This is a genomic window from Mycolicibacterium sp. XJ879 (assembly GCF_053483935.1).
On record NZ_JBEFTH010000001.1, the window covers coordinates 562,564 to 619,389 of the forward strand.

Here is a 56,826-nt window from a genome sequence, read left to right on the forward strand (position 1 = left end):
CAGCGATCTGGTGGCGGTGCGCACCGCGTTGCAGGACGCCGGCATCGACTACGACTCGGCCGAGGCGGGTTTCGAGCCGTCGGTGACCGTGCCCGTCGACCTCGAGGGTGCGCGCAAGATCATGAAGTTGGTCGACGCGCTCGAGGACCTCGACGACGTGCAGGACGTCTACACCAACATCGACATCCCCGACGACGTCGCGGCCCAACTCGACGACGAGGACTAGCTGCGCGTTTTCCCCGCCGCATAGCCCCAACCCCGCCGCGATCGACGTTTTGGCGCGGTCTACTCGTACTTTCCGGCCCGGCTGTCCCTTTCGGTGAGCAAGAAGGTGGCCAGCGCGGCGGCGGTGGCTTCGGGGTTGTCGAGCATGACGAGCACGTAGGCGTCGTCGACATATCGCAACTGCGCCTTCGGTAACAGCGCGGCCAGCCGCTCGCCGTGCGCGACGGGCATGACGGGGTTGCGGCTCCACAGCACCAGGGCGTCGCCGTCAAAGTCCGCGAGCCGGTTGGTCGCACGGATCAACTCCCGGTCGTCGAACTTGGTGCGGCAGTACTTCAGCAGATCGCGCCGAATGCGCTTGTCGGCCAGGGCGGCATTGGTCCAGTTCTCGGCAATATTCTGGGGCACAGGCTTTTTCGTCATCTGGCCGAGCATGAAGAACTGCCGTCGCAGCCAGCCGATCCTGAGCTGGCGCTGCGCCAGTGCCACCGTGCCGGTGGTGCGGCTGGCCAGCCAGACCATCTTGCCCGGAAAGCCCGGCGGAAAGTTGTCGAACGCCTCCGACGGGCAGATCACCAGCCGCGCCACGCGTTTGTCGCGGCCCATGTCGGTGAGAAACAGCGGCCCACCCCAGTCGCTGACCACGAGTGTGACGTCGGCGAGGTCGAGGGCGTCGAGGAAGTCCGCGACGATGTTGACCATTCCAGGCATCGTCAGGTCGGCGTCGTCGCGCATCGGGACGCGGTGCCCACCCAGCGGCAGCACCGGCAGCAGGTAACGAAATCCCCGCGGCAGAAGCGGCAGCGCCAAATCCCACTGCGTGTCGTTGAACAACACCCCGTGCAGCAGCACCACCGGCGGGCCGTCCGGATCGCCCTCCTGCCGGTACTCGATGGTGCCTGCGGTGACGTCGACGGAGCTCATGGCGGCCTCTTCTGATTAGAACGTTGATTCTAGAACGTATACTCTAGTCTGTAGGAAGGGGGCGAGAATGGCAAGGTCCACCCGGGAGGCGATTCTGACGGCGGCCGCCGAGCTGATGCGCCGCAAGGGCTACGGCGCGGTCGGCATGAAGGACATCGCCGAGGCCGCGGGTGCGCCCATCGGCTCGCTGTACCACCATTTCCGCGGCGGCAAGGTGCAGATCGCCCGGGAGGCGCTGATCAATGCCGGGGCCGCCTACGCGCTGCTCATCCCGTCGATCGTCGACGAGCACACCGACCTCGGGGAGGCGATCGAGGCCGTCTACACGCAGGCCGCCGAGCACATGGCGGGCACCGGTTTTGCCAACATGTGCCCGGTCGGCACCGTCGCCGCCGAGGTCGCCGACACGGTCGAGGAGCTCCGCGCCACGTCAGCCTCGGTGTTTGACGCGTGGATCGACGGCGGCACCGCCTACTTCGTCGGGCGGGGTCTGGACGCACCGCAGGCCCGCGGCGTGACGCTGGCCCTGGTGGGCGCGTTGGAAGGCGCGTTCATCCTCGCGCGCACGCTGCGCAGCACCGAACCGCTGCTGGCGGCGGGGCGCGCACTGGCCCCGCAGTACCGCGGCACGCCACTGCGGCCGTTGGACCGCGCGGAGGCGCGCTCGTAGCGGCCCGGCCCCGAGCGTGTCTGCCCGAGAGTGTCGGGTTCTCCCGTTAAGCTCTCGAACGGGTGTTCACAGAAGGAGCGGCCGTGCGGGTGATGGGTGTCGACCCCGGGTTGACGCGCTGTGGCCTCTCGGTCATCGAGAGCGGTACGGGCCGGCAGGTCATCGCGCTGGATGTGGACGTGGTACGCACCCCGTCGGATCAGGCTCTGCACCACCGACTACTCGTCATCAGCGACGCTGTTGAACACTGGATGGACACCCACCACCCTGATGTCATCGCGATCGAGCGGGTGTTCTCCCAGCACAACGTGTCGACCGTGATGGGCACCGCGCAGGCCGGCGGCGTCATCGCGCTGGCCGCGGCCAAACGCGACATCGACGTGCACTTCCACACGCCCAGCGAGGTCAAGGCCGCGGTCACCGGCAACGGTAACGCTGATAAGGCGCAGGTCACCGCGATGGTCACCAGAATCCTTGCGCTGCAGACCAAGCCGACGCCCGCCGATGCCGCCGACGCGTTGGCGCTGGCGATCTGTCACTGCTGGCGCGCCCCGATGATCGCGCGGATGGCCGCCGCAGAGGCGCTGGCCGCCGAGCAGAAGCGCAAGTACCAGGCGAAGTTGAAGACCCAGCAGGCCAGAGTGAAAGCAGCACGATGATCGCATCCATACGCGGCGAGGTTCTCGACGTCGCGCTCGACCACGTCGTCATCGAGGCGGCCGGGGTGGGTTACAAGGTGATGGCGACACCGTCCGCGCTGGCCACGTTGCGCCGCGGCAGCGAGGCCCGGCTGATCACCGCGATGATCGTGCGTGAGGACTCGATGACGCTGTACGGCTTTCCCGACGGCAATGCGCGCGACCTGTTTCTCACGCTGCTCGGGGTCTCCGGTATCGGGCCGAGCATCGCGCTGGGTGCGCTGGCCATGTACGACGGCCCCACCCTGCGCCAGGCCATCGCCGAAAGCGACATCACGGCGCTGACGCGAATCCCCAAGGTGGGCAAGAAAACCGCCGAACTCATGGTGCTCAGCCTGCGCGACAAGATGGGCGCGGTCACCCCGTCGGGTGACACCGCGCTCAACGGGCACTCGGTGCGCGGCCCGGTGGTGGAAGCCCTTGTCGGCCTTGGCTTTGCGGCCAAACAGGCCGAGGAGGCCACCGACAAGGTGCTGGCCAACGACCCCGAGGCCACCCAGTCGACCGCGCTGCGGGCGGCGCTGTCCATGTTGGGTAAGAAGTGAGCCGCTTCGACGACCCCGAGCAGGATCCCGACGACCGCGAGGTGTCGCCGGCGCTGACCGTCGGAGAAGGCGACATCGACGCCAGCCTGCGACCACGCTCCCTCGGCGAGTTCATCGGCCAACCCCGGGTGCGTGAACAGCTTCAGTTGGTCATCGAGGGCGCCAAGAACCGCGGCGGCACACCCGATCACATCCTGCTGTCGGGTCCGCCCGGACTGGGTAAGACGTCGCTGGCGATGATCATCGCCGCCGAACTCGGGTCGTCGCTGCGGGTCACCTCCGGGCCCGCGCTGGAACGCGCGGGCGACCTGGCCGCGATGCTGTCCAACCTCGTCGAGCACGACGTGTTGTTCATTGACGAGATCCACCGCATCGCCCGCCCGGCCGAGGAAATGCTGTATCTGGCGATGGAAGACTTCCGCGTCGACGTGGTCGTCGGGAAAGGCCCTGGGGCGACGTCCATTCCGTTGGAGGTCGCGCCGTTCACGCTCGTCGGCGCCACCACCCGCTCCGGTGCGCTGACCGGGCCGCTGCGCGACCGGTTCGGCTTCACCGCGCACATGGACTTCTACGAGCCGGCCGAGCTCGAACTGGTGCTCAAGCGTTCCGCGGGCATCCTGGGCATCGAACTGGGCGCCGACGCCGGGACCGAGATCGCCCGCCGCTCCCGCGGCACCCCGCGCATCGCCAACCGGCTGCTGCGCCGGGTCCGCGACTACGCCGAGGTGCGAGCCGACGGCATCATCACCAGGGATATCGCCAAGGCGGCGCTGGAGGTCTACGACGTTGACGAGCTCGGCCTGGACCGACTCGACCGGGCCGTACTGTCCGCGTTGACAAGGAGTTTCGGCGGTGGCCCGGTCGGGGTGTCCACGCTGGCCGTCGCGGTCGGGGAGGAGGCCGCCACGGTCGAGGAGGTGTGCGAGCCGTTTCTGGTACGCGCCGGGATGATCGCGCGCACGCCGCGGGGCCGGGTGGCCACCGCGGCGGCGTGGACGCACCTGGGCATAACCCCACCCAGTGGCGTCAACGGCTTGGGCCAGCCCGGCCTATTCGAATAGCGGGAGTTCTTCGATGGGAAGCGGAACCATCCGGGTCGGCGGGCTGTGCGGTATCGCGTCAGCGGCGGCGATCGTGCCCGCCTACCTCGTCGGTTCTCCGGAAACGCCCGACGATCCCGGCCGCGTGCAGACCTACTTCGGCAGCGCCGCATCGTTTCTCACCGCCAACGGCACCCTGCCGCTGCTGCACGTCATATTCGGCATGTTGTTCCTGGGGGTGCTGACCGCGACGCTACGGTCGGCCGCCGGGCCCACCGGGGCGGTGTACACCGCGATCATCGGCGGCACGGTGTTCCTCGCATTGATGGCCGCGGGCCTGGCCGCCGAGGTGGCGGTGCCAGCGGCGATCGTGCAATTCGACGACGTGACCGTGACGGAGTTCGCGCAGCCGTTCCTCGGGCTGTCGATATGGCTGTACCACTACAGCCAACTAGGCGCAGCCGCAATGGTTTTCGCGACCGCCTACGTCGTCTGGCGAACCGCCGTGCTGCCGAAATGGTCAGCGGTGTTCGCCGTGCTCGGCGTGCCTGCGCTGCTGCACACCTGGATCGGGCTGCCCGCCGCCTACACCACCGCCGCGTGGATCGCGCTGACGGGCGTGTTCATGCTGGCCCTGCCGCCGGTCGTGCGAGTGGAAAGCGTGGGGGTGTGATGCTCTGGTGCTGTTGGGCGTCGCCGTCACGCTGTAGCGTCGCTGTGTGAGGCGAATCCAGGCTGCGCTGCTGGCGGTTCTCGTCGTTGCCGGGTGCGCTCACAGCTCCGCCGATCCCGTCCCGTCGGGCTCAGTCGGCATCGGCGACCACCGGTCGCTGTATCTGGACTGCCAGGGCGCCGGTACGCCGACGGTGTTCGTCATCCCCGGCAAGGGCAGCTACGCAGAAGCGTGGAACTATATTGTGCCACAGGATGATCCGATCCGGCGGTCACCGTACGACATCATCACACAGGCCCAACTGGTGCCCAGTACCGGCGCGGTGCAGCCGAGCGTCGCAAAGGTGAGCCGGACATGTGTCTATGACCGGCCGAACACCCGGCCCGATGGTGCCGACCGGTCGACCGACGTGGCGCAACCTCATACCGTCCAACAGGACGTCGATGACGTGCTCGCCCTGCTCGGGGCGGCACAGTTGCCGGGGCCGTTCGTGTTCGTCGCGCATTCCTACGGCGGCCTCGTGCTCGACCTGCTGGCGAGGACACACCCGCAGTTGGTGGCGGGCATCGTGATGGTCGACGCGGTGTCGGAGTTCCTGCCCTCCCTCGGCACCCCCGCGCAGAACGCCGCATTCGAACGCGACATCATGGCGCCGGCCGAACCCGGCGGAGAGGGCATATTGGGCGGCGACGCGTTCGCCCGAATCGAGTCCGCGCCGCCGCTGCCGCGCGTTCCGGCGATCGTGCTGAGCGCCGGTAAGTTCGTGCCGCCCGAGACGCTCACACCCGACAACTACACGCTGGCCCAAATCCACCAAGCCAACACCAAATTGGCCGAGGCGCTCGGCACCACCAACGTCATCGCTGCCGGCAGCGGCCACAACCTGATGCTCTACGAGCCGAAGTTCGTCGCCGACAACATCATCGGCGTCGTCGACCGGGTCCGCGCCGGTGCGTGACCCGGGCGGGACACCGAAGTCAGCGAATCGCGGGCAGCGCCGTGTGCAAGGCGGCGCGTCCGGCGAGCACCTCGACCGCGGCCGTGGCATCCGGCACGGCGATCAGCAGATCGCGGGTGGCCGTCAGCGCCTCGGGTGACGGTTCGACGCCGCCGACCGCCGGTGGCGAGGTCGAGCAGATGCACGGTGGCTTCCATCAGCGCGTCCCAGCGATGACCCCGGCCGTCGTGCTGCATACCGCCCAACGTGGTAATGCCCGGTTACCGGGCCCAGCGCGTGGGTATTCAGCCAGGGACCACCAAGGAGGCATCATGACCGAGACGCGTGTACCGACCAAAGGCGGCCGTTTGCACATGCCCCGCAGTCGGGGCGCGGCAAGCGGGTTGCTGTTGATTCTGTTAGGCGCGTGGGGTGCGCTGATTCCGTTCATCGGGCCGCTGTTCAACTTCGCGTTCAGCCCTGACCAGGCCTGGACTTGGACCACCGGACGCGGCTGGCTGCAGGTGCTACCCGGTGTGGTCACCGTGATCGGCGGTCTGCTGTTGCTAGTGTCGCGCAACCGTGCCACAGCCATGCTCGGCGGCTGGCTTGCCGTCGCGGGTGGTGCCTGGTTCGTGATCGGCCGCGCCTTGGCCGGTCCATTGGCCATCGGCGACGCCGGCGTGCCCGTCGCGGCCACGGAGGCCAAGCGGGTGGCGTTGGAGCTGACCTACTTCTACGGCCTGGGTGCGCTGATCGTGTTCCTGGGTGCCGCCGCGCTGGGCCGCATCTCGGTGCGCAGCGTGCGCGACGTCGAATGGGCGGACCACCATTCGACGACGGCTGCCGCCGTCGCCGCGCCCACCACCACGGACCGCGTCGACACCACGGACCGCGTCGACGAGCCCGCGCCGGCCACGGCGGATCAGCACACCGAGGTCATCGGGCCCACCGCGGACACCGCGCAACCACGCAAGCGGGGTCTGATGGACCGGTTCCGCTCGCGCGGCCACCGTGGCGGGCACCTCGCGCACCGGTAATCGACTCTCGGAAAACGCGACAGCGGCGCAAAGTGCCCACGGGCGCTTTGCGCCGTTTCGTGTGCGGGTGACGTGGATCGCAGCGCCGCTCTGGATGGGACGAGGTTCACCCGCCTCATGTGATCTGCGTGACGGTGACCCGGATATCCGGAAGATAGCCTGCCTATCTAAAGGTTATACCGATAGTTCTAGTCGCGTTTTCCAAGGAGTCCACCTATGCCTGACAGGCCTGGCGTCACCAGTTCTGTTGTTGCACGCCAGAATTCGGCTACCGCGCTGTGCGAGGCGTTCGGCTTTCCCGAAGAGGACTGGCCGATGTTCGCCCGCTGGGCTTCGGCTCCGATGGCGCCGCGAGATGAAGAAGCCCTCTTCCAGTACGTCGATGTAAAGATCGCCGAGCGGTGCTGGAAGCCCACCGACGACCTGTTGTCGGAGCTGATCGACTTCGAGGCCGACGGCGTGGAACTCACCGCCGAGGAGATCTACCGCTTCGTCGCCACCCTGATGGCCGACGGCGTCTTCTAAGAACCCGCGATTTGTGGAGCCGCACCCGCGTTCAGCGCGGCTCCCGCTCCGCAAGCCGTCACAAGATCAGCCCGAAGCCACCGATTCGGCCATAAAACAGGGGGCCGGGCGACGGCATCACTGCCTGTATGCGGGATCGGGAACGGATTTCGTCGTACCGGGGAGGGCGACAGGTGCGTCCATCGGCGTCACCCGGCACAATGGCACACTGGTCACTTACGAGGCGCTTTGGCCTGCCGTCTGCGCGCCGTGACCACAAGACCTACACGAAAGACAGTTACCTTCATGGACCTCGTCATCTTCCTGCCTCTGCTCATCGTGCTGGGCGCGTTCATGTTCTTCGCGTCGCGGCGCCAGAAGAAGGCGATGCAGGCCACCATCGACCTGCACAATTCGCTCCAAATCGGGGACCGGATCCACACCACGTCGGGTCTGCAGGGCACCATCACCGCGATCTCCGACGACACCATCGACCTGGAGATCGCCCCCGGCGTCGTCACAACCTGGATGAAGCTGGCCGTACGCGACCGCATCGAGGACGACCTCGACGACGACTACGAGGACACCGACAGCGCCTCCGAGCTCACCGAGAGCCCCAACAACAAAGACTGACAACTGAGGACTCAGCAAGAGCACGTACGCTCTGCGGTGCTGACGAACTGACCTCTAGGAGACCCTGAAACGTGGCATCGTCTTCGGCGCCGGTGCACCCCTACCGCTATCTGACGCTTTTTCTGGCGTTGCTCATCGGCGCCTTCTCCCTTGTCTTCCTGACGGGGGACAAACAGGCTCAGCCGAAACTCGGCATCGACCTGCAGGGCGGCACCCGGGTGACCCTTACCGCGCGCACACCCGACGGCTCACCGCCGACCCGCGAGGCGCTCAACCAAGCCCAGCAGATCATCAACGACCGCGTCAACGGTCTTGGCGTCTCGGGCTCTGAGGTCATCATCGACGGCAACAACCTGGTCATCACCGTGCCGGGCAGCGACACCAGCGACGCGCGCAACCTCGGCCAGACCGCCAGGCTCTACATCCGTCCGGTCATCCACGCCATTCCCGCGATGGAGCAGCCGCCGGCGGGAGCGCCCGAGGGCTCGCCGTTCGGTATGCCCGGCGCGCCGGGAGCGCCCCCCGGCGCACCCGGAATGCCCGGGACCCCGCCGATCGCGCCGGCTGAACCGGGCGCTCCGGCGGCGCCCGCGCCCGAGGGGGAGGGGCAGGCACCCGCGCCACAGCCGCGCCCGTACCCGCAGGAACCGCCGGCTCAACCTGCGCCGACGCCGACGCCCAGCCCGGCGCCCAGCCCAGCGCCACCGGCGCCGTCACCCAGCCCGACGCCGACCTCCCCGGAGGACGTGCCCCTGGAGCAGCGCATCGCCGATGAGAAGCAGCTACGGCAGAGCAACGACCAGCAGATCCAGATTCTGGCGCTGCAGTTCCAGGCCACCCGCTGCGATGAAGACGATGTGCTGGCCGGCCACGACGACCCGAACCTGCCGCTGATCACCTGTTCCACCGACGGCGACGAGGTCTACCTGCTGGCGCCGTCGATCATCAACGGTGAGCAGATCGAGAACGCCGACTCGGGCCTGGACCAGCAGCGCGGCGAATACGTCGTCGATCTGCAGTTCAAGAGCGAAGCCTCCAGGACCTGGGCCGACTTCACTGCCGCCAACGTCGGCACGCAGACCGCGTTCGTGCTCGACACCAAGGTGGTCAGCGCACCGGCGATCCAGGAGGCGATTCCGGGCGGCCGCACCCAGATCACCGGTCAGTTCAACCAGCAATCGGCGCGCGAACTGGCCAACGTCCTGAAATACGGTTCGTTGCCGCTGTCGTTTGAGTCCTCAGAAGCCGAAACGGTCTCGGCCACACTGGGATTGTCCTCGCTGCGGGCAGGTCTGATCGCCGGCGCGGTCGGGTTGGCGGCGGTGTTGCTGTACTCGCTGCTGTTCTACCGACTGCTGGGAGTTCTGGTAGCGCTGTCGCTGGTCGCTTCCGGCGCAATGGTTTACGCGATACTGGTGCTGCTCGGCCGGTGGATCGGTTACACGCTGGACCTCGCAGGCATCGCGGGTCTGGTCATCGGTATCGGTATGACGGCCGACTCGTTCGTGGTGTTCTTTGAACGCATCAAAGATGAGATACGCGAAGGCCGTTCGTTCCGGTCCGCAGTACCACGCGGTTGGGCCAGGGCCCGCAAGACGATTGTGTCCGGAAACGCCGTGACGCTGCTGGCCGCGGTGGTGTTGTACATCCTGGCGGTCGGACAGGTGAAGGGGTTCGCGTTCACCCTGGGCCTGACGACGGTGCTCGACGTCACCGTCGTCTTCCTGGTGACCTGGCCGCTGGTGTACCTGGCGTCGAAGTCGACGACGTTCGCCAAGCCGGCGTTCAACGGCCTCGGTGCAGTGCAGCAGATCGCCCGGGAACGACGAGTGGCGGCGCACGCGACGGGACGGGACTGACATATGGCCGCTAAGCATTCACCCGAATCGGCCGCCGTGGAGGCGCCGAGCCTGGAATCCGGGACGCCGAAGCACAACTTCTTCGTCCGCCTCTACACCGGCACCGGCGCGTTCGAGGTCGTCGGCAGGCGCAAGCTGTGGTTCACGATCAGCGGCGTCATCGTCGCGGTGTGCATCGCCAGCATGCTGTTGCGCGGGTTCACGCTGGGCATCGACTTCGAGGGCGGCACCAAGGTCGCCGTCCCCGCGGCGACCGAGACGGGCACCATCTCGGTGCAGCAGGTCGAAAACGTGTTCACCGAGACGCTGGACAAGGTCCCCGAATCCGTGGTCCTCGTCGGCAGCGGCGGATCGGCCACCGTGCAGATCCGCTCCGAGCACCTCACCAACGAGGAGACCGAAGAACTGCGCACCGCGCTGTTCGACGCCTTCAAACCGCTCAATGCCGACGGCGTTCCGAGCAGGCTGGCCATCAGCGATTCGGCGGTCTCGGAAACCTGGGGCGGTCAGATCACCCAGAAGGCGCTGATCGCCTTGGTGGTGTTCATCGTTCTGGCGACCATCTACATCACCGTGCGCTACGAGCGCTACATGTCAATCGCGGCGATGGCCGCGCTCGCATTCGACCTCATCGTCACCGCGGGCGTGTACTCGATCGTCGGGTTCGAGGTGACCCCGGCGATGGTGATCGGCCTGCTGACGATCCTGGGCTTCTCGCTCTACGACACCGTCATCGTGTTCGACAAGGTCGAGGAGAACACCCACGGTTTCGAACACACCACCCGGCGCACCTTCGCCGAACAGGCCAACCTGGCCGTCAACCAGACCTTCATGCGGTCGATCAACACCAGCGTGATCTCGGTGCTGCCGATCGTGGCGCTGATGGTGATCGCGGTGTGGCTGCTGGGCGTCGGCACGTTGATGGACCTGGCGCTGGTGCAGCTGGTCGGTGTGATCGTCGGAACCTATTCGTCGATCTTCTTCGCCACCCCGCTGCTGGTGACCATGCGTGAGCGCACCGAGCTGGTGCGCAACCACACCCGCCGGGTGATGAACCGCCGCAAAGGCGTCGAGGCCAAGGCCGCCGCCGCCAATACCGACACCGACACCGACAGCGGCACCGAGGAGCAGCCGGAGACCGTCGCGGCGGCATCGGTGGCCACCAGCACCCCCGCACCGGACAAGCCGGCACCGGGCGCCCGTCCGGTACGGCCGACAAGCAGCCGAACGGGGCGACCGTCGGGTAAGCGCAACACGCGGCGGCGGTAGCCGGAGATGACTGGCCGGTGCCGGCGCGGTGGTGTCCTGGCGGCTGTGCTGTTGCTGGCCGCGGGATTGGCGTCGTGTTCGCGCAGCCCCGCCGACAGCGTCGACTACGCCGTCGACGGACCGTTGACCACGTTCAACACCAACACCGTCGAGGGGGCCGCGTCGGCGGCTCCGCAGGCCTTCGCCCGTGTACTGACCGGCTTCAGCTATCACGGACCGGACGGCCAGATCGTCGGCGATCAGGACTTCGGCTCGGTTTCCGTGGTCGGACGCAGCCCGCTGCTGCTCGACTACGAGATCAACGCCGATGCGGTCTACTCCGACGGAAAGCCCGTCACCTGCGACGACATGGTGCTGGCGTGGGCGTCGCAGTCCGGGCGCTTTCCAGGCTTCGACGCGGCCAGCCGCGCCGGCTACAGCGACATCGCCGGTGTCGAGTGCACACCCGGGCAGAAGAAGGCCCGGGTGTCGTTCGTTCCGGAGCGCGGGTTCGTCGACTACGGCCAGTTGTTCAGCGCGACGTCGATGATGCCGTCGCACGTCATCGCCGACGTGCTCGGCCTGCCGGACGGCGGGGTGGCCACCGCGATCGCCGACAACGACGGACCGACGATCGAACGCATCGCGCAGGTCTGGAACAGCACCTGGGAGCTCACCCCCGATCTGGACCTCAAGAAGTTCCCCTCATCGGGTCCGTACAAGCTCGACTCGGTGACCGAGGACGGCGCCGTCGTGCTCGTCGCCAACGAGAAGTGGTGGGGCGCAACGCCGGTCACCAAGAAAGTCACCGTGCATCCTCATCCCGACGCGATGCAGGACCGGGTCAACGAAGGCGCCTACGACGTCGTCGACATCGCGACCGGGTCATCGGGCACGCTGAACCCGCCCGACGACTATGTGCGCACCGAGTCGCCGTCGGCGTCGATCGAGCAGCTGATCTTCGCCCCCGAGGGCCCGCTGGCCGCCACCCCGGCACGCCGAGCCCTGGCCCATTGCACCCCGCGCGACGCGATCGCCCGCAACGCCGGGGTGCCCATCATCAACGCGCGGCTCAACCCGGCCACCGAAGACGCCTACAGCGCCGTCGAAGGCGCCGCCGAGGGCAGCGGGTTCGTCGCCGCCAATCCCGACGCCGCGCGCGCCGCGATCGACGGCCAACCGCTGACCGTGCGCATCGGCTACCTGAGCCCGAACCCGCGGCTGGCCGCGGCGGTCGGCGCCATCGCCCAGGCATGTGCGCCGGCGGGCATCACGGTGCAGGACGTCGCTACAGAGACGACGGGACCGATGACATTGCGCAACAACGAAATCGACGTGCTGATCGCCACCACCGGAGGGGCGCCGGGCAGCGGGTCGAGCGGATCGTCTGCCGTGGACGCCTACGCCCTGCATTCGGCCAACGGCAACAACCTGTCGCGTTACGCCAACCCGCGCGTCGACGAGATCATCGCGACGCTGGCGGTGACGGCCGACCCCAAGGAAGCCGCCCGGCTACTCGGTGAGGGCGGAGCCATCCTGTGGGGAGACATGCCCACCCTTCCGCTGTACCGGCAGCAGCGCACCGTGTTGACGTCGAACAAGATGTTCGCCGTGGAGAGCAATCCCACGCGCTGGGGTGCGGGGTGGAATATGGACCGTTGGACGCTGTCGCGATGACCGAATCCGGTGTCCAGGACGTCTCGGCGCTGATCGCGTCGATGTTGCGCGAGGTGCCCGACTTCCCCGAGGAGGGCATCCAGTTCAAGGATCTGACGCCGCTGCTGGCCGACGCGCACGGCCTTGCGGTGGTCACCGATGCGCTGGCCCAGCTGGCGGGCGGCGTCGAACTGGTGGCCGGGATCGACGCACGTGGCTTCCTGCTGGCGGCGGCGGTCGCGATCCGGCTGGGCACCGGGGTGCTGGCGGTGCGCAAGGGCGGCAAGCTTCCGCCGCCGGTGTGCAGCGAAACCTATGCGCTGGAGTACGGCACGGCGGTGCTGGAGATCCCCGCCGAGGGCATCGAGCTCACCGGCCGTTCGGTGTTCATCATCGACGATGTGCTGGCCACCGGAGGAACCGCGGCCGCGACGGTGAAACTGCTGCAACATGCGGGTGCGACGGTGACCGGCGCCGCGATGGTGCTCGAACTGACGGCGCTCGACGGCCGCGCCGCGCTGCCGGGACTCACGGTGACGTCCCTGCACACCGTGTGAACGATATCCTCGAAGTCTGGACGTTCTCGCCGGACAGGAGGTGACGATGGCTTCCAGCGGAGATCCTTCCCGCACGGGTCAGGCTGTGCAGTCGCCTCCCGAGGCGGAGTCGCCCGAAACCCAGCCGATGGAGGTGCCCAAGACCGACACCTCCAAGACGGCGACCAGCGCGTCGCGGCGGGTGCGGGCCCGGCTGGCCCGCCGGATGACGGCACAGCGCAGCGCCGTCAACCCGGTACTCGAACCGCTGGTCGCGGTGCACAAGGAGTTCTACCCGAAGGCCAACCTGCAGTTGCTGCAGCGGGCCTACGCGGTGGCCGAGGAGCGCCACGCCGACCAGATGCGCCGCTCCGGTGACCCCTACATCACCCACCCGTTGGCGGTGGCCAACATCCTGGCCGAACTCGGCATGGATACCACCACGCTGATCGCCGCGCTGCTGCACGACACCGTCGAGGACACCGGTTACACGCTGGCGGCGTTGACCGAGGAGTTCGGCACCGAGGTGGGCCACCTCGTCGACGGCGTCACCAAGCTGGACCAGGTCGCGCTGGGCACAGCGGCCGAGGGCGAAACCATCCGCAAGATGATCATCGCGATGGCCCGCGATGCGCGCGTCTTGGTCATCAAGGTCGCCGACCGGCTGCACAACATGCGGACCATGCGTTTCCTGCCACCGGAGAAACAGGCCCGCAAGGCCCGCGAAACGCTGGAAGTCATTGCGCCGCTGGCTCATCGACTCGGTATGGCCACGGTCAAGTGGGAGCTCGAGGACCTGTCGTTCGCGATCCTGCATCCCAAGAAGTATGACGAGATCGTGCGGCTGGTCGCCGACCGTGCGCCGTCGCGCGACACCTATCTGGCCAAGGTGCGCGACGAGATCATCGCCACGCTCAACGCCTCGAAGATCAACGCGGTGGTGGAGGGCCGGCCCAAGCACTATTGGTCGATTTACCAAAAGATGATCGTCAAGGGCCGCGACTTCGACGACATCCACGACCTGGTCGGGGTGCGGATCCTGTGCGACGAGATCCGCGACTGTTACGCCGCGCTCGGCGTAGTGCACTCGTTGTGGCAGCCGATGGCCGGCCGGTTCAAGGACTACATCGCCCAGCCGCGCTACGGGGTGTATCAGTCGCTGCACACCACCGTCGTCGGCTCCGAAGGCAAGCCGCTGGAAATCCAGATCCGCACCCACGACATGCACAAGACCGCCGAGTGGGGGATCGCCGCGCACTGGCGCTACAAGGAGTCCAAGGGCCGCAACGGTGTCCCGCATCCGCACGCCGCCGCCGAGATCGACGACATGGCGTGGATGCGCCAACTGCTCGACTGGCAGCGGGAGGCCGCCGATCCCGGCGAGTTCCTCGAGTCGCTGCGCTACGACCTCGCCGTACAAGAGATCTTCGTGTTCACCCCGAAGGGCGACGTGATCACGCTGCCGACGGGGTCGACGCCGGTGGACTTCGCCTACGCCGTGCACACCGAAGTCGGCCACCGCTGTATCGGCGCGCGGGTCAACGGCCGGCTGGTCGCACTGGAACGCAAACTCGAAAACGGGGAAGTCGTCGAGGTTTTCACGTCCAAGGCACCCAACGCCGGGCCGTCACGCGACTGGCAGACGTTCGTGGTGTCGCCGCGCGCGAAGGCCAAGATCCGGCAGTGGTTCGCCAAGGAGCGACGCGAGGAGGCGCTGGAGGCCGGGAAGGACGCGATCGCGCGGGAGGTACGCCGAGGCGGACTTCCGTTGCAGCGCTTGGTCAGTGCCGAGTCGATGTCCGGTCTGGCCAGAGATCTGCGATACGCCGACGTGTCGGCGCTGTACACCGCGATCGGCGAGGGCCACGTGTCGGCACGTCACATCGTGCAGCGGCTGCTGGCCCAGTTCGGCGGCGACGAGGAAGCCGTCGACGAACTCGCCGAGCGGTCCACCCCGGCCACCATGCCGGTGCGCCAGCGCAGTTCCGAGGACGTCGGTGTTTCGGTGCCCGGCGCGCCGGGCGTGTTGACCAAGCTGGCCAAGTGCTGCACACCGGTGCCCGGTGACAACATCATGGGTTTCGTCACCCGCGGCGGCGGGGTCAGCGTGCACCGCACCGACTGCACAAACGCCGCATCGCTGCAACAACAGTCCGAACGCATCATCGAGGTGCTGTGGGCGCCGTCGCCGTCGTCGGTGTTTCTGGTCGCTATCCAGGTCGAGGCGCTGGACCGCCACCGGCTGTTGTCGGATGTGACCCGGGTGCTCGCCGACGAGAAGGTCAACATCCTGTCGGCGTCGGTGACGACCTCCAACGATCGAGTGGCGATCAGCCGGTTCACCTTCGAGATGGGCGACCCAAAACATCTGGGGCACGTGCTCAACGTGGTGCGCAACGTCGAGGGCGTCTACGACGTCTACCGGGTGACCTCGGCGGCCTAGTTTCTTGCCCGCTCGGCACGGTCTGGTTCGCGCCTAACGCCGCTCCAGCACCGCTTTGAGAAACGCGCGGGTGCGGTCGTTTTCCGGGTCGGTGAACAACTTGTCCGGCGGCGCGTCCTCCACGATGCGGCCGTGATCGAGCATGATCACCCGATCGGAGACGTCGCGGGCGAAGTCCATCTCATGCGTCACACACAAAAATGTGATGTCGGTGGTGGCGGCGATGTCTCGCAGCAGCGCCAGAACGCCTGCTACCAGTTCGGGGTCCAGCGCCGAGGTGACCTCGTCGAGCAGCAGCACGTCGGGCTGCATGGCCAGCGCGCGGGCGATGGCCACCCGCTGCTGCTGGCCACCGGACAGTTGGTAGGGCCGTGCGCTGACCCTGTCGGCCAGCCCGACCATCTCCAGCAGTTCCCGGGCCCTGTCCTCGGCCTCGGCGCGCGACAAACCGAGCGAGCGGATTGGCGCCTCGGTGATGTTCTCCAGCACCCGCATATTGGGAAACAGGTTGAACTGTTGAAACACCATGCCGATGCGTTTGCGTACCTGCCGCTGGTGCTTCTCGTCGGCCGGCACCTCATTGCCGCGGCGGGTCATGTGGGTCAGACACTGCCCGCCGACGACGATGCGTCCCGACGTGACGCGCTCCAACGTCATCAGCAGCCGAAGGATCGTCGTCTTGCCCGAACCGCTGGGCCCGATGAGCGCGACGAACTGACTGTGCGGCACCGAAAAACTCAGGTGGTCGATCACGGCGGCGTCGCTGGTGTCGCCGAAGCGCTTCACGACGTCGTCGAAGCGGATCATCTCAGCCGGTGTATTGGACACGCCGCTCCATCCATCGCACCAGTAGGGATGCCGAGTAACTCAGCACGAGGAACAGCACGCCGGCGATCGTGATCGGCTCGACGTAGCGAAACGCGCGCGAGCCCACTTGGTTTGCCACACCGACGATGTCGAGCACGCCGATCATCAACAGTAGCGGTGTCTCCTTCAGCATCGAGATCGTGTAGTTGCCGAGTGCCGGAAGCACCCGCGGGATGGCCTGCGGAAGGATCACCGCGGTCCAGACGCGGTGGCGGGGCAGGTTGAGCGCGACGGCGGCCTCCCATTGCCCGGCTGGCACCGCCTCGATCCCGGCCCGGTACACCTCGGCGGTGTAGGTGGAGTAGTGCAGTCCGATCGCGATGATGCCGGTGGTCAACGGGTCGAACATCAACCCGAAGTCGGGCAACACGAAGAAGAAAAAGAAAATCTGCACCAAAAGAGGTGTGCTGCGCACGAATTCGATGAAGGCCCAGGCGGCGGTGCTGACGACGCGGATGGGTGAGCGTCGCAGCAGCGCCAGCACCAGCCCCAGGGTGTAGGCCAGGATCGAGCCGGCGACCGTAGCGACGATCGTGATGCGCAGCCCGTCGACGACGATCTTCGGGAGCACCTCCCACGCGAATTCCCAGTCCCACAGCACAGCTCAGCCCGCCCGCCGAGTCGCCAGCGTCGCCATCAGGCCGCGGCGCTGCGGTGGTCTGCGCCCCGCCAGCTTGGCAGTCCAGCGTTCGAGCACCCGCATGCCGAGGGTGATGAGCACGGCTAGCGCCAGGTAGAACAGCAACACGATGGTCCAGATGGTGGCCGCTTGCGAGATGAACCGGTCGATCAGCACCTCGCGGGCTTGATACGTCATCTCGTGCACGGTGATGATCGTCAGCAGCGAGCTGTTCTTGAGCAGCTGGATGAAAAGGTTGTTGAACGGCGGCACCATTTCGACCAGGGCCTGGGGCAGGATGACGCGCAACATCCGTTGCGTGCGGGTGAAATTCAGTGCGACCGCCCCTTCGTACTGCTCCTTGGGCACCGACGAGATGGCACCCCGCACGATCTCGGCACCATAGGCGCCGTGGTTGAGCCCGAGCACGATGATGCCGGCGGCCAGCGGAATGATCTGGAACCCGACGAGCACCGGCAACACGAAGTAGATCCACATCAGCTGGACCACCTCGGAGGTGCCGCGCCAGATCTCCACGTACATCCGGGCGAACGCGCGCACCACCCGGTTACCCGACAGCATCGCCAGCCCGAACCCGAACGACAACACCGTCGCGATGAGGATGCCGCCGGCCGTCGCCGCAACGGTGAGCAGCAGCCCCGAGGAGATTGTCTCGACGAACAGTCCGATGTTGTCGGGCATCAAGAACGCCTCAGGCCGCCTCGCACAACTGCTCGGTGGTCAGGTCCTCCGGCGGCAGGTTGTCCTCGGTGAACCCGAACGGCTCCACGATCTCGAGCCACTGACCGCTGCTGTGCAGCTTTTTCAGCTCGGTGTTGAATTCCTCGACCAACGCGTCGTCGCCTTGGCGGAAGACGAAGCCACCGGCCTGAATCTGCTTCTCGCCGTTGACAACCGGCACGAAGCCTTCGGTGACCTCCAGCGGTGCGTTCGGGTTGTCGGTCAGCATCCGGCGCAGCGAGATGTCGGTCAACGCGCCGGCGTAGGCGCGCCCGTCCAGCAGCGCCTGCAGCATCTCGGGCTGGCCCGCGTACGGTTGGATGTCGCCTGCGGGGATGCCCAGATCGTGGGCGACCGCCTCTTCAACGGTGCCCGACAGCACCGCGAGCTTGACACCTTTTGCCTTGACATCGTCAAAGTTGTTGACCTGCTCCGGGTTTCCCTGCGGCACCAGCATCGCCGTCGGGGTCACGTAGTCGACCGCGGAGAACTGCGCGTTGTTGCAGCGCGCCGGCAGGATCGCCATCCCCGCGGCGACCATATCGAATTGGCCTGCATTCAGCGCCGGGATCAACTGGCTGAACTCGACCTGGGTGGCGTCGACGTTCTCGATACCCATCGCGGCGAACACCGCTTTGGCCACTTCTGGTGCCTCGCCGGTGACCTCACCGTCGGCGGTGTAGCCGTAGGGCACCTCGCCCGCGATGCCGATCTTGATCGAGTTGTCGTCCTTGACCCGTTGCAGGGTGCCGCCTTCACCGCCCTCCGGCACCCGCGAGCAGCCGGTGAGCACGAGCAACGCGCTGAGCGCGAGCACCCCGGTTGCCTTTCCGATCCTCGAGAAGTTCCGCCGTGTCGAGTTCACCATGGATATCCTTTTCGCATTCACACGTTCACGTTCGTATCAACCGGGGTGATCTGAACGTAGGCGTATCGTCTGAACGGGTCAAAGAGTGGCGTTCTTGGACGATTGACAATGGTTGACATCACCGAACTGCACCACGCGCTGATCGCCCGCGTTCTCGGCGACGGGGGACAGGCGCCGTCGGCGCTGCGCCGCGCCGCGTTCGATAACGCGGGCCTACCCGAACCGCTGCGCACTCTGACCGAGAAGGTGGCCCATCGCGCCCACGCGGTGACCGACGACGACATCGCCGACGCGCGGATCGCCGGCCTGAGCGAGGATCAGATCTTCGAAATCGTGGTGGCCGCCGCCGTGGGGCAGGCGAGCCGTCAGTACGAAACCGCGTTGGCGGCGCTGGCCGCGGCGACCCAGGGTCGCGAGCGATGAGGCTCACCGTTCTCGAGCGGGGCCACCGCCTGCGCACCAAAGCCTTGTTCGCGCTCGTGCGATTGGTGTCGCGGCAGCCGGTCGTCGACGCGGTGAAGCTGGCGATGTACCGCCCGGAGTTCTACGGCGCCGGTGACCTCACCCATGAGGCGATGCGCGGACCCTCGGCCTGGTCGGTCGGCGACCGTGAGCTGATGGCGGCCTACGTGTCGCAGGTCAACCAAACCCAGTTCTGCATCGCCGCACACTCGGCCACGTCGGGGCTGTGGTACGGCGACGACGAGAAGGTCGCGGCCACGCTGGCCGATCTATCGACCGCACCGATCGACGACGGGCTGCGGGCCACCCTCGGCCTTCTCGGAAAGCTGACGCGCGAACACCACGTCGATGCCGATGACGTGTGTTCCGTACTGGCCCAAGGAGTTTCACCCGAGCAGATCAGCGACGCGTTGGCGGTGTGTCTGGCGTTCAACATCACCGACCGACTGGCCGACGCCTTCGGCTTCGACCTGGCCAGCGCCGAGGCCATGACCGCCGGTGCGCGGTACCTGTTGAAGCGCGGGTACCGATAGAACCTAGTCGACCTGCACCGACTCGATCGTCACGTCGATCGCCGGCCTGCCGTCGTCGCCGCCGCCGGCGACACCCTGCGCGCCGATCTTCTCCAGCACGGCCAGCCCGGCGGCATCCACGGTGCCGAACACCGTGTATTTGGGCGGCATCGGCGAATCGTCGAAGATCAACAGAAATTGGCTGCCGTTGGTGCCCAGCCCGCTGTTGGCCATCGCCAACGTGCCGCGCGGATATCGGACCGGAAGCCGCAGCGCCGGGTCGTTGAGCCGGTACTGGTTGGTGGGGTATTCGTTGGGGAACTGGTAGCCGGGTCCGCCGGTGCCCTTGCCGGTCGGATCTCCGCACCGCAATGCGTGCAGCGACGCGGTGGCGGTCAGCGCGTGACAGGTCGTGTCGTCGAAGAATCCTTGCCGGGCCAGGCTGGTGAAGTTGTGCACGGTGCACGGGGCCTCGGCGTTGTGCAGCTGCACCCCGATGTCGCCCTGGTTCGTCACGACCGTGGCGTCGACGCGGGCCGGATTCGTCGCCACCCGACCCACGCTCGGCGGTTCCACGGGCTTGCTGGCGCGCTCGATGGTGGCCGGGTACTGGCAGTTGGACCCCAGCGTCGCGGGCGGGTCGAACGCGGGCAGCTCGGCGGGCGGTGCCACCGTGTAGCGGGGCGAATCCGGATACAGGTCGACGTCTTCGAGGGCGCTGGCGAAGAACAGGACGAACAGCACGCTCACGACGATCACCATCACCGTCACCGCCGTGATCAGGTAGCCGATGACCAGACCCGCGATGGCGAGGTTGCGGCCCTCTTCGCCGGTCCTCTTGATCTGCGACAGCGACAGGTGCCCGAACACGATGCCCAGCGGCGCGAACAGCAACGCGCACACCAGCGACGCGACCGCCAGCCCGTTGGTGCCTCTGGGCGGGGGATAGCCAGGGGGGTGGCCGTAGCCAGACCCGTAGCCGAATTGCTCCGGCGGGTAGCCACCCGGCGGCGGATAGCCAACCGGCGGGCCGGTCACCGCATCACCGCATCAGTCCAGCAGAATCGACGTCACCTGGACGTCTTGCGCCGGCGGACCGTCCTCAGCGCCGCCGGCGACCCCGGCCGCGGCGATCTTGTCGAGCGTTTCCAACCCCGTCTCGTCGATGGTGCCGAACACCGTGTAGTTCGGCGGCAGCTTCGAGTCCTGGTACACGAGGAAGAACTGGCTGCCGTTGGTGTTGGCGCCGGCGTTGGCCATCGCCAGCGTGCCGCGCGGATAGGTCACCGGCTCCATCAGGTTGGGATCGTCGGGCTGGTACTGATTGGTCGGGTACTCGTTGGCGAACTGGTAGCCCGGGCCGCCGTTGCCCTGCCCGGTGGGGTCGCCGCACTGCAGCACCGACAGGGACGGGCTGGTGGTCAGCCGGTGACACGGGGTGTCGTTGAAGTAGCCCTGCTGCGCCAGGCTGACGAAGCTGTTGACCGTGCACGGCGACTTGCCGTTGTCGAGCATCAACCCGAGGTTGCCCTGGTTGGTCGACATGCTGGCGCTGACTTGCGCCGGCTCGGTCGGCACCTTGCCGCTGCGCGGGGGATCGACCTCCTTGGCGGCCGGCGTCGGCGCCGCCGGGTACTGGCAGTTCTCGCCGAGACCGGCCGGCGCGGCGAACGGCGGTAGGCCGCCGGGACCGGTCGCCGCCGGCGCCGAGGTGGTCGGCGCCGGGCTGGTGGTGTCCGATGCGGTTTCGGTGCCGGAGTCGCGGTTGGTGATGACCACGGTCGCGACGATGGCGGCGACGACGACGACCGCCGCGGCGGCCCCGCCGACGATCGTCAAGATGCGGCGCCTGCGGTCCTTTTCTGCCCGGCGCTCCAGTTGCCGCTCGAGCTTGCGCTTCGCCGTGGCACGACGCTGTTCGTTGGTCGGCACCGCCTGTGTCCTCCTCGTGTCGCTTTGGGTCCGAAACGAGTGTGCCAGGCGTTGCTGTGAGTGGCGCTGCGGCCCACGTCGTGGCGGGATGGAAAACTGGAGGTCGTGTTGATCACCGGCTTTCCGGCGGGCATGTTGGCGTGCAACTGCTACGTGCTGGCCCCGCGGGCCGGGGCCGACGCCATCGTCGTCGACCCGGGCCAGCGCGCGATGGCGTCGCTGCGCCGGATCCTCGACGAGAACCACCTCACCCCGGCGGCGGTGTTGTTGACCCACGGGCACATCGACCACATCTGGTCGGCGCAGAAGGTGGCCGACATGTACGGCTGCCCGGCCTACATCCACCCCGAGGACCGCTACATGCTGACCGACCCGATCAAGGACTTCGGGCCGGGCATATTTTCGGGGCTGGCCCGCTCTGCGTTCGGTGCGCTGTTCCGCGAACCCAGACAACTCGTCGAACTGGACCGCGACGGGGACAAACTCGAACTCGGCGGCATCACGGTCACCGTCGACCACACCCCCGGCCACACCCGCGGATCGGTGGTCTTCCGCACCGCAGAGGGGCCGCAGGAGGTGGTCTTCACCGGCGACACGCTGTTCCGCGGATCGGTCGGCCGCACCGACCTGCCGGGTAGCAGCGGCCGTGACCTGCTCGGCTCGATCGTGACAAAACTATTGGTGCTCGACGACGACACCGTGGTACTACCTGGGCACGGTGAGAAGTCCACGATCGGTTTCGAACGCCGCAACAACCCGTTTCTCGAAGGCTTGAGCCAGTGACTGAATTTCAGGCGCCCAAGGGCGTCCCGGACTACCTTCCGCCCGAATCGGCGCGGTTCGTCACCGTGCGCGACGGTCTGCTCGAGGCCGCCCGCCGCGCCGGATACGGCGACGTTGAGCTGCCGATCTTCGAAGACACCGCGCTGTTCGCGCGCGGCGTGGGGGAGTCCACCGACGTGGTGTCCAAGGAGATGTACACCTTCGCCGACCGTGGTGACCGCTCGGTGACGCTGCGCCCGGAGGGCACCGCGGGGGTGATCCGCGCGGTCATCGAACACGGCCTGGACCGCGGGCCGCTGCCGGTCAAGCTGTGCTACGCCGGGCCGTTCTTCCGCTACGAGCGACCCCAGGCCGGCCGCTACCGGCAGCTGCAGCAGGTGGGGGTCGAGGCGATCGGTGTCGACGACCCCGCGCTCGACGCCGAGGTGATCGCGATCGCCGACGCCGGGTTCCGGTCGCTGGGCCTCGACGGTTTCCGGTTGGAGATCACCTCGCTGGGCGACGACAGCTGCCGCCCGCAGTACCGCGAACTGCTGCAGGACTTCCTGTTCAAGCTCGACCTCGACGAGGAAACGCGCCGTCGCGCGCAGATCAACCCGCTGCGCGTTCTCGACGACAAACGCCCCGCGATCCGGGAGATGACCGCTGAGGCGCCGGTCATGCTCGACCATCTCTCCGACGTCGCCAAACAGCATTTCGACAGCGTGCTGGCGCACCTGGACGCGCTCTCGGTGCCCTACGTGATCAACCCGCGGATGGTGCGCGGGCTGGACTACTACACCAAGACGACGTTCGAGTTCGTGCACGACGGCCTCGGCGCCCAGTCGGGTATCGGTGGCGGCGGCCGCTACGACGGGCTGATGAGCCAGCTCGGCGGAAAAGACCTGTCGGGCATCGGTTTCGGGCTCGGTGTCGACCGCACTATGTTGGCGCTGGCGGCCGAGGGCAAGACCGTCGTCGGCACCGTGCGGGTCGACGTGTACGCGGTGCCGCTCGGCGCCGACGCCAAGGTGCGCTTGGCGGTGCTGGCCGCCCGGTTGCGCGCGGCCGGTGTGCGCGTCGACATGGCCTACGGCGACCGCAGCCTCAAGGCTGCGATGAAGGGCGCCGACCGCTCGGGTGCGGCGATCGCCCTGGTGGCCGGGGAGCGCGACATCGAGGCGGGCACCATCGGGCTGAAGAGCATGGCCACCGGCGAGCAGGTCGACGTGCCCGCGGACGACGTGCTCACCGAAGTGCTGGCGCGCCTCGGCCGAACCTAAAGTCCCGCGAGTCTCGCCTTCTCCCGCGAGCCTCGCCTTCTCCGGCGAGCGTGCGTGTCTGCAGAAGACACGCCGCGAAATTTCCGCATTCTGCGCACGCTCGCGCCAGGGTCACTGTGCGGTTGCCGAACCGCACAGAAAACTCGGCTTCATTTGCCACTCCGGCGCCACCGCGCAGCTCACGGTCATCGTGCCGATCTACGCGATCAACACGCGCCCGTGATCACCGGCTTCGGCGGCCTCGCGTGCGCCTTCTGGACCTGCACGGTGGGCACGATGACCGTTAGCGACGCCGACGGCGACAGCATTCCGAACTCGAATGTCACCCCTGGGACAGGCGCAGGGCGCACCGTCGCCACCGGATCTGTCACGGTCTGGGGCTACGGCGTAACGACGATCGCGTGGGGCGCCGGCGGCAGCTTCGGTACCACGCCGACCGCCAACACCTTCACCGTCGACGACGGCCATTGGACCGTCACCAACGGTGTGGTCAACGTGGGCGATTCGGCAAAGTTCTGGGCGAACTGGGCCGACGGCTCTGGCACCAGAACCACTGGAACTAGCGCTGATGCCCTGCGTCCGAGCTCTGGGCCACGGCGGTGAGGATCTCGTCGATGCTGCCGACGCCGCCGTCGAACGGGTTTCCGCGCTTGAGTACCTTCGTGCCACCGGGCGTCACCGCAACCAATTTCGGTGAGCTCGAACCGATTTGGAGTCGACGCGCGAAGCGCACCTGATCCAGCTGCACGATCGCGCCGCCCCGGTAGCTGAACAAACCGAGCTTGCGGTCGATCACCGCCACGGGCCGGCATTCGTTGAGCGGACGCCCCCGGTTGCGCCGGATCCTGCGCACCACGACGACGGCGGACACCGCCAACACGACAGCGGCCGCCACCAACGCCGCGCCCAGCGCCGCCGATGGCGTGCCCGTCACCAGCGCGACGACGCCGAAGCCGCCGGCGACGAGCACGAGCACGCCCAGCACGAAGGCCAGCACCGCCGACGGCCCGGTCCCGCGGTCGATGACCAGGACGCGGCGTCCGTCGTCAGTGACGACGAGGCCGCCGGTGTCAGCGATTACCCGGGGTTGCGATGACGTGTCCACGCCTGCAGCGTGCCACCTCGCTTATTGCGAGCGTGCGTGAAATCGCCCAGATCGTCGGCGTGTCGGCCGCAAACACGCACGCTCGCCGGAAAAGGCGAGGGGTGTAACGATTCGGTATGGTGCGGCGATGTGAGGGACATGCGAACTGCGACAATTCGGGTCGGGGCAGCGCTCGCGCTGGCGGCCGCATCCATCGGAGTCAGTCAGGCCACCGCGAACGCGGAGCCGACCACCCACCAGGTCCGCTACACGCTGACGTCACCGGGTAACACCGCGGACTACAAACTCAACTACCTGATCGCGCAGCCGGCGAGCAAAGAGGCCTACAACGCCGACGCGTATGCGTACCTCAAGAGCGAGCAGATCGATCTGGGCCCGGGTGCGCCGTGGGTGTTCGAAACCACGCTCGAGGACCCGCAGTGGGCGATTCTGACCGCGAGCACCGGCGTGCACGCCATGCAGGGCGCACCGAACCCGCACTGCGAGATCGCCGTCGACGGTGAGGTCGTCGTCTCGAACACCGGCCCCTACACCGCGCATTGCCAGCTCGGAAACTGGTGACGCAAACCTAATCGTTTGCCGCGCGCAGCGCGCGCGCGAACGCGGCGAGGGCGTTACCGATCTCGTCGGGGCTGTCCTCCTGGATGAAGTGCGTGCCCGCGACGGTGACCTCGGTCTGATTCGGCCAGGTGCGCCCGAAGTCCCGCACCCGCCCGCGGGTGATCGCGCCGGGCGCGGCGTTGACGAACAGCTTCGGCACGTCGCTGCCGGCCAGCCACCGGCCGTACTCGTCGACGATCGCGACGACGTCGGCGGGCTCACCCTCGATCGGGATGTTGCGCGGCCACGACAGCGTCGGGCGTCGGTCTTCACCGGCGGTGAGGTACGGCGCGCGGTAGTGGTTCATCTCCTCGTCGGTGAGCGGGCGTTGCACGGCGCCGGGCAGGACGGCTTCGACGAACAGGTTCTGCTCCAGGATCATCGCTTCGCCGTCGGGTGAGCGGAACCCTTCGAACAACGGTCGTACCGGGTCGGGAAAGTCGGCCCAATCTATCGGCATGGCAATGGCTTCCATGTAGGCGATGCCCGCCACCCGGTCGCGGTGTCGGTTGGCCCAGTCGAAACCCAGCGCCGAACCCCAGTCGTGCAGCACCAACACCACGCGGTCACCGAGGTCGAGCGCGTCCCACAGCGCGAACAGGTAGTCGCGCTGCTCGGTGTAGTGGTAGCGGTCCGGTCCGGAGTCCTCGAGCTTGTCGGAGGCGCCCATCCCGATCAGATCGCAGGCCACCAGCCGGCCCAGACCCTCGAGGTGCGGCATCACGTTGCGCCACAGGTACGAGGAGGTGGGGTTGCCGTGCTGAAAGACGATCGTGCAGCCGTCGACCGCGACGCCCTCGTCGACGTAGGCCATCCGCCTACCGTGGATCTCCTGGTACCGCAGTTGTCCGTAGGGTTCGGCTCCGGCCATGGTGCGCATCTTGCCAAACCGTGGCGGCGACCGTGAGCCGTTACGTCAACTGCTGGTTACCCGCGGCGGCGAGCGTGTCGAGGCCGCTCAGCGCCGACGGCAGCGCGGCGGTGTGCAGCACGCCGAGGCGTTGGGTGGCGCGGGTCAGCGCGACGTAGAGTTCGGCCGCGCCGCGCTGGCCGTCGTCGAGGATACGGTGCGGTTCCGCCACCAGGACGGCGTCGAACTCCAATCCCTTCGTCTCGGCCGGGGTCACCGCACCCGGAACGCCCGGCGGCCCGATCACCACGCTGGTGCCGTCGCGGCCGGCCTCTTCGCGCATGAACGCGTCGATGGCGCCGGGCAGGTCCTCGGCGCTGACCTGTCGTGACCACGGCCGGGTTCCGCACGAGCGCACCGACTCCGGCGGCTGCACGCCGGGGGCGAACTCGGCGAGCAGCGCGGCGGCCACGTCCATGATCTCTGCGGGCGTGCGGTAGTTGACCGTCAACGACCGGTATACCCAGCGGTCGGGCACATACCGCTCCAGCATCGCGTCCCACGACGTCGCTCCGGCCGCCGACCGGCGCTGGGCCAGATCGCCGACCACCGTGAACGACCGGCTGGGGCAACGCCGGAACAGCACCCGCCAGTCCATCTCGGACAGCTCCTGGGCTTCGTCGACGACGATGTGCCCGTACGTCCAGTCCCGGTCCGCCGCAGCGCGTTCGGCGACGTCGCGGGTGTCGCGCTCGACGAACCGTTCGGCGAGATCCTCGCTGGCCAGCAGATCCTGCGCCATCAGACGGTCCTCGTCCTCCATCATGTCTTCGCGCGCGACCATTAGCTCCAGCACGCCTGCGGCGTAGTCGGCCCGGGCCCTGCGTTCGCGCTCGGCGGCCCGGTCCGCGGCCTTGTCGCGGCCCAGCAGGTCCACCAGTTCGTCGAGCAGCGGCACGTCGGACACCGTCCAGGCCTGGCCGTCGGCGCGATGCAGCGCAGGGTCCGCACCTGCTGTGGCGAGCCGCTCCGGTGATGAATACAGCTGGGACAGCACACGTTCGGGCGTCAGCAGCGGCCACAGCTCGTCGAGCGCAGCGGTGAACGCCTGGTTTTCGCGAAGCTCTTCGATCAGGTCGGCGCGAAGCTCTTCCCACGCGTTGCGGTCGTCGCGGGTCAACCAGCCCCGCCCGATGCGTGCGATCGCCCGCTCGGTCACCACGTAGGTGACGATCTCGGTGAACACCGCGCGGGCCGCGTTGTGTGGCCTGCCGCTGTCGCGCGCCTCCTGCCGCGCCCACTCGGCGGTCGCGCCGTCGATCTGCACGGTGACGTCGGAAAGTTCGATCGGCAGCGGATTCTGCGGCAGCCGTTGATGATCGGCGACCGCGGCAGCCAGCACGTCGAGCATCTTCAGCGATCCCTTGGCCGCCGCGACGCGCGGATCATCCTGTGCGGTGAGGTGCAGGCCGGGCACCAGGTCGCCGGCGGTCATGAACACGACGTTGGTCTCGCCCAGTGACGGCAGCACCCGGCCGACGTAGTCCAGGAACGCCGGGTTGGGCCCGATCACCAGGACGCCGTGGCTTTCCATCCGCTTGCGGTGGGTGTAGAGCAGGTAGGCCACCCGGTGCAGCGCCACCACGGTCTTCCCGGTGCCCGGGCCGCCCTCGATCACCAACACCCCGGGGTGGTCGAGGCGGATGATCTCGTCCTGCTCAGCCTGGATCGTGGCGACGATGTCGCGCATCCCCGGGCCGCGGGGCGCGTTGACCGCCGCGAGCAGCGCGGAATCACCCGCGAAGGCGGTGTCGTCGTCGGTGGCTTCGCCCGGCCCGACGAACACCTCGTCGGTGAAGTCGGTGATCCGGCGCCCCAGGGTGCGGAACTGGCGGCGCCGACGCATGTTCTCCGGGTTGGCCGCGGTGGCGACGTAGAAGGGGCGTGCCGCGGGTGCGCGCCAGTCGACCAGCAGCGGCTCGTAGTCGTGGGTCTCGTCGAACAGCCCGAGACGTCCGACGTAGGTGCGTTCTCCGGTGCGATCGTCCAGCCGGCCGAAGCACAGCCCGTGGTCGGCGACGTTGAGTCGGTCCAGCTGCCCGGCCAACCCCCGCACCGCGGCGTCGCGGTCGACGAGCGTGCCGCCGTCCTGGGCGTCGATGGGGGCGCGCAACGCGGCGTCGTACTTGTCCTTGAGCCGGGCGCGTTCGGCGTCCAGCCGCGCGTAGAGACCGGCCACATAATTCTGCTCGGCTTGCAGTTCCTTCGATTTACGGGTTGTCACATGCCTCATTTCGTGAGTTTGCGCTTCGGCCAACGAGTTTGACGCATCACCCCGGTCTTGCCGCAAGCCCCCTGCCGCGCGCTATCTTGGAGTGGGAACGGTCGAGCGCTGCCAACAAGCTTACCGACGCGCCCGCGACCACCTTGACATCGGCTCGAACGTCAGTTCGAATGGTGGATATGCGGTGGGAAGGTCAGGGCGTCAGCGTCGACGACGGCGCGCTGCCGGGCCTGCAGCGCATCGGCTTCGTGCGCAGCGTGCGCACCCCGGAGTTCGACGGCATCACGTTTCACGAGGTGTTGTGCAAATCAGCGCTCAACAAGGTGCCGAAGGCCTCGCAACTGCCGTTTCGCTACACGGTCAACGGCTACCGCGGCTGCTCGCATGCCTGCCGCTACTGCTTCGCCCGGCCCACCCACGAGTACCTCGACCTGAACTGCGGGGCCGACTTCGACAGCCAGGTCGTCGTCAAGACCAACGTGGCCGAGGTGCTGCGCCGCGAACTGTCGCGACCCTCGTGGTCGCATGAGACCGTCGCGCTGGGCACCAACACCGACCCGTATCAGCGCGCCGAAGGACGCTACGCGTTGATGCCCGGAATCATTGCCGCGCTGGCTGATTCGCGCACCCCGTTTTCGATCCTGACCAAGGGCACGCTGCTGCGGCGGGACCTGCCGCAGATCACCGATGCCGCCCGCCGGGTCGATGTCAGCGTCGCGGTGTCGCTCGCGGTGGCCGACCCCGACGTGCACCGGGACGTCGAGCCGGGCACGCCGACGCCGCAGGCACGCCTCGGGCTGATCTCCGCGGTGCGCGAGGCCGGCCTGGACTGCCACGTCATGGTGGCTCCGGTGCTGCCGTATCTGACCGATTCGGCCGAGCACCTCGACACCCTGCTGGCCCAGATCGCCGCCGCCGGGGCCACCGGGGTGACGGCGTTCGGGCTGCATCTGCGGGGCTCGACGCGTGGCTGGTTCATGGGCTGGCTCGCGCGGGCGCATCCGGAACTCGTCGCGCCCTACCGAGACCTGTACCGGCGCGGGGCGTACCTGCCGCAGGACTACCGCAAGATGCTGCACGAGCGGGTGACCCCGCTGATCGCCAAGCACGGCCTGGCGCCGGACCGGCGCTCGTTTCGCACGACGGCGACGCCGGCCGTCGAGCCTGCCCAACCGCTGCAACCGACGCTGTTCTGACCGCTTTCTCCGGCGAGCAGACACGGAAGGGGCCCCGCGGCACCCGAATACGCAACATTCTGCGTCTGTTCGCCGACCTTGCGGCTCAGCCCTTGTTGCGCTTGACCTCTTTGAACGGCACCCCGCGGTCGGCGGCATGCTCCCGGGGGAAGCCCAGCACCCGCTCACCGATGATGTTGCGCGCAATCTCGGTGGTGCCGCCGCCGAGCGCGGCGGCCTGGCGGGACAGGTAGCGCTCGCCGTGGCGGATCAGATCGTCGCCGGCGTCCACGACGCCACCGCTGGCCGCGATCGACAGTACGGTGTCGAACTCCAGATGGTGGATGTCGGCGTGCGCGATGCGGATGATCGAACCGGCCGCCGGCGGCAGCGAACCGTCGAGCACACCGTGGTAGACGTGCTCGATGAGCTGCTCGCGTACGGCGCGGTGCACCAGCGCGCGGCCGGCCATCTCCTGGGCGCGTTCGCTGTCGGCCTGGCCGGTCGCCTCCAGCAGTGCCACGTAGTCGGTGGGCACATCGGATTTGCCCTCGGCGCCGACGCCGCTGGCGAACTCCGAGCCGCCTCCGACCGCGCGCCGCTCGTGGTAGAGCTGCCGCGACGCCACCTGCCAGCCGCCGTTGACCTCCCCGACGACGGCGTCGTCGCCGAGTTCGAGGTTGTCGAAGAACTCTTCGCAAAACTCGACCGAACCGTTCACCTGCTTGATGCGGCGCAGCGTGATGCCCGGGCTGTTGATCGGCACCAGAAACATGGTCAGGCCCTCGTGCTTGGGGACATCCCAGTCGGTGCGGGCCAGCATCAACCCGTAGTCCGCGGCGAACGCGCTGGTGCTCCACGTCTTGGCGCCGTTGATCACCCACTTGTCGCCCTGGCGGTCGGCGCGGGTGATGACGCCGGCGAGGTCGGAGCCGCCGCTGGGCTCAGAAAGCAGCTGGACGAGGACCTCGTCGCCACGCAGCACCGCCGAAATGTGCTGGCGCTTCTGCTCTTCGCTGCCGGTGTCCAGGATGGTGGCCGCGCAGATCGTGAAGGTCGGCGTGTTGAGGATGACCGGAAGCTCGTAGCAGCGGGAGACCGCGTCGAACGCCTTCTGGTAGGCGATCGGGAGACCGAGGCCGCCGTACTCCCTGGGAAAGCAGATGCCGGCGAATCCGCCGTCGGCGAGCCTCTTCTGCAGCTCACGGGCGCGCAGCCACGGTTCCTCTTCACCCCGGTCGTGCTCGGGCGGGTTGTTCGGGTCGATCGAGGGCATGTTCTCTGCCAGCCACGCTTGGGCACGCGCGGCGAACTCCTCGACCGACTCCGTGGTTTCTGTTGGCGCCGCAGCAGTTTCGGTCATCCGGCGTGCTCCAATTCCCGGCCCTCTTTGGTCAGTGCGTAGACGCGTAGGTTGTGTTCTTCGGGGGTGCCGAACATCGAGCGGTACAACGTGGCGCGACGCAGGTACAGGTGCAGGTCGTGCTCCCAAGTCACGCCGATGCCGCCGTGTAACTGAATGCAGTCCTGCAACATCCCGGGAGCGTGTTCTGCGCAATAGGATTTCGCGACGCTGACCGCCATCTCCGCACCCGGCGAACGTGCCGCCACCTCGGCCACCGCCGCATTGGTGGCCGCCCGGCACGCCTCGAACCAGATCTTCAGGTCGGCGTACTTGTGCTTGAGCGCCTGATACGAGCCGATCGGGCGGCCGAACGAATGCCGGTCGAATCCCCACTGAATGGTGAAGCCCAACACCGTGTTCAGGATGCCGACGATCTCGGCGCACTGGAGCACCACGGCGATCTGGTTCTGCCGCGCGATGATCGCGGGAGTCTGCTCGGCCGACCCGACCAGCGCTGAGCCGTCGACCTCGACGCCGTCGAAATGCACACGGGCGTAGGTCTTCACCATGTCGATCGAGCGCTGCGGTTCCACGCGCACGCCCGCCGCGTCGGCGGGTACCAGGAATTGGCGCACGGCACCGTCGCATTCGGCGACCACCAGCAGGACGGCGCTGTCGGCGCCGGCTTCGACGCGATCCTTCACGCCGTCGACACGGAAGCCGCTGCCGGTTGCGGTGGCGGTGACCGAGGGCGTCATCGGTGACCACGGTTTCCCGGGCTCGTAGACCGCCCACGACGCGACCGCATCACCGGATACCAGTGATTCGATTGTGTCGCCGTGGTTTTCGGGCACCTCGGCCAGCGCAGCCAGCACCGTGCTGACCGGATGCAGGGGGCCGGGCGCGACGACCTTGCCGACGAGTTCGGCAACCAGCGCCAGGTCCTTCACCCCGTCTCCGGACACGCTGCCGCCGCCGACGTCCTCGGGTACGAGCAGGCTGGTCCAGCCCAGTTCGGCGGCCCGACGCCACCAGCCGGTGTCGAACGATGTGCCGGCGTCGTGCAGTTCGCGCAGTCGGCTCAGCGACGCCTCCTTTTCGAGGAAGGACTGCGTGGTCGAGGCGAAAAGCAGGACCTCGGGGTTTGCGGCGTCGGTCATGGAGTCGGTTTTACCTCTTCGAGGGTCAGGCGGGGATGACGAGAGGCGGCACGTCCGGGTTGTGGACAATCTCGTTGGGGACCTTGAACAAATCGATCATGTTGCCGCCCATGATCTTTCGCTGGCCCTCCTCGTCGAGCGCCTGCAGGTCGTCGATCAGGTGGGTGGGTTCGGCCAGGCCCTCGGGATGCGGCCAGTCCGAACCGAAGATCACCCGGTCGATGCCGAGCAGGTCGGCCATCTGCGCGAAGTCGTCCTCCCAGAACGGCGCGACGTAGACCCCGCGCTTGAACGCCTCGATCGGATCCTCCGGGAACTCCTGCGGCATCTTCTTGTAGGTGCCCTCGAACTGCTTGAACAGGTAGGGAACCCAGTCCGCACCGTTCTCGATCGACAGGATTCGCAGATCGGGGTTGCGGGTCAGCGCGCCGTGGCACACCAGCGCGGCCATCGAGTCCTCGATCGGCCGCTTGCCCATCGACACCATCCGGAACGCTGTCGGTTTGAACGGCAGGAACTCGTCGGCAGGCTCCCAGTCGTTGAGGTATTCGGCGTATCCGGAGTCGGAGGCGTGCATCGAGACCGGGATGCCGGCCTTGACGCAGGCGTCCCAGAACGGGTCGAACTCGGGCAACCCGAACGAGCGGGTGCCGCGCAGGCCGGGCACCGGTGCGGGCCGCACGAGCACGGTCTTGGCGCCACGCTCGAGGCACCACTCGAGTTCCTCGAGCGCGCGGTCGACGATGCCGAGGTTGATCACCGGGGTGGAGAAGATGCGGTCCTCGTAGTTGAACTGCCAGGTCTCATACATCCACACGTTGAGCGCATGGATGACGTCGAGAATGAGTTCGGGGTCGTCCTTCATCCGTTCCTCGACCAGGCTCGCCAGGGTCGGGAACATCAGCGAGTAGTCCAGCCCCAGCCCGTCCATCACCTCCAGGCGCGCGGCGGGTTCGCGGAACGCCGGGATCGCCTTCATCGGCTTGCCCATCACCTCGCGGAAGCTCTTGCCGCCGCTGCCGTGCTTGAAGTACTCCTCCTGCGCGCCGGGTCGGGCGACGACCTCGAACGTCGGGTTGGGGATGTAGTCGCTGACCTGGTTGCGCACCATGATCTTGGTCCGGCCGCGGACCTCGATGTAGTCGATGACGTTCTTGCGGTGATCCGGCAGGAACTGCGTCAGCGCCTCTTTGGGCTCGTAGAAGTGGTTGTCGGCGTCGAACACCGGATACGGGAGCTTGCGGGCCATTTCCGCCTCCTGGAGAGTCTGGTTCTGCAATGCTGGTAATGACATTACCACGTCTGGACCAGCGTAAACACCACCCCCGGTCCGGTGGCGTCGGGGCCGGTGCCGCGCAGGTCAGGTGGCGTCGTCGGGTGCCGATTGCAGGCCGCCGACACAGAATTGGTAGATGTGGTCGGCGTCGACGGGCACGCCGTTGAGTTCGGCGCCCAACACCTGAAGCCGCATTGCGCCCAGCGCGGACTGCATGATCAGCGCGGCCGTGGCGTCGACGTCGAGGCCGGGCCGAAACACCCCCTCGGCGATGCCGCGCTCGATGATGTCTTTGATCAGCTCGTGCAGCGGGGAGAGCACGCGGGCGTACTCGCGCGGCAGGGTTTCGGCGAGGTGGTCGTTGTAGTACGTCAGACCTCGGTTGACCTTGTCCTGGGTGGTGGATTCGGCCGGGGTGCAGATGCGGTCGATGAGCACGCGCAGGGCCTTACGGCTCGGCAGGCCCGCGGTTTCGTCGCGCCACCTGCGGGTGGACTCCGACATGATCTTGTCGATCAAGGCCAGCAGCAACTCGTCCTTTGTGGAGAAGTGCTGGTAGAAGGAGCGTAGTGAGGTCTTGGAGCGCTCGACCACCTCGAGCACCGTGAAGTCGGTACGTCCGGTTTCGCCGAGAATCGCCAGCGCGGACTTCATGAAGCGCTTGGAGCGCGACTCCTGGTCGACGACGGCAGCACCGGTGGTGGACGCCGACCGGGCGGCGCCGGCCGAGCGGCCGGTGCTCTTCGGCATGCTGGACAACCTTCCGGGGCTCGCGATGACTGGCTGGTAATGACGTTACCGCTTTTGCGGATGCCCGGGTTAGTGTTCGGTCCCATGACGACAGATTCAGTGCATCCATCCGTGGCAGCTCAGTGGACCGTTGAAGGACTGCTCGACCTGTTCGACGTGGAGCCCGACGGACAAGACCGTTTCATCGCCCAGACGGGGCCCGCAGGCGAAGACGCCCGACAGGTCGTCGAGGGTACGCAGGTGCTCGCGCAGGCGATTGTCGCTGCGGCCAAAAGGTTTTCGGACAAGTCGGTGCGCTCGGCGTACGCGGTGTTCTCCCGGGCGGTCATGGTCGGTGCAGGCCCGGTGGAGCTGGAAATCGACGTCGTCGCCGAAGGACGTTCCACCGCAACGGCTGTCGTGGCGGCCAAACAGAACGGCAAGCGCTGCATCACGGTGACCGTGCTTGCCGACGTGCCCACCGCAGACGTCATCCGGCACCACGTGCCCCGCCCCGATGTGGCGGCGCCTGCCGACGCGAACGTTTCGGAGATGCCGATGGTCGGGCGGCAGGTCCGGTTGGTCGATGTGGTCGACGTCAACAGCCCCGACGAGGTGGGACCGCCGGAGTTGTACGCCTGGCTGCACTACGAGCCGATCCCGACGCGCGATGACCTGGGTAAGGCGTTGATCGCTTATTTCACGGGGCACCTGGGCATTTCGACGACGATGCGGGCGCATGCGGGTATCGGTACCGCACAGTCGCACATCACCGTGTCGACCGCGCCGATGACGGTGTCGGTGAGCTTTCACGAGCCGTTCACCTGGGACGGCTGGATCCTCTACAGCCATGAGAGCACGCAAGTGGGCGCCGGCATGTCGTATGTGCGCGGGACGGTGCACACCGAAGCAGGTGAGCTGATCGCCTCGTTCGCCCAGGACGCGTTGATCCGGCCGCTGCGCACCACCGACACCGCGATCAAGGAACAGTCGCGTCTCTAGAACTTTTCCAAGCGCGAGCAGACGCAAAGTGAGCTCTTGACGCCTCGATTAGCAACACTTTGCGTCTGCTCGCGCAACGGGGTCAGATCTTCAGATAGCCCTTGTCCGCGGGGATCTGGGCCGCGGTCAGCAGCGACGACGCGTCGCTGGCCAGCCAGAGCACGATGTCGGAGATCAGGTCGGGGTCGGCCAGCGAGTCGGTCGGCAGCGCGCCGGGCGAGAAACTGTGGATGTAGGTCTGATGGTCGGCGAAGGTCTGCCACATCGAGGTGTCGTTACCCATCGGGGTGTCGGTGCCGTACGGATGCACCGAGTTGACCCGGATGCCGTACTCGCCGAGTTCGACCGCCAGCGAGTTGGTCAACGCGACGACACCGAACTTGCTGGCGCAGTAGTGCCCGCAACCCGGAACGGCTTTGATGCCGGCGGCTGAACTGATCGTGATGATCGATCCGCCGTTGCCCGCCTCGATCATCGGCGGCACCACGGCCTTGATCGTGTTCCACACACCGGTCAGGTTGACGTCGAGCACGTCCTGCCACTGCTTGGCCGAGATCTCCCACAGCCGGCCCCAATTCATCACCCCGGCGTTGGCGACGACGATGTCGAGGCGGCCGAACTGTGCGATCGCGTCGGACACCACCCGCTGCTGTCCGGCAGCGTCGCGGACGTCGACCCGGTCGGCGACGATCTTGCGGCCCTCACCTTCGACCAGGCTCACGGTCTCGGCGAGGTCCTCGGGCAGCGCGGGGGGATAGCCGTTGTGCTCGGCGACCGGGCCGCACGCGTCGATCGCGACGATGTCGGCGCCCGCGCGGGCCAGTCGGACACAGTGCGAGCGGCCCTGTCCGCGGGCCGCACCCGTGACGTAGGCGACCTTGCCGGCCAGCGGGGCGGCGGGGTTTGTCATCGGTGGGATCTCCTGTCAGTCGGCGCCGGCGGCGAGCCAGTCATCGAACGTGGTCGGCTCGATGCGAGCATTCTCACCCGGCAGCAATGCATTTCCGGCCATCGCAACCCCGAACATGCCCGACCACGTCGGCACCAGCTTGACCCGACGGCCCCGGGCATCGAGCGTGCGCCGGGCCATGTCGACCAGATCCTGGGTCTCCGGGCCGGCCACATCGACATAGCGGCCTCGGGGCTCGCCCGTGACTACCTCGGCCAGCACCCGGGCGATGTCGTCCGGTGCGATCGGCTGCACCAACAGGGGAGCGATCGTCGAGACCCCGTCCTGTTCGGTCCACCCGGCGACCATCGCGGCGAAGTCGTGAAATTGCGTGGCGGGCACGATCGTCCACGGCACGGGCCCTTCGGTGACCAGCCGTTCCTGTTCGCGCTTGCCCGCATAGTGCGGGTTGCCCTCGATGTCGTGGATTCCGACGATCGACAGCAAGACGTGGTGGCGCACCCCGGCGCGCTGCTCGGCCGCGAGCAGATTGCCTGTGGTGGTGCCGAAGTAAGTCTGCGTCTGCTCACGGTCGGTGGGCGGCGCGCTGATCGCGTCGAGGACCGCGTCGACGCCGGTGAGCGCCTCGTCCAGACCGTCGCCGCTGACCAGGTCCACGCCGAGGGAGCGGCTGATGCGGACCACGTCGTGGCCTTCGTGCTCGAGGATGCTGACCGTGCGGGCGCCGATGTTGCCCGTCGCGCCCGCGACGCCGATACGCATGGTGTGACCTCCTCGACTACAGGGCCGCCGCGGCTGCACGGATCCGTGAGCCGGCAGACGACGCTATCGGGTCACCGTGCCCGAAGCAGGCGGTTTCGACATCGAGGCCCGCCAACCGCTGAAACGAGGCGACAGTGCGGTCACGGTCCTGGTTGAAAGTGCCGAGCATGACGGCGCCGACGTTGGCGACGGTGTCGCCGGTGAAGAGCACCCGGTGCCGCGGCAGGTGGATGGCGATGCTGCCTTCGGTGTGGCCGGGCACCGACAGGATCTCGGCGCCGCCGCCGAAGTCGAGCACGTCGCCGTCGACCAGTTCCTGATCGACGGCCACCGGCGGCGCTGCCTCGGGTAGGCCCGCCGAAACACGTTGGTGGATCGGCACTTCCCAGTCTTCGAACACCGGTGGCGGAAGGGCGGTGCCGGTGCGGATCGCGTCCGCATCGCCTGCGCCGGCGAACACGGCGGCGCCCGTCGTGCTGCGCAGTTCGGCGGCGGATCCGACGTGGTCGACGTGCCCGTGCGTCAACACGATTCGGTCGACGCCGGGCACCGCGGCCGCGATGTCTACACCGGATCCGGGCGCGCCGGTGTCGATCAGCGTCACCGACTCCCCGTCGGTCCAGACATAGACCTGCCAGCCGTGCACGCGCAGCATGGTGAGGTGGGGCGTGACGGTCACGGTGTCCATGACCATGACGCTAGAGCTCGGCGGGCGCCGAGCACAGCGGATCAGCTCGTCGCGAAATCGCTCATCAGCGCCGATCTGAGCACGTCCAACGGTAAACCACCCAGATCCAGCGCGCGGCTGTGGAACTCCTTGAGCGAAACGCCGCAGCTGAGGGCTTCATGGCGCAGCTGCTGCCAGATCCGCTGCCCGATCGCATATGACGGGGCCTGACCCGGCCAGCCCAGGTAGCGGTCCAGTTCGAACTGCAGATGTTCGTCGTTCATCGCGCTGTGGGTACGCAGGAAATCCCATGCCCGCTCGGCATCCCACACCCCGCCGTCGGGCGCGGTCATTCCACCGTGCACCCCGATGTCGATACACACCCGGGCGGCCCGGAAGCGCTGAGCATCAAGCATTCCCAACCGTTTACCGGCATCGTCGAGCCAGCCCAACTCCGCCATCAGCCGCTCGGCGTACAACGCCCAGCCCTCACCGTGACCCGATACCCAGCAGCCCAGTCGACGCCACCGGTTCAGCCGGTCGGCCAACACCACGGCACGCCCGATCTGCAGATGATGGCCGGGCACACCCTCGTGGTACACGGTTGTGGTTTCGCGCCAGGTGTGAAACGTGTCGACGCCGTGCGGTACCGACCACCACATCCGGCCCGGCCGCGTCAGGTCTTCCGACGGGCCGGTGTAGTAGATGCCGCCGGTGTGCGTGGGCGCGATCCGGCACTCCAACCGCCGCAGGGGGGCGGCGATATCGAAGTGGGTGTCGGCCAACGCTTCGACGGCCCGGTCGGAGAGGTCCTGCATCCAGGCCTGCAGCGCGTCGACCCCGTGCACGAGGTAGCGCTCCTCTTCGTCGAGGCTCAGCAGCGCATCGGCCACAGTGGCTTCCGGGTAGAGCTGGTGTGCGAGGGACTGCTGTTCGGCGACAATGTCTTCCAGCTGCTCGAGACCCCACTGGTAGGTCTCCTCGAGATCGACCGTCGCGCCCAGAAACGAGCGTGACCACAGCCGGTACTCGTCGACGCCGACGGCGTCGTCGACCCGCGCGTACGGGGCGACCTCGTCGCCCAGAGTTCTGGCCAGTTCACGGTAGGCATAGGCGGCGTTGGCCGCGTGCAGATGCAGATCCTCCTGCAGCGCCGCGTTATCGGGGACGGCGTCGACGACCATGTCGACGAAGAACTGCTGGATGCCGGTGGCCTGCTCGATGCCGCGCGCGACCTGGCGCACCGCAGGTGCCCGCCCGGCCGCCACCGCGGCGCGCAACGCGTCGGTATAGCCGCCGACGCGGTCGGGCAGCCGAGACAGTCGCACGGCGATCAGCGCCCAGTCGTCCTCGGTTTCGGTGGGCATCAGGTCGAAGACGTTGCGCATCGACTGCAGTGGTGAGGCGATCACGTTCAACGTCCCGACGTCGAGGCCGGCGTCGTTCAGTTCGATTGCCACTCCGAGCCGCTCGCGCATCGCGGCGATCGTGACCTGGTCCACATCGTCGGCCGGTTGTGTGCCGTCGAGTTCGCGCAACGCGCTTCGGGCCGCCTCGGCGCGCGCGGCGACACCGTCGGGGGAGTAGTCGGTGATGTCGTCGTCATGGCCGGTGATGCCCAACTTGCTTGCTGCACAAGGATCAAGCGCAGCACTACGCTCCAGGTAGCGTTCAGCGACGGCATCGACCGCCGAAGGTGTCCTAACCAAGATCGCTCGTGGCGAAGGTGTCGCAGCTGTTCGGGTCGCCGGTGCGGTAACCCTCGGTGAACCACTTCTGCCGTTGCGCGGCCGAGCCGTGCGTCCACGCCTCAGGGTTGACCTGACCGGTGGCCTTCTTCTGAATGCGGTCATCACCCACCGCCGCCGCGGCCGACAGCGCGTCGTTGATGTCTTTGTCGCTCAACGGTTCCAGGAACGGCACGCCGGTGCCTTCTTGTGTGGTGATGGCCGCGTGGTGCGCCCACACGCCGGCGTAGCAGTCGGCCTGCAGTTCGGTGCGCACGCCGCCGCCGGTGGCACCCTGGGCTCCGGCACCGTGCGCACGGGCCAGCGTGCCCTGCAGGTTCTGGATGTGGTGGCCGAATTCGTGGGCGACCACGTATTCCTGCGCCAACGGGCCGCCGCTGGAATCGAACTGGTTCTTCAGGACGTCGAAGAAGTCGACGTCGAAGTAGGCGGTCTGATCGGCCGGGCAGTAAAACGGCCCGACCTCGCTGGTGGCTGGGCCACAACGAGTGTCGACGCTGCCGGTGAAGAGGCGAACGTGCGGCCGCTCATAGCCCGGCATCAGCTGAGACCACACCCCGTCAAGTGAGTTGCCGGTGGCGACCACGCGGCATTCGACCATCTCGTTGGCGTCCGCGCCGGTCTGGCACTGGCTCAGATCGAAACCCGGCGCATCGACAGCTCCGGTGCCGATCTGCTGCTGGGGCACGACGGTGCTGGGATCCACACCGAGGAACAGCGCCACCACCAGGACCAGGAGGCCGCCGACACCCCCGCCGATCGCGATACCTCGGCCAGGACCGCGCCCGCCGCCGCTGCTCGATGTGGTGCTGGTGTCGATGCGCATGCCCTCGTTGAAGGTCATGCCGACCAGCTTTGCACACCCTCGCGGCGGAGCGGGTGGATCAAGAGACCTGGTAGCGCTTGTTCGAGTAGTCGCGCAGGTTGTACAGGAATTTCTGGAACATCCAGCCCATCACCGGCCGCCCCAGCGACATGCCGAGGCGGGCCGCGACGCCGTTGGGCTTCATCGCCATCACCCAAGTCAGATGGCAACCGCCCGGGGTCTTCACCACCCGGTAGTCCTCGGCGAACGCCGCGATGCTATTCGTCGAGGCTTCGTTGAACCGAAAGGCCATGTGGCTGTAGGGCTGCCAGGCGAGAAATTCCTCGTCGCCGACGATGCCGCCGCGCATGTGCACGGTGCGGGTGGTGCGGACACCACGCGGCTCCGGGCTGGTCCAGGTGACCTTGGTGATCACGCTGGCCCACTGCGGCCAGGATTCGGCGTCGGCGAGCACCTCGAACAACTGCTCAGGGGTGATCGCCAGGTCGACGGTGCTGACGAACCGAAACGGTGCGTCGTCGATGAAGTCCAGGCCGACGCGCTCGCATACGTGCATGGCCATACACCCTAGGCGACCATGTCTAGCCGGGGCCGTTCCAGGCAGGTGCGCCGAACCGACGCTTTGGCTGGTTTTCGGGCGGGTGAATCGACCATTTCGTCGGTTTCGGTGTCTAGTCCATCGCACGAGCGATCGCGATATGGCCCTCCATGCCGACCTCCTCCGCACGGACACGGTAGCGCTCACGGAGGTCGGCATAGGTAGCGTCGTCACCGCGCGCCTGCGCCAGCATTGCCCTCATCCGCAGCAGGGGTAGCTCGTGGTAGAGGTAAACGGGTTCGGTCGGCATGGCGGCCAACCGATCTACGGCCGCTTGGGCCTGTTCGAGATCTCCCGGGCCTCGACGCCGAAGCAGCGCGTCAACAAGCACCGTGGTGGTCCATCCTCGATTCATCATCTCGCCCCCGCGGACCTGCTCCTCGAGGACGCCGCGGCACAGGTCGATCGCCGTATCGAAGTCACCCGTACGTATCTTCTCCGCGGCGACGTCAAGGTCGGCGCACCATGCTGCGATGACCGTGAAGCGGTGGTCTAGTGCCACCTTCCGACACCTGGCGAGTAGTTCGAACCCGTGTTCGCGATCAGTGTCGTCGCGCCGCACCAACACCGTGCCACGCACGAATTCGCAAGTCGTCAGCGAGAAGTCGTCGCCGAATTGCTGCGCGACTGCCAATGCCTCAGCGGTGTCGCGCATTGCCGCGTCATCGGGAAGCAACGCCCAATTCTCAACCGCGATGTACTTGAACATCACCGTGGCGCAGAAGGTGAACCTGTCCACCGCACGGGCCAGCTCGATGGCTCGATCGTAACCCTGCTTCCACCCGTCGATTCCGAGGATGGATGCCGCTGACGCGCGGAGTACGAGGGCAAATGCAAGCGGCGAACCGATGATCATGTTGCCCATACAAGGGTCGCCGTTGGAGAGTTCGATGGCGCGTTCTGCCAGTCTCAAGGCTTCGGCCATTTCGCCCGCGTCCCACTTCGCAATGATCGGGATGGACATCAGTGCCACGGTAATTTCGGGATCGTCGATAGATTCCAGCAGGTCGACGAACTCAGTGGCCAGCAGCGACGCTTCGGAATATTTACCGTAGAAGTTGAGCATCTGCACCAGCCCCGTCATCCCGAGCGCCAACGATCGCTTGTCATCTGCCGCTGTCGCGAGCTCGCGCAGCTCTTCGAAGCCCACGTCGGCAAGGCTCCCGCCGACGCGCCAGATGGTGGCGCACAACAAGGTTCGCGGGGCAATACGCATTGACAACCGGTCGGGATCGTCTCCGGGCAGCATTTCTGCCACCGCACGCGCCCGCTCCCAGCTCATCCGCGCGGCGGCAATATTGCGGTGCACTGACCAGGTCCCGGCCCGCATGTGCCAATCGAAGGCCCCGTGAAGGTCGCCCGCTGCCTCGAGGTGCGTCGCGATCAGGGCGGCATTCTTGTCCACTGACGACGGATCCTGATGTTCGACGGCGGCCGCGACCTGCCGGTGCAGCTGTGAACGGCTCGACCTGAGCTGCGACTCGTAGGCGACCGCGCGGATCAACGGATGTCGGAATGCGTACTCCGACATCGACACAGGTTCGACGAGCTCGGCATCGATCAGCTCGGCCACCTCGGTGACATCGAGTGCACTCAGCAGCCGAACCCCGAACGACGAACCGATCACCGATGCCGCGTTGAGCGTTCGCTTGGCGGCCGCGCCGAGGCGATCGATGCGGGCGGCGATGGTGGCCTGGACGGTCGGCGGAACGCTGACCTCACCGTCGCCGCGGTAGACGTAGGCGCCGCGCCCGCCGTCAAGAATCCCGCGCTCAGCCAGATCACGCACGATCTCCTCGATGAAGAACGGGTTGCCTGCGCCGCGGTCGGCTACGCGCTCGGCGATCTGTGCGACGGACGGATCCGACCCCAACAACTCGGCCAACAGGGTCGATGTCTGCGAGCGGTCCAGCGGGCTCAGCGGGATCACGTCAGCGGCCACACCTGTTTCGCCTGTCCGGCTCAGCACGCCGCGATACTCGGGGCGGTACGTGATCAGAACCAGCGCAGCCGTTTTCGGAACCGTGGAGAGGAAATCGGTGAGTAGCGATTCGCTTACGGCATCGATCCACTGAACATCGTCGATCACATACAGAGCGGGTTCAGTGCGTGCCAGCAGAGCCGCGGCGAGCAATCTGGCGAGCCGACGCCTGCGCGCGTCCGGGTCGATACCACTGCCTGCGCCGTGGTTACCGATACCGAGCAGATCGTGAAGGAGGTCGAGATCCTCGGGATCAGCTTTGGGCACCTTGGTTCGGACCCTGAGCGCGGCATCAGCCGGGTCCAACCCGTCCACACCGAAGAAGGAGCGCAGTAGCTCGGCGGCGGCGAAGAATGGAATTTGGCTGGAATGCGATTCGCAGTACGCCGAATAGACGTCGAGGCCGCGGTTCGCAGCTCTTGCCACAGCTTCCTGGGTAATCCGGCTCTTGCCGATCCCGGGTGCGCCCTTGATTCCGATGACGCGCCCGCGGCCGCTGATCGCCTCCTCGAACGCGGCCGCTATCACGCTCATTTCTCGACCTCGGCCCACCAGCGGGGTCGTGCGCTGCCTGGCGCGGCGATGGTCGCCGACGGCCAGGAGCCGGCGTGCGGTCACCGGCTCGGATGCCCCTTTGATCCGCACGAACAGTCGCTCGCTGAGCCGTGTGTCGCCGTCGACCAACCTGGCCGTCGTTTCGCTGAGCATCACGCCACCGGGGGGCGCGACCGATTCCATCCGTTGGGCCATTCCGACGTGCTCACCCATCGCCGTGTAGGCGAGAGCCTCGGGACCGATGTCGCCGGCGACAACCATGCCGGAGTTGAGCCCGATCCGCAGCTGCAGTGAGATCCCGTCACTGCGAGCGGTCTCCGCGGCCAGCGCACGAACCTCCTTCTGGACGTCGAGCGCGGCCAGACATGCCCGACGAGCGTGATCCTCCAATGCTCGCGGAGCGCCGAACAGCGCCATGATTCCGTCGCCGGTGAATTGGTTCACGGTGCCGTCGTAGCTGCGGATGACGGTTGTGGCGCGGAACACGAGCTCCGTCATGACTTCCCGCAGCCGTTCCGGGCCTAGCGCCGCGGCGATGTCCATCGACCGGACCACGTCGGCGAACAGCACCGTCACCTGCTTGTACTCGGCGATGTGAGGCTGGTCTAGCGGTGTTCCGCACCTGTCGCAGAACCGGGCGCCGACACGCGCTTCGGTAGCGCAGGTGGGGCAGCGCGCCGGTGCTTTCATCCGCCGCCTCCGGGAGGCCGTCGCTCGATCGTGCCGGAAAACGATATCGCCGTTCGGCGCGGCCTGTGAGGTTATCCGGGCCCGTCGCTCGCGGCGGCCAGCAGCGGCACGATCACGTCGCTGATCGGGGTGGCGAGGCCGTACTCGTCCGCTTTGCGCAGGATCACGCCGTTGCGGATGTCCCACTCCAACTGCCGCCCAGCCTGGCGGTCGGTGAGCATCGACGTGGTGATGTCATCCGGCGACTTGGCGAGCAGGTTGACGACCTGTTCGATCACCTCCTCGCCCAACTTCGCGCCGTCGGCGCGCGCCACGGCCAGGCACTCGGCGAGATAGCGGCGCGCCAGGCTGGCCACGTCGTCGCGGCGGAACATGCCGGCCCGGCGCCCGGTCAGCACCATGAACCCCACAACCGCGTTGACGAGAAGTTTGTGCCACGCCGCGCTGAGGAAGTTCGGATCGATCTCGACGGCGACCGCGCTGCCCTCGAACAGGTCGACGATCGTGTGCGCGGCGGGGAGCTCGGGCAGCACCAGCCGCGCCGCTGTGCGCAACCGGATGTGGCCCCGCGGTGCCGGTTCTGCCGAAATCCACACGGCCACAGGCACGACCGTCGACGCGGGGCAGTAACGTCCGACACGCTCGACTTGTTCGACGCCGTTCTGCAGCGCGGCGACCACGGTGCGTTCGTCGCACAACCTGGCCAGCCAGGGCGCCGCGCCGGCGTTCTGGGTGTCCTTGACCGCCAGCAGCACCACGTCGACCGGGCGGTCGACGCGCGCCGGGTCGGTCAGTACGGGCCCGGGCACCACGATCGGCGCGCCGTTCTCCGGCCTCACCTCGATCGCGGCACGCGGTGTGCGCCCGCACAACATCACCTGGTGGCCGGCCGCATGCAGCAGCGCCGCCACGGTGGAGCCGATCGCGCCGGGGCCGACGACGGCGATGGTGGTGCGCACGCAGGCCAAGCTACCGGCCAAAACGACACCTTTACACTTGGGCAGTTGTCCCATCAGCCGATTTCCTCAGGAGTTTCAGTGCTGCGCAGTTCCGCCGCCGGGTCGTTGCGGCCCGCCGACGCCGGTCAGAAGGTGACGTTGGCCGGCTGGGTGGCACGCCGCCGCGACCATGGCGGGGTCATCTTCATCGATCTGCGCGACGCATCCGGGGTGTCGCAAGTGGTGTTCCGCGAACCCGAGGTGCTTGAGGTGGCCCACCGGCTGCGCGCGGAGTTCTGCATCGCCGTCGACGGCGTCGTCGAGATCCGGCCCGAGGGCAACGCGAACCCCGAGATTCCCACCGGCGAGATCGAGGTCAACGCGACGTCGCTGACGGTGCTGGGAGAGAGCGCACCGCTGCCGTTCCAACTCGACGAGCAGCCCGGCGAGGAGACCCGCCTCAAGTACCGCTACCTCGACCTGCGGCGGGAGGGACCCGGCAGCGCAATCCGGTTGCGCTCCAAGGTGAATGCGGCGGCGCGTGAGGTGCTCGCGCGCCATGACTTCGTTGAGATCGAGACGCCGACGATGACGCGGTCGACGCCGGAGGGGGCGCGCGACTTCCTGGTGCCCGCGCGGCTGCAGCCCGGGACGTTCTATGCGCTGCCGCAGAGCCCGCAGCTGTTCAAGCAGTTGCTGATGGTGGCGGGCATGGAGCGCTACTACCAGATCGCGCGGTGCTACCGCGACGAGGACTTCCGCGCCGACCGCCAGCCGGAGTTCACCCAGCTCGACATGGAGATGAGCTTCGTCGACACCGAGGACGTCATCGCGATCTCCGAGGAGATCGTGACCGCGCTGTGGGCGTTGATCGGCTATCACGTGCCCACGCCGCTACCGCGGATGACCTACGCCGAGGCGATGCGCCGGTTCGGCACCGACAAACCCGATCTGCGGTTCGGCCTCGAACTCGTCGAGCTGACCGACTATTTCAAGGACACCCCGTTCCGGGTGTTCCAGGCGCCCTACGTCGGCGCTGTCGTGATGCCGGGTGGGGCGTCGCAGCCGCGGCGCACACTTGACGCCTGGCAGGAATGGGCCAAACAGCGCGGCCACCGTGGACTGGCCTATGTGCTGGTCAACGAGGACGGCACGCTGGGCGGCCCAGTGGCCAAGAACCTCTCCGAAGCCGAACGCGAAGGGCTGGCCGGGGCCGTCGGCGCGTCACCGGGGGACTGCGTGTTCTTCTCGGCCGGACCGGCCAAGTCCTCACGCGCGCTGCTGGGCGCGGCCCGCGTCGAGATCGCCAAGCGGCTGGACATGATCGACACAGCTGCCTGGGCGTTCGTCTGGGTGGTCGACTTCCCGATGTTCGAGCCGGCGGACGAAGCGGCCGCGCACGGTGACGTCGCGGTCGGATCCGGCGCGTGGACGGCACTGCACCACGCGTTCACCGCGCCGAAGCCCGAGTGCGTCGACCTCCTCGACACCGACCCGGGCAGTGTGCTGTCCGAGGCCTACGACCTGGTGTGCAACGGCAACGAGATCGGCGGCGGGTCGATTCGTATCCACCGCCGTGACATCCAGGAGCGCGCGTTCAAGGCGATGGGCATTGGCGCGGACGAAGCGCAGGAGAAGTTCGGATTCCTCTTAGACGCCTTGACCTTTGGCGCACCGCCGCACGGCGGGATCGCGTTCGGCTGGGACCGGATCACCGCGTTGCTCGCGGGCACCGACTCGATCCGCGACGTGATCGCGTTCCCCAAGTCCGGCGGCGGCCTCGACCCGTTGACCGGTGCGCCTGCGCCGATCACGCCGCAGCAGCGCAAGGAGTCCGGTATCGACGCCAAGCCGAAACCCGACTAGTCCCAGTCACATCCGGTGAGTTTGACTGATGCATCCCACAATTGGCGCGACATCGCCCGGTCGCGTGCCTTCGGCCGTAACCGGGTCACCTTGGGCGGGCCGATCTGGTTGAACCGCGGCGCCAGATAGGTGCCGCTGGGCAGGTCGGTCGTCACCGCCTGCAGGCTGGCCCGTGCGCCCTGGGCCGGGGTGTGCAACAGCCGCCGCATCCGTTGATGCTCACCCATCCCGAGTGATCGGGTGATGTCGGTGTCGGTGGCGCCGGGGTCGGTGGCGTATGCGCGCACACCGCGGGCGGCCAGCTCGGTGACGAACAGCAGGTTGGCCAGCTTGGATTCGCCGTATGCGCTCCACTTCGCGTATTTGCGGTGATGCCAGTTGAGGTCGTCGAGGTGAAGGCGGGTGAACAGGTACGTGGCACTGGCCACCGAGATCACCCGGTCGCTGATCTTCGCGCCGAGCAGACACGTCAGCGCGAAGTGCCCGAGGTGGTTGATGCCGAAATGGGATTCGAACCCGTCGGCGGTGCGCGTCAACGGCATACCCATCACGCCGGCGTTGTTCACCAGCACGTCAACGCTTTCCACCGAGTCGGCGAACGCCCGCACACTGGCCAAGTCGGCCAGGTCGAGGTGGCGCACCTCGACGTCACCGCCCATCTCGGCGGCGGCCTGCTCACCTTTGGCGATCGTCCGGCACGCGATGACGACGCTGTGTCCCTGCGCGGCCAGCGCCGCCGCCGTCGCCTTGCCGACGCCGCTGTTGGCGCCCGTGATAATCACCCGCATCCGCTCATTATGGAGCCTGGGGAATAACACCGAGCCGTTGCGCGCTCAACACCGCGTGACCGAAATTCCCGACTTGAAAGCGTTCAATGCCGGCATCGTCGACGAGTTCCGCGCCAACAACGGCAAGGTCGGCGGCCCGTTTGAAGGCGGCCACCTCCTGCTGCTGCACACCATCGGTGCGAGATCCGGTCAGCCGCGGCTGTCGCCGCTGGCCTACTTCACCGTCGAGGACAAGATGTTCATCGTGGGGTCGTACGCGGGCGCGGACAAGGATCCCGCCTGGGTGCATAACCTCCGGACTAACCCCCGGGTGCGCATCGAGGTGGGCACCACCGAGTACGACGCCGTCGCTCGTGAGCTACCCCGGCTCGAGCGCGATGAGCTCTACCCGAAGCTCATCGAGCTGGCACCGGTGTTCGCCGAATACCAAGCCAAGACGAGGCGGGTCATCCCGGTCTTCGAGCTCCAGAGAGCGTGATTTCCCCGACTAGAGCCGCTCGATGATCGTGGCGTTGGCCATGCCGCCGCCCTCACACATCGTCTGCAACGCGTACCGGCCGCCGCGCTGCTCCAGCGCGTTGACCAGCGTGGTCATCAGGCGTGCGCCGCTGGCGCCCAACGGGTGACCGATCGCGACCGCGCCGCCGTGCACGTTGGTCTTGGCCAGGTCGGCGCCGACGTCGCGGGCCCACGCCAGCACCACCGGGGCGAAGGCTTCGTTGACCTCGAACAGATCGATGTCCTCGAGCGTCAAACCTGCACGCTGCAGCACCTTTTCGGTCGCGGGAATGACGCCGGTCAGCATGTACAGCGGATCGGAGCCTACGACGGTCATCGAGTGGATGCGGGCGAGCGGTTGCAGGCCCAGCCGCGCGGCCACCTCGCTGCTGGCGATCAGCACCGCTGCGCTGCCGTCCGACAGCGGTGACGAGTTACCCGGGGTGATCTGCCAGCCGATCTGCGGGAACCGCTGCTCATACGCCGGGTTGTAGAACGCGGGCTGCAACGTGGCGAGGGTGTCCACCGTCGTGCCCGGGCGGATGATCTCGTCGGTGACCAGCCCGGCGATCGGGGTCAGCTCATTGTCGAAGCGGCCTTCTTTCGTAGCGGCGGCGGCTTTCTCGTGGCTGCTCGCGGCGAACTCATCGAGTTGCTGACGGGACAGGCCCCACTTGGCGGCGATCAGCTCGGCGCTGATGCCCTGCGGCACAAGGCCTTCAGGATAGCGGTGCGCCATCGCCCCGAACGGGTCGCTGCCGGGTAGCACGCTGGATCCCATCGGCGTCCGCGACATCGACTCGACACCTGCGGCCACCACGATGTCGTAGGCGCCGGAGAGCACCCCCTGCGCGGCGAAGTGGATCGCCTGTTGGCTGCTGCCGCACTGCCTGTCGATGGTGGTGGCGGGCACCGTCTCCGGAAATCCTGCGGCCAGCACGGCGTTGCGGGCAATGTTGGCCGCTTGATCGCCGACCTGGGTGACGGCGCCGGCGATGACGTCGTCGATCTGGCCCGGGTCTATTCCGGTGCGCGCCACCAGTTCCTTGAGGCTGTGGGCGAGGAGGTCGACGGGCAGCGCGTCGTGCAGCGCTCCGTTGGCCTTGCCCTTTCCGATCGGTGTGCGTACCGCGTCGACGATGACCGCGTCGCGGCCCGAATGTCCCGTCATGGCTTTCTCCTCACTCCACGCTGAGTAATGCCTCCTATACTCAGCTATACACTCTGGGTATAGTAAGAACAACCCAGAGGTAGGGTGACTTCCATGACAGTGCTGGAGGGGCGGTTGGCCGACCGGGACGCCTGGTCGGCGGTGGGTGAGTGTCCGATCGAAAAGACGATGGCGGTGCTCGGGACGAAGTCGGCGATGCTCGTCATGCGCGAGGCCTACTACGGCACCACCAGGTTCGACGACTTCTGGCGGCGCGTCGGGATCACCAAAGCCGCGGCCGCCGCACGGTTGAACGACCTGGTCGAGGCGGGTCTGCTGGTCCGGCGGCCCTATCGGGAGCCCGGGCAGCGCAGCCGCGACGAGTATGTGCTCACCGACGCGGGCCGCGAGTTCATGCCGGTGGTGTGGGCGATGTTCGAGTGGGGGCGACGGCATCTGCCCAATCGCACCCCGCTGCGCCTGGCGCACAAGGGATGCGGTGCCGAGGCGACGGTGCAGATCCGGTGCGCCGCCGGCCACGTCGTCCCCCCCGACGAGCTTTCCGTCCGGATCGGCAGGCGGCGGACGTAGCGTCGCCGCGGCGAATGTGCGGCCTCATACGCCGCCACCGGCGTGTCGCGGGTGACTCCGCACATTCGGCAGGCGTCGATGACCCTACGATCACCCGGTGGCTGATCGCTATGGTTCCGACATCCTGGCCAACAACCCGCATCCCGGCAGGCTGCGCTCCACCGAGCAGCCGGTGGAGATGGGTCTGGTGGTCGAGGATGCCCAGACCGGATACGTCGGCGCGGTAGTCCGGATCGAGTACGGCCGAATGGAACTCGAGGATCGTCGCGGACGCAGAAAGCCGTTCCCGATCGGGCCGGGTTACCTCATCGACGGCCGGCCCGTCATCCTCACCGCGCCCAAGCGGGCCGCACCGAAGACCACCCGCACGGCTTCGGGTTCGGTGGCCGTGCCGGGCGCGCGAGCCAAAGTTGCCCGCGCCAGCCGCATCTACGTCGAAGGCCGCCACGACGCCGAACTCGTCGAACAAGTCTGGGGCGACGATCTGCGCATCGAGGGCGTCGTCGTCGAACACCTCGGCGGCGTCGACGATCTCGCGGCCATCGTCGAGGACTTCGAGCCGGCGCCGCACCGCCGGCTCGGTGTGCTCGTCGACCATCTTGTCGCCGGTTCGAAGGAGGCCCGCATCGCCAGCCAGATCGAGCAGGCGGTCCGCCGCGGGCCCGGCGGCGACCACACGCTGGTGGTCGGGCACCCGTTCATCGACATCTGGCAGGCGGTCAAACCGGCCCGGCTGGGCATCTCGGCGTGGCCGGTGATCCCCAAAGGCGTCGACTGGAAGCGGGGGGTGTGCCGGGCGCTGGGATGGCCGCACACCGAGCAGGCCGACGTCGCCCGGGCGTGGCAGCGCATCCGGGGCCGAGTGCGCGACTGGAACGACCTCGAACCGGCGCTCATCGGGCGCGTCGAGGAGCTGATCGACTTCGTGACAGCCGCGCCGCCGTCGTAGCGGCGTGGTAAGCAGGGATCGTGTCCGACGGTCTGTTCGACGTCCCCGGTGAGCCGAGCGTCACCGCGGGCGGCCCGGTCGGGGCGTCGACGCCGTTGGCGGTGCGGATGCGCCCGGCCACCCTCGACGAAGTGGTCGGCCAGGACCACCTGCTGCAACCGGGCTCGCCGCTGCGCAGGCTCGCCGAGGGCTCCGGCGCCGCCTCGGTCATCTTGTACGGCCCGCCGGGCACGGGGAAGACGACGCTTGCCGCGCTGATCTCGGGGGCCACCGGCCGTCGGTTCGAGGCGCTTTCGGCGCTGTCTTCGGGCGTCAAGGAAGTGCGCGCGGTCATCGACGTCGCACGGCGCGCGGCCGCCCACGGCGAGCAGACCGTGCTGTTCATCGACGAGGTGCACCGGTTCTCCAAGACCCAGCAGGATGCGCTGCTGTCGGCGGTGGAGAACCGCGTCGTGCTGCTGGTCGCGGCCACCACCGAGAACCCGTCGTTCTCGGTGGTCGCGCCGCTGTTGTCGCGGTCGCTGATCCTGCAGCTGCAGCCGCTGGACGCCGACGCGGTAGGCACCGTGGTGCGCCGCGCCATCGCGGATCCTCGAGGGCTCGGCGGCAAGGTCAAGGTCACCGACGAGGCCGTCGACCTGCTGGTGCAGCTGTCGGCCGGTGATGCGCGACGCGCGTTGACCGCGCTCGAGGTGGCATCGGAAACCGAGCAGGAGGTGACCGTCGCGACCATCGAGCAGTCGCTGGACCAGGCCGCGGTGCGCTATGACCGCGACGGTGACCAGCACTACGACGTCATCAGCGCGTTCATCAAATCGGTCCGCGGATCCGACGTCGACGCGGCGCTGCACTACCTGGCCCGGATGCTGGTGGCGGGGGAGGACCCGCGCTTTGTCGCCCGGCGGTTGATGATCCTGGCCAGCGAAGACGTCGGCATGGCCGATCCGACCGCGTTGCAGACCGCCGTCGCCGCCGCGCAGACGGTGCAGTTGATCGGCATGCCCGAGGCGCAGCTGACCCTGGCGCACGCCACTGTGCATCTGGCCACGGCGCCGAAATCCAACGCGGTCACCACGGCGCTGGGTGCCGCGATGAGCGACGTGCGTGCGGGCAAGGCCGGGCTGGTGCCGACCCATCTGCGCGACGGGCACTACTCCGGCGCCGAGAAGTTGGGCAACGCGATCGGCTACAAATACAGCCACGACGACCCCGACGGTGTTGTCGCACAGCAGTACCCGCCCGACGAACTGGTTGGCGTCGACTACTACCGGCCGACCAACCACGGCGTCGAACGTGAGATCTCCGCCCGCCTGGAGAAGCTACGGGCGATCATCCGCCGCAAGCGCTGACGTACTTACTTCCGCCGAGACCAACGTTTCGGTGGATTTCTCTCGCACGTTCCCGCCGGTTTGTCCCTTTCGGCGTCATACAACGGCAAAATGGGTTGCCGCCGGGGCGGCGCGGTGACCGAGGGACGCGCTGGGGGGACGCGCTCCACCCCGATCCGCCGACCCCGACGGCAACGTACACCCCGACTTTGGCGGCTACCGCCGCAGCATTCCGCCGCGGCGCGTGCCCACCACACCGGTGTTCCTCCGGCCCATCAGCGCGGCTACCAGCGCCACGCCGATCGCCGCGACGACCACCTGGACAAGCAGTTCCAACCAGTCGATACCGCTCGTCGCGGTCGGAATACCGAGCGCCCTGGCGAGCGCGGTGCCGATGAACGCAGCGACGATGCCGACCAGGATGGTAACTAGAAAGCCGATCGGTTGGCGGCCCGGCAAGACCAGGCGGCCCAGTACACCCACCACGATGCCGATGAGTATTGCCGTGATGACTCCGGTGATGGTCATATGTCCTCCAAGTCGGGCGTGGGAGTGCGATACCCGGCGCCCTCGCCGAATAAACGCGGGCGTCAATGCTCGGCGGCCTCGTAGGCTCGAAGGCGTGGACTCCGACGTGCTGACCATCGACACGACCCGAGACCGCATCGTCGACCTCACCGACGCGGTGCGCGACTTCTGCGGTTCCCGCGGTGACGGCCTGTGCAATGTGTTTGTCCCGCACGCCACCGCCGGCCTGGCGATCATCGAAACGGGATCGGGCTCCGACCACGACCTCGTCGACACGCTGGAGCGGCTGCTGCCCCGCGACGATCGCTACCGACACGCCCACGGCTCACCCGGTCACGGCGCCGACCACGTGCTGCCCGGGCTGGTGTCACCGTCGGTGACGCTGCCGGTGCAGGGCGGTGAGCCGCTGCTCGGAACGTGGCAGAGCGTCGTGCTCGTCGATTTGAACCGGGACAACCCGCGGCGTTCGGTGCGGTTGAGCTTCGTCGCCGGAGCCGCGGAGTCGGCGACATCCAATCGAGCCTGAGGCGGCACTGCCAGCCGCGCCCGTTCGTTGACCTTTCAGGACCGCCAACCGCGACCGGTACTGTAGTGCGGTCGCATAGTCGCAGGTACCTGCAGAACAACACACGACGGCGAGGACAGTAGCAACGTGCAGACACACGAGATCAGGAAGCGTTTCCTCGATCATTTCGTGAACGCGGGCCACGTCGAGGTGCCCAGCGCATCGGTGATCCTCGACGACCCCAACCTGCTGTTCGTCAACGCCGGCATGGTGCAGTTCGTCCCCTACTTCCTCGGCCAGCGCACCCCGCCGTGGAAGCGTGCGGTCAGCGTGCAGAAGTGCATCCGCACCCCCGATATCGACGAGGTCGGGGTCACCACCCGGCACAACACCTTCTTCCAGATGGCCGGCAACTTCTCGTTCGGCGACTACTTCAAGCAGGGCGCGATCGAATTTGCCTGGACGCTGCTGACCAACCCGGTCGAGGACGGCGGCTACGGTTTTGACCCCGAGCGGCTGTGGGCCACCGTCTACGTCGACGACGACGAGGCCGTCGCGCTGTGGCAGGAGGTCGCGGGCCTACCCGGCGAGCGGATCCAGCGTCGCGGCATGGCCGACAACTACTGGTCGATGGGCATCCCCGGACCGTGCGGACCGTCCTCGGAGATCTACTACGACCGCGGCCCGCAATACGGCATCGAGGGTGGGCCGGAAGCCAACGAGGACCGCTACATCGAGATCTGGAATCTCGTGTTCATGCAGAACGAGCGCGGCGAGGGCACCTCCAAGGAGGACTTCGAGATCCTCGGGCCGCTGCCGCGCAAGAACATCGACACCGGTATGGGCGTGGAACGGGTGGCGTGTCTGCTGCAGGGTGTCGACAACGTCTACGAGACCGATCTCGTGCGCCCGGTCATCGACCTGGTCGCCGGCCTCGCCCCGCGCGGGTACGGCCAGGGCAACCACGATGACGACGTGCGCTACCGGATCATCGCCGACCACAGCCGCACCGCGGCAATCATCATCGCTGACGGGGTGAGCCCCGGCAACGACGGCCGCGGCTACGTGCTGCGCCGGCTGCTGCGCCGCATCATCCGGTCGGCGAAGCTGCTGGGCATCGAAGACCCGATCGTCGCCGACCTGATGGCCACGGTGCGCGACGCGATGGGCCCGTCTTATCCGGAACTGGTCAGCGACTTCGACCGCATCCAACGCATCGCGGTGGCCGAGGAGACCGCGTTCAACCGCACGCTGGCCTCGGGATCGCGGTTGTTCGAGGAGGCCGCCGGCGCGACGAAGGCTTCCGGCGCGACGGTGCTGTCCGGTGCGGACGCGTTCACGTTGCACGACACCTATGGCTTTCCGCTCGAGCTGACCCTCGAGATGGCCGCGGAGGCGGGCCTGTCCGTCGACGAGGAGGGGTTCCGCGGTCTGATGGCCGAGCAGCGCGCGCGGGCCAAGGCCGACGCGGCCGCGCGCAAGCAGGCCCACATGGACCTGTCGGCCTACCGCGATCTGGTCGACACCGGGCCCACCGAGTTCACCGGGTTCGACGAGTTGGTCTCTGAGGCAACGATTCTCGGGATCTTCGTCGACGGGCGACGGGTTCCCGTCGTCAACCGCGAAACCTCGGCCGGCTCCGAGCACGTCGAGCTGATCCTCGACCGCACACCGTTCTATGCCGAGTCGGGCGGGCAGATCGCCGACGAGGGCGACATCACCGGCACCGGCGCATCCGCCTCGGCGAAGGCCGCCGTCACCGATGTGCAGAAGATCGCTCGAACGCTGTGGGCACACCGCGTCAACGTCGAATCGGGCGAGTTCGTCGAGGGTGACACCGTCGTCGCCGCCGTCGACCCGCGGTGGCGCCACGGCGCCACCCAGGGCCACTCGGGCACCCACATGGTGCACGCGGCGCTACGACAAGTGCTGGGCCCCAACGCCGTCCAGGCCGGTTCGCTGAACCGGCCGGGCTACCTGCGGTTCGACTTCAACTGGCAGGGCGCGCTCACCGAAGACCAGCGCCACCAGATCGAAGAGGTAACCAACCAGGCCGTCGAGGCCGACTACGCGGTGCACTCGTTCACCACCGAGTTGGAGACGGCCAAGGCGATGGGCGCGATGGCGCTGTTCGGCGAGGCCTACCCCGACGAGGTCCGCGTGGTCGAGATCGGCGGACCCTTCTCCCTCGAGTTGTGCGGCGGCACGCACGTGCGCAATTCGGCGCAGATCGGCCCGGTGACGATCCTGGGTGAGTCGTCGGTGGGCTCGGGTGTGCGCCGGGTGGAGGCCTATGTCGGCCTGGACTCCTACCGCCATCTGGCCAAGGAGCGCGCGTTGATGGCGGGTCTGGCGTCGACGCTGAAGGTGCCGTCCGAAGAAGTGCCCGCACGGGTGGCCAACCTGGTGGAGCGGCTGCGCGCGGCCGAAAAGGAACTCGACCGGATGCGGCTGGCCAACGCAAAGGCCGCCGCGGCCAATGCCGCCGCGGGCGCTGAACTTATCGGTAAGGTCCGAGTCGTGGCGCAACGGATGGCCGGCGGGATGTCGGCCGCTGATTTGCGCACCCTGGTCGGTGACATCCGCGGCAAGCTGGGCAGTGACCCGGCGGTCGTCGCGTTGATCGCCGAGGGTGACAACGACAGCGTCCCGTTCGTGGTGGCGGTCAACCAGGCGGCCCAGGACCTCGGTCTTCGCGCCAACGACCTGGTCAAGCAGCTGGCAGCACCGGTCAACGGCCGTGGGGGCGGCAAGGCCGAACTGGCGCAGGGTTCTGGCAAGGGGGCGGCGGGGATCGACGCGGCATTGGCCGCGTTGCGCGCAGAGATAGACCGGAGCTGACCTCGTGGCCCAAACCGACCGCCTACCCGATCGGCCCGGACGTGCCCTCGATCCTCCGGACCCCGGCCCCGGACGACGGCTCGGCGTCGACGTGGGCACCGTGCGCATCGGGGTGGCGGTCAGCGACCCCGACGGCATCCTGGCCACCCCGCTGGAGACCGTGCGGCGCGACCGCACCGACCGCCATATCCGCCGGCTCGCATCGCTGGTCCACGAACTCGACGTGGTCGAAGTGGTGGTGGGCCTGCCCCGCACGCTCGCCGACCGCTCCGGCACGTCGGCTCAGGACGCCGTCGCGCTTGCCGACGCGCTGACCCGCCGGGTCGCGCCGACGCCGGTGCGGTTGGCCGATGAACGTCTCACCACCGTCGTGGCGCAGCGGTCGCTGCGCGAAGCCGGGATCCGCGCCAAGGGTCAGCGATCGGTGATCGACCAGGCGGCCGCGGTGGGGATTCTGCAGAACTGGTTGGATCAACGCCGCACTGCGAGGGGCCAGCACGGAGAGGTTGGGGATGTCTGACCAATGGAGCCGCGGACGTGCAGAGCCCGTCGCGGTCGGTCCGCCGAGGCGCCGCAGGACGCGCGCCGACCGGATCCGCGAGGCGCGGAGCCGGCGCAAGCGTCGGATCGTCGGCGGGTTGACGCTGGGAACGCTGATCGTGATCGCGGTCGCTGCGGTGTTCCTGGGCTCCAAGTTGTGGCACTCCTTCTTCGGCACCGGCAACGACTACGCCGGCGAGGGCGTCAACGACGTGGTCATCCAGGTCCACGACGGCGACTCCACCACCGCGATCGGGCAGACGCTTCAGGAGCACCGCGTCGTCGCGACAGTCGGGGCGTTCCTCAACGCCGCCGAAGGCAACACCGCGATCTCGTCGATTCAGCCCGGCTTCTACAAGGTCCG

At 67.6% G+C, this 56,826-nt stretch carries 57 protein-coding genes (2 of these 57 cut by a window edge); 32 read left to right on the plus strand and 25 right to left on the minus strand.

The window, feature by feature from the left end; genetic code table 11:
• Positions 1-226: the final stretch of a YebC/PmpR family DNA-binding transcriptional regulator gene (locus tag ABQF13_RS02910; protein ID WP_448391176.1), read on the plus strand. 533 nt of this gene lie to the left of the window's left edge; 226 of the gene's 759 nt are visible here — the last part of the coding sequence; its start codon lies off the left edge, out of view; its stop codon occupies positions 224-226.
• Positions 227-285: 59 nt separating this feature from the next.
• Here ABQF13_RS02910 and ABQF13_RS02915 read toward each other — a convergent pair whose 3' ends face one another.
• On the minus strand, positions 286-1,149 hold the full coding sequence (locus ABQF13_RS02915; protein WP_448391177.1) for an alpha/beta fold hydrolase: 864 nt from the start codon (positions 1,147-1,149) through the stop codon (positions 286-288).
• A gap of 67 nt (positions 1,150-1,216) precedes the next feature.
• Between ABQF13_RS02915 and ABQF13_RS02920 the strand changes: the two genes are divergently transcribed.
• From ABQF13_RS02920 to ABQF13_RS02985, 14 genes are all read left to right on the plus strand, one after another.
• Positions 1,217-1,819: a TetR/AcrR family transcriptional regulator gene (locus ABQF13_RS02920; RefSeq protein WP_448391178.1), complete on the plus strand. Its 603-nt coding sequence runs from the start codon at positions 1,217-1,219 to the stop codon at positions 1,817-1,819.
• Between the two features lie 83 nt (positions 1,820-1,902).
• On the plus strand, positions 1,903-2,478 hold the full coding sequence (gene ruvC / locus ABQF13_RS02925; RefSeq protein ID WP_448391387.1) for a crossover junction endodeoxyribonuclease RuvC: 576 nt from the start codon (positions 1,903-1,905) through the stop codon (positions 2,476-2,478).
• Positions 2,475-3,062 carry a Holliday junction branch migration protein RuvA gene (ruvA, locus tag ABQF13_RS02930; protein WP_448391179.1) on the plus strand — a complete coding sequence of 196 codons (588 nt, stop codon included), beginning with the start codon at positions 2,475-2,477 and terminating at the stop codon, positions 3,060-3,062. The genes ruvC and ruvA overlap by 4 nt, the downstream gene beginning before the upstream one ends.
• Positions 3,059-4,123, plus strand: coding sequence for a Holliday junction branch migration DNA helicase RuvB (ruvB, locus tag ABQF13_RS02935; RefSeq protein ID WP_448391180.1), 1,065 nt, complete (start codon positions 3,059-3,061; stop codon positions 4,121-4,123). The genes ruvA and ruvB overlap by 4 nt, the downstream gene beginning before the upstream one ends.
• Positions 4,124-4,136: 13 nt before the next feature.
• A complete protein-coding gene (locus ABQF13_RS02940) occupies positions 4,137-4,775 on the plus strand; it encodes a hypothetical protein (protein WP_448391181.1) in 639 nt (212 codons plus the stop codon).
• A 46-nt stretch (positions 4,776-4,821) separates the two neighbouring features.
• Positions 4,822-5,733: an alpha/beta fold hydrolase gene (locus ABQF13_RS02945; protein WP_448391182.1), complete on the plus strand. Its 912-nt coding sequence runs from the start codon at positions 4,822-4,824 to the stop codon at positions 5,731-5,733.
• Positions 5,734-6,044: 311 nt separating this feature from the next.
• Entirely contained in the window at positions 6,045-6,752 is a 708-nt protein-coding gene (locus ABQF13_RS02950; protein WP_448391183.1) for a hypothetical protein, read from the plus strand.
• A gap of 216 nt (positions 6,753-6,968) precedes the next feature.
• Positions 6,969-7,277, plus strand: a complete 309-nt coding sequence (locus ABQF13_RS02955) for a cytochrome P450 family protein (protein WP_448391184.1) — start codon at positions 6,969-6,971, stop codon at positions 7,275-7,277.
• 285 nt (positions 7,278-7,562) lie between these two features.
• Positions 7,563-7,889, plus strand: a complete 327-nt coding sequence (gene yajC / locus ABQF13_RS02960) for a preprotein translocase subunit YajC (RefSeq protein ID WP_448391186.1) — start codon at positions 7,563-7,565, stop codon at positions 7,887-7,889.
• Between the two features lie 71 nt (positions 7,890-7,960).
• Positions 7,961-9,748 carry a protein translocase subunit SecD gene (secD, locus tag ABQF13_RS02965; RefSeq protein WP_448391187.1) on the plus strand — a complete coding sequence of 596 codons (1,788 nt, stop codon included), beginning with the start codon at positions 7,961-7,963 and terminating at the stop codon, positions 9,746-9,748.
• 3 nt (positions 9,749-9,751) lie between these two features.
• Positions 9,752-11,017: a protein translocase subunit SecF gene (secF, locus tag ABQF13_RS02970; protein WP_448391188.1), complete on the plus strand. Its 1,266-nt coding sequence runs from the start codon at positions 9,752-9,754 to the stop codon at positions 11,015-11,017.
• A 6-nt stretch (positions 11,018-11,023) separates the two neighbouring features.
• On the plus strand, positions 11,024-12,673 hold the full coding sequence (locus tag ABQF13_RS02975; protein WP_448391190.1) for an ABC transporter substrate-binding protein: 1,650 nt from the start codon (positions 11,024-11,026) through the stop codon (positions 12,671-12,673).
• Entirely contained in the window at positions 12,670-13,209 is a 540-nt protein-coding gene (locus tag ABQF13_RS02980) for an adenine phosphoribosyltransferase (protein WP_448391191.1), read from the plus strand. The genes ABQF13_RS02975 and ABQF13_RS02980 overlap by 4 nt, the downstream gene beginning before the upstream one ends.
• Positions 13,210-13,255: 46 nt before the next feature.
• A complete protein-coding gene (locus tag ABQF13_RS02985) occupies positions 13,256-15,631 on the plus strand; it encodes a RelA/SpoT family protein (RefSeq protein ID WP_448391192.1) in 2,376 nt (791 codons plus the stop codon).
• Between the two features lie 33 nt (positions 15,632-15,664).
• Here the strand turns inward: ABQF13_RS02985 and ehuA are convergent, their stop codons facing one another.
• Genes ehuA through ehuB form a run of 4 tightly spaced genes read right to left on the minus strand, consistent with a single transcriptional unit; the run spans position 15,665 to position 18,723 of the window.
• Positions 15,665-16,438, minus strand: coding sequence for an ectoine/hydroxyectoine ABC transporter ATP-binding protein EhuA (ehuA, locus tag ABQF13_RS02990; RefSeq protein ID WP_448391388.1), 774 nt, complete (start codon positions 16,436-16,438; stop codon positions 15,665-15,667).
• Between the two features lies 1 nt (position 16,439).
• A complete protein-coding gene (ehuD, locus tag ABQF13_RS02995; protein ID WP_448391193.1) occupies positions 16,440-17,099 on the minus strand; it encodes an ectoine/hydroxyectoine ABC transporter permease subunit EhuD in 660 nt (219 codons plus the stop codon).
• A 3-nt stretch (positions 17,100-17,102) separates the two neighbouring features.
• Positions 17,103-17,819 (minus strand): ectoine/hydroxyectoine ABC transporter permease subunit EhuC, encoded by a 717-nt coding sequence (gene ehuC / locus ABQF13_RS03000; RefSeq protein WP_448391194.1) that lies wholly within the window; start codon positions 17,817-17,819, stop codon positions 17,103-17,105.
• 10 nt (positions 17,820-17,829) lie between these two features.
• Positions 17,830-18,723 carry an ectoine/hydroxyectoine ABC transporter substrate-binding protein EhuB gene (gene ehuB / locus ABQF13_RS03005; RefSeq protein ID WP_448391195.1) on the minus strand — a complete coding sequence of 298 codons (894 nt, stop codon included), beginning with the start codon at positions 18,721-18,723 and terminating at the stop codon, positions 17,830-17,832.
• Between the two features lie 111 nt (positions 18,724-18,834).
• Between ehuB and ABQF13_RS03010 the strand changes: the two genes are divergently transcribed.
• Positions 18,835-19,149, plus strand: coding sequence for a carboxymuconolactone decarboxylase family protein (locus tag ABQF13_RS03010; protein WP_448391196.1), 315 nt, complete (start codon positions 18,835-18,837; stop codon positions 19,147-19,149).
• Positions 19,146-19,721 (plus strand): carboxymuconolactone decarboxylase family protein, encoded by a 576-nt coding sequence (locus ABQF13_RS03015; RefSeq protein WP_448391198.1) that lies wholly within the window; start codon positions 19,146-19,148, stop codon positions 19,719-19,721. Before ABQF13_RS03010 ends, ABQF13_RS03015 begins: the two co-directional genes overlap by 4 nt.
• A 3-nt stretch (positions 19,722-19,724) precedes the next feature.
• On the opposite strand, the gene ABQF13_RS03020 is transcribed toward ABQF13_RS03015, so the two are convergent.
• Together ABQF13_RS03020 and ABQF13_RS03025 are read right to left on the minus strand one after the other, a co-directional pair.
• The gene (locus ABQF13_RS03020) at positions 19,725-20,738 is read right to left on the minus strand and encodes a peptidylprolyl isomerase (protein WP_448391199.1); all 1,014 of its coding nucleotides are present in this window, start codon (positions 20,736-20,738) and stop codon (positions 19,725-19,727) included.
• Between the two features lie 12 nt (positions 20,739-20,750).
• A complete protein-coding gene (locus ABQF13_RS03025; RefSeq protein ID WP_448391200.1) occupies positions 20,751-21,632 on the minus strand; it encodes a peptidylprolyl isomerase in 882 nt (293 codons plus the stop codon).
• A 105-nt stretch (positions 21,633-21,737) separates the two neighbouring features.
• On the opposite strand from ABQF13_RS03025, the gene ABQF13_RS03030 reads away from it, so the two are divergent.
• The 3 genes from ABQF13_RS03030 (at position 21,738) to ABQF13_RS03040 (ending at position 24,280) form a co-directional block, all read left to right on the plus strand.
• Positions 21,738-22,415, plus strand: coding sequence for an MBL fold metallo-hydrolase (locus ABQF13_RS03030; RefSeq protein ID WP_448391201.1), 678 nt, complete (start codon positions 21,738-21,740; stop codon positions 22,413-22,415).
• Positions 22,412-23,677: a histidine--tRNA ligase gene (gene hisS / locus ABQF13_RS03035; protein WP_448391202.1), complete on the plus strand. Its 1,266-nt coding sequence runs from the start codon at positions 22,412-22,414 to the stop codon at positions 23,675-23,677. Before ABQF13_RS03030 ends, hisS begins: the two co-directional genes overlap by 4 nt.
• A gap of 276 nt (positions 23,678-23,953) precedes the next feature.
• A complete protein-coding gene (locus tag ABQF13_RS03040) occupies positions 23,954-24,280 on the plus strand; it encodes a hypothetical protein (RefSeq protein WP_448391203.1) in 327 nt (108 codons plus the stop codon).
• Here the strand turns inward: ABQF13_RS03040 and ABQF13_RS03045 are convergent.
• Entirely contained in the window at positions 24,237-24,782 is a 546-nt protein-coding gene (locus ABQF13_RS03045; RefSeq protein ID WP_448391204.1) for a hypothetical protein, read from the minus strand. The genes ABQF13_RS03040 and ABQF13_RS03045 overlap by 44 nt on opposite strands.
• Positions 24,783-24,920: 138 nt before the next feature.
• On the opposite strand from ABQF13_RS03045, the gene ABQF13_RS03050 reads away from it, so the two are divergent.
• Positions 24,921-25,343, plus strand: coding sequence for an Rv2576c family protein (locus tag ABQF13_RS03050; RefSeq protein ID WP_448391205.1), 423 nt, complete (start codon positions 24,921-24,923; stop codon positions 25,341-25,343).
• 7 nt (positions 25,344-25,350) lie between these two features.
• On the opposite strand, the gene ABQF13_RS03055 is transcribed toward ABQF13_RS03050, so the two are convergent.
• Positions 25,351-26,253 carry a haloalkane dehalogenase gene (locus ABQF13_RS03055; RefSeq protein WP_448391206.1) on the minus strand — a complete coding sequence of 301 codons (903 nt, stop codon included), beginning with the start codon at positions 26,251-26,253 and terminating at the stop codon, positions 25,351-25,353.
• A gap of 40 nt (positions 26,254-26,293) precedes the next feature.
• Complete coding sequence (helR, locus tag ABQF13_RS03060; protein ID WP_448391207.1) at positions 26,294-28,525, minus strand: RNA polymerase recycling motor ATPase HelR; 2,232 nt, start codon at positions 28,523-28,525, stop codon at positions 26,294-26,296.
• A 170-nt stretch (positions 28,526-28,695) separates the two neighbouring features.
• On the opposite strand from helR, the gene ABQF13_RS03065 reads away from it, so the two are divergent.
• Positions 28,696-29,712, plus strand: a complete 1,017-nt coding sequence (locus ABQF13_RS03065; RefSeq protein WP_448391208.1) for an Rv2578c family radical SAM protein — start codon at positions 28,696-28,698, stop codon at positions 29,710-29,712.
• Positions 29,713-29,797: 85 nt separating this feature from the next.
• On the opposite strand, the gene ABQF13_RS03070 is transcribed toward ABQF13_RS03065, so the two are convergent.
• From ABQF13_RS03070 to ABQF13_RS03085, 4 genes are all read right to left on the minus strand, one after another.
• Positions 29,798-31,054: an acyl-CoA dehydrogenase family protein gene (locus ABQF13_RS03070; RefSeq protein WP_448391209.1), complete on the minus strand. Its 1,257-nt coding sequence runs from the start codon at positions 31,052-31,054 to the stop codon at positions 29,798-29,800.
• Positions 31,051-32,196, minus strand: coding sequence for an acyl-CoA dehydrogenase family protein (locus ABQF13_RS03075; protein ID WP_448391210.1), 1,146 nt, complete (start codon positions 32,194-32,196; stop codon positions 31,051-31,053). The genes ABQF13_RS03070 and ABQF13_RS03075 overlap by 4 nt, the downstream gene beginning before the upstream one ends.
• A gap of 25 nt (positions 32,197-32,221) precedes the next feature.
• The gene (locus ABQF13_RS03080; RefSeq protein ID WP_448391211.1) at positions 32,222-33,445 is read right to left on the minus strand and encodes an amidohydrolase family protein; all 1,224 of its coding nucleotides are present in this window, start codon (positions 33,443-33,445) and stop codon (positions 32,222-32,224) included.
• 111 nt (positions 33,446-33,556) lie between these two features.
• Positions 33,557-34,222 carry a TetR/AcrR family transcriptional regulator gene (locus ABQF13_RS03085; protein ID WP_448391212.1) on the minus strand — a complete coding sequence of 222 codons (666 nt, stop codon included), beginning with the start codon at positions 34,220-34,222 and terminating at the stop codon, positions 33,557-33,559.
• 84 nt (positions 34,223-34,306) lie between these two features.
• Here ABQF13_RS03085 and ABQF13_RS03090 point away from each other — a divergent pair, with 84 nt between their 5' ends.
• Positions 34,307-35,203: an acyl-CoA thioesterase gene (locus ABQF13_RS03090; protein WP_448391213.1), complete on the plus strand. Its 897-nt coding sequence runs from the start codon at positions 34,307-34,309 to the stop codon at positions 35,201-35,203.
• A gap of 82 nt (positions 35,204-35,285) precedes the next feature.
• Here the strand turns inward: ABQF13_RS03090 and ABQF13_RS03095 are convergent, their stop codons facing one another.
• From ABQF13_RS03095 to ABQF13_RS03130, 8 genes are all read right to left on the minus strand, one after another.
• Positions 35,286-36,113 carry a mycofactocin-coupled SDR family oxidoreductase gene (locus tag ABQF13_RS03095; RefSeq protein WP_448391214.1) on the minus strand — a complete coding sequence of 276 codons (828 nt, stop codon included), beginning with the start codon at positions 36,111-36,113 and terminating at the stop codon, positions 35,286-35,288.
• A gap of 15 nt (positions 36,114-36,128) precedes the next feature.
• Positions 36,129-36,875: an SDR family oxidoreductase gene (locus ABQF13_RS03100; RefSeq protein ID WP_448391216.1), complete on the minus strand. Its 747-nt coding sequence runs from the start codon at positions 36,873-36,875 to the stop codon at positions 36,129-36,131.
• A 16-nt stretch (positions 36,876-36,891) separates the two neighbouring features.
• Positions 36,892-37,563, minus strand: coding sequence for an MBL fold metallo-hydrolase (locus ABQF13_RS03105; RefSeq protein ID WP_448391217.1), 672 nt, complete (start codon positions 37,561-37,563; stop codon positions 36,892-36,894).
• A 41-nt stretch (positions 37,564-37,604) separates the two neighbouring features.
• The gene (locus tag ABQF13_RS03110) at positions 37,605-39,251 is read right to left on the minus strand and encodes a DUF885 domain-containing protein (protein ID WP_448391218.1); all 1,647 of its coding nucleotides are present in this window, start codon (positions 39,249-39,251) and stop codon (positions 37,605-37,607) included.
• Entirely contained in the window at positions 39,244-40,134 is an 891-nt protein-coding gene (gene ypfJ, locus ABQF13_RS03115; protein ID WP_448391220.1) for a KPN_02809 family neutral zinc metallopeptidase, read from the minus strand. The genes ABQF13_RS03110 and ypfJ overlap by 8 nt, the downstream gene beginning before the upstream one ends.
• Before the next feature lie 40 nt (positions 40,135-40,174).
• On the minus strand, positions 40,175-40,678 hold the full coding sequence (locus ABQF13_RS03120; RefSeq protein WP_448391222.1) for an SRPBCC family protein: 504 nt from the start codon (positions 40,676-40,678) through the stop codon (positions 40,175-40,177).
• 109 nt (positions 40,679-40,787) lie between these two features.
• Positions 40,788-43,940, minus strand: a complete 3,153-nt coding sequence (locus ABQF13_RS03125) for an ATP-binding protein (protein WP_448391223.1) — start codon at positions 43,938-43,940, stop codon at positions 40,788-40,790.
• 71 nt (positions 43,941-44,011) lie between these two features.
• Complete coding sequence (locus tag ABQF13_RS03130) at positions 44,012-44,899, minus strand: oxidoreductase (protein ID WP_448391389.1); 888 nt, start codon at positions 44,897-44,899, stop codon at positions 44,012-44,014.
• 78 nt (positions 44,900-44,977) lie between these two features.
• Here ABQF13_RS03130 and aspS point away from each other — a divergent pair, with 78 nt between their 5' ends.
• Positions 44,978-46,744, plus strand: coding sequence for an aspartate--tRNA ligase (gene aspS / locus ABQF13_RS03135; RefSeq protein ID WP_448391224.1), 1,767 nt, complete (start codon positions 44,978-44,980; stop codon positions 46,742-46,744).
• Here the strand turns inward: aspS and ABQF13_RS03140 are convergent.
• Positions 46,741-47,532 carry an SDR family NAD(P)-dependent oxidoreductase gene (locus ABQF13_RS03140; RefSeq protein WP_448391225.1) on the minus strand — a complete coding sequence of 264 codons (792 nt, stop codon included), beginning with the start codon at positions 47,530-47,532 and terminating at the stop codon, positions 46,741-46,743. The genes aspS and ABQF13_RS03140 overlap by 4 nt on opposite strands.
• Before the next feature lie 55 nt (positions 47,533-47,587).
• Between ABQF13_RS03140 and ABQF13_RS03145 the strand changes: the two genes are divergently transcribed.
• On the plus strand, positions 47,588-48,010 hold the full coding sequence (locus ABQF13_RS03145) for a nitroreductase family deazaflavin-dependent oxidoreductase (RefSeq protein ID WP_448391227.1): 423 nt from the start codon (positions 47,588-47,590) through the stop codon (positions 48,008-48,010).
• Positions 48,011-48,019: 9 nt separating this feature from the next.
• Here ABQF13_RS03145 and ABQF13_RS03150 read toward each other — a convergent pair whose 3' ends face one another.
• Positions 48,020-49,201, minus strand: a complete 1,182-nt coding sequence (locus ABQF13_RS03150) for a thiolase family protein (RefSeq protein ID WP_448391228.1) — start codon at positions 49,199-49,201, stop codon at positions 48,020-48,022.
• Positions 49,202-49,294: 93 nt separating this feature from the next.
• Here ABQF13_RS03150 and ABQF13_RS03155 point away from each other — a divergent pair, with 93 nt between their 5' ends.
• The 3 genes from ABQF13_RS03155 to ABQF13_RS03165 all read left to right on the plus strand — a co-directional run bounded on the left by ABQF13_RS03155 (position 49,295) and on the right by ABQF13_RS03165 (position 52,069).
• Entirely contained in the window at positions 49,295-49,771 is a 477-nt protein-coding gene (locus ABQF13_RS03155) for a winged helix-turn-helix transcriptional regulator (RefSeq protein ID WP_448391229.1), read from the plus strand.
• Between the two features lie 97 nt (positions 49,772-49,868).
• Positions 49,869-50,720: a DUF3097 domain-containing protein gene (locus tag ABQF13_RS03160; RefSeq protein ID WP_448391230.1), complete on the plus strand. Its 852-nt coding sequence runs from the start codon at positions 49,869-49,871 to the stop codon at positions 50,718-50,720.
• A gap of 20 nt (positions 50,721-50,740) precedes the next feature.
• The gene (locus ABQF13_RS03165; RefSeq protein WP_448391231.1) at positions 50,741-52,069 is read left to right on the plus strand and encodes a replication-associated recombination protein A; all 1,329 of its coding nucleotides are present in this window, start codon (positions 50,741-50,743) and stop codon (positions 52,067-52,069) included.
• Between the two features lie 195 nt (positions 52,070-52,264).
• Here ABQF13_RS03165 and ABQF13_RS03170 read toward each other — a convergent pair whose 3' ends face one another.
• The gene (locus ABQF13_RS03170; RefSeq protein WP_448391232.1) at positions 52,265-52,576 is read right to left on the minus strand and encodes a GlsB/YeaQ/YmgE family stress response membrane protein; all 312 of its coding nucleotides are present in this window, start codon (positions 52,574-52,576) and stop codon (positions 52,265-52,267) included.
• A 94-nt stretch (positions 52,577-52,670) separates the two neighbouring features.
• Here ABQF13_RS03170 and ABQF13_RS03175 point away from each other — a divergent pair, with 94 nt between their 5' ends.
• The 4 genes from ABQF13_RS03175 to ABQF13_RS03190 all read left to right on the plus strand — a co-directional run.
• A complete protein-coding gene (locus ABQF13_RS03175) occupies positions 52,671-53,102 on the plus strand; it encodes a secondary thiamine-phosphate synthase enzyme YjbQ (protein WP_448391233.1) in 432 nt (143 codons plus the stop codon).
• 126 nt (positions 53,103-53,228) lie between these two features.
• Entirely contained in the window at positions 53,229-55,922 is a 2,694-nt protein-coding gene (gene alaS / locus ABQF13_RS03180) for an alanine--tRNA ligase (RefSeq protein ID WP_448391234.1), read from the plus strand.
• Between the two features lie 4 nt (positions 55,923-55,926).
• Positions 55,927-56,442 carry a Holliday junction resolvase RuvX gene (gene ruvX, locus ABQF13_RS03185; RefSeq protein ID WP_448391235.1) on the plus strand — a complete coding sequence of 172 codons (516 nt, stop codon included), beginning with the start codon at positions 55,927-55,929 and terminating at the stop codon, positions 56,440-56,442.
• On the plus strand, positions 56,435-56,826 hold the beginning of the coding sequence (locus tag ABQF13_RS03190; protein ID WP_448391236.1) for an endolytic transglycosylase MltG. The gene runs 853 nt beyond the window's last position; 392 of the gene's 1,245 nt are visible here — the first part of the coding sequence; the start codon lies at positions 56,435-56,437; its stop codon lies beyond the right edge, outside the window. Before ruvX ends, ABQF13_RS03190 begins: the two co-directional genes overlap by 8 nt.

Excerpts from the sequence above, each read along its gene's own strand:
- ABQF13_RS02915 (WP_448391177.1), bottom strand. The coding sequence starts at position 1,149 with ATGAGCTCCGTCGACGTCACCGCAGGCACCATCGAGTACCGGCAGGAG.
- ABQF13_RS02920 (WP_448391178.1), top strand. The coding sequence starts at position 1,217 with ATGGCAAGGTCCACCCGGGAGGCGATTCTGACGGCGGCCGCCGAGCTG.
- ruvA (WP_448391179.1), top strand. The coding sequence starts at position 2,475 with ATGATCGCATCCATACGCGGCGAGGTTCTCGACGTCGCGCTCGACCAC.
- ABQF13_RS02940 (WP_448391181.1), top strand. The coding sequence starts at position 4,137 with ATGGGAAGCGGAACCATCCGGGTCGGCGGGCTGTGCGGTATCGCGTCA.
- ABQF13_RS02950 (WP_448391183.1), top strand. The coding sequence starts at position 6,045 with ATGACCGAGACGCGTGTACCGACCAAAGGCGGCCGTTTGCACATGCCC.
- ABQF13_RS02955 (WP_448391184.1), top strand. The coding sequence starts at position 6,969 with ATGCCTGACAGGCCTGGCGTCACCAGTTCTGTTGTTGCACGCCAGAAT.
- yajC (WP_448391186.1), top strand. The coding sequence starts at position 7,563 with ATGGACCTCGTCATCTTCCTGCCTCTGCTCATCGTGCTGGGCGCGTTC.
- secF (WP_448391188.1), top strand. The coding sequence starts at position 9,752 with ATGGCCGCTAAGCATTCACCCGAATCGGCCGCCGTGGAGGCGCCGAGC.
- ABQF13_RS02975 (WP_448391190.1), top strand. The coding sequence starts at position 11,024 with ATGACTGGCCGGTGCCGGCGCGGTGGTGTCCTGGCGGCTGTGCTGTTG.
- ABQF13_RS02980 (WP_448391191.1), top strand. The coding sequence starts at position 12,670 with ATGACCGAATCCGGTGTCCAGGACGTCTCGGCGCTGATCGCGTCGATG.
- ABQF13_RS02985 (WP_448391192.1), top strand. The coding sequence starts at position 13,256 with ATGGCTTCCAGCGGAGATCCTTCCCGCACGGGTCAGGCTGTGCAGTCG.
- ehuA (WP_448391388.1), bottom strand. The coding sequence starts at position 16,438 with ATGATCCGCTTCGACGACGTCGTGAAGCGCTTCGGCGACACCAGCGAC.
- ehuC (WP_448391194.1), bottom strand. The coding sequence starts at position 17,819 with ATGCCCGACAACATCGGACTGTTCGTCGAGACAATCTCCTCGGGGCTG.
- ABQF13_RS03010 (WP_448391196.1), top strand. The coding sequence starts at position 18,835 with ATGGTTGACATCACCGAACTGCACCACGCGCTGATCGCCCGCGTTCTC.
- ABQF13_RS03015 (WP_448391198.1), top strand. The coding sequence starts at position 19,146 with ATGAGGCTCACCGTTCTCGAGCGGGGCCACCGCCTGCGCACCAAAGCC.
- ABQF13_RS03040 (WP_448391203.1), top strand. The coding sequence starts at position 23,954 with ATGACCGTTAGCGACGCCGACGGCGACAGCATTCCGAACTCGAATGTC.
- ABQF13_RS03050 (WP_448391205.1), top strand. The coding sequence starts at position 24,921 with ATGCGAACTGCGACAATTCGGGTCGGGGCAGCGCTCGCGCTGGCGGCC.
- ABQF13_RS03055 (WP_448391206.1), bottom strand. The coding sequence starts at position 26,253 with ATGGCCGGAGCCGAACCCTACGGACAACTGCGGTACCAGGAGATCCAC.
- helR (WP_448391207.1), bottom strand. The coding sequence starts at position 28,525 with ATGAGGCATGTGACAACCCGTAAATCGAAGGAACTGCAAGCCGAGCAG.
- ABQF13_RS03065 (WP_448391208.1), top strand. The coding sequence starts at position 28,696 with ATGCGGTGGGAAGGTCAGGGCGTCAGCGTCGACGACGGCGCGCTGCCG.
- ABQF13_RS03070 (WP_448391209.1), bottom strand. The coding sequence starts at position 31,054 with ATGACCGAAACTGCTGCGGCGCCAACAGAAACCACGGAGTCGGTCGAG.
- ABQF13_RS03075 (WP_448391210.1), bottom strand. The coding sequence starts at position 32,196 with ATGACCGACGCCGCAAACCCCGAGGTCCTGCTTTTCGCCTCGACCACG.
- ABQF13_RS03080 (WP_448391211.1), bottom strand. The coding sequence starts at position 33,445 with ATGGCCCGCAAGCTCCCGTATCCGGTGTTCGACGCCGACAACCACTTC.
- ABQF13_RS03085 (WP_448391212.1), bottom strand. The coding sequence starts at position 34,222 with ATGCCGAAGAGCACCGGCCGCTCGGCCGGCGCCGCCCGGTCGGCGTCC.
- ABQF13_RS03090 (WP_448391213.1), top strand. The coding sequence starts at position 34,307 with ATGACGACAGATTCAGTGCATCCATCCGTGGCAGCTCAGTGGACCGTT.
- ABQF13_RS03095 (WP_448391214.1), bottom strand. The coding sequence starts at position 36,113 with ATGACAAACCCCGCCGCCCCGCTGGCCGGCAAGGTCGCCTACGTCACG.
- ABQF13_RS03100 (WP_448391216.1), bottom strand. The coding sequence starts at position 36,875 with ATGCGTATCGGCGTCGCGGGCGCGACGGGCAACATCGGCGCCCGCACG.
- ABQF13_RS03105 (WP_448391217.1), bottom strand. The coding sequence starts at position 37,563 with ATGGACACCGTGACCGTCACGCCCCACCTCACCATGCTGCGCGTGCAC.
- ypfJ (WP_448391220.1), bottom strand. The coding sequence starts at position 40,134 with ATGACCTTCAACGAGGGCATGCGCATCGACACCAGCACCACATCGAGC.
- ABQF13_RS03120 (WP_448391222.1), bottom strand. The coding sequence starts at position 40,678 with ATGGCCATGCACGTATGCGAGCGCGTCGGCCTGGACTTCATCGACGAC.
- ABQF13_RS03125 (WP_448391223.1), bottom strand. The coding sequence starts at position 43,940 with ATGAAAGCACCGGCGCGCTGCCCCACCTGCGCTACCGAAGCGCGTGTC.
- ABQF13_RS03140 (WP_448391225.1), bottom strand. The coding sequence starts at position 47,532 with ATGCGGGTGATTATCACGGGCGCCAACAGCGGCGTCGGCAAGGCGACG.
- ABQF13_RS03150 (WP_448391228.1), bottom strand. The coding sequence starts at position 49,201 with ATGACGGGACATTCGGGCCGCGACGCGGTCATCGTCGACGCGGTACGC.
- ABQF13_RS03155 (WP_448391229.1), top strand. The coding sequence starts at position 49,295 with ATGACAGTGCTGGAGGGGCGGTTGGCCGACCGGGACGCCTGGTCGGCG.
- ABQF13_RS03170 (WP_448391232.1), bottom strand. The coding sequence starts at position 52,576 with ATGACCATCACCGGAGTCATCACGGCAATACTCATCGGCATCGTGGTG.